At 42.7% G+C, this 57,671-nt stretch carries 51 protein-coding genes and 1 riboswitch (2 of these 52 cut by a window edge); of the genes, 14 read left to right on the top strand and 37 right to left on the bottom strand.

Annotated features, from left to right (window positions below):
- The 7 genes from LF822_RS10965 to LF822_RS10935 all read right to left on the bottom strand — a co-directional run.
- Positions 1-249: the 5' end (the start) of a phytoene desaturase family protein gene (locus tag LF822_RS10965; protein ID WP_253924067.1), read on the bottom strand. Its footprint begins 1,230 nt before the window's first position; only the first 249 of its 1,479 coding nucleotides appear in the window; it begins with the start codon at positions 247-249; the stop codon falls past the left edge of the window.
- Positions 250-594: 345 nt separating this feature from the next.
- Positions 595-1,845 (bottom strand): aminopeptidase, encoded by a 1,251-nt coding sequence (locus LF822_RS10960; protein ID WP_253924066.1) that lies wholly within the window; start codon positions 1,843-1,845, stop codon positions 595-597.
- Between the two features lie 113 nt (positions 1,846-1,958).
- Positions 1,959-3,857, bottom strand: a complete 1,899-nt coding sequence (locus tag LF822_RS10955; protein ID WP_253924065.1) for an ABC-F family ATP-binding cassette domain-containing protein — start codon at positions 3,855-3,857, stop codon at positions 1,959-1,961.
- A gap of 145 nt (positions 3,858-4,002) precedes the next feature.
- Complete coding sequence (locus LF822_RS10950; protein WP_256521838.1) at positions 4,003-5,463, bottom strand: alanine/glycine:cation symporter family protein; 1,461 nt, start codon at positions 5,461-5,463, stop codon at positions 4,003-4,005.
- Positions 5,464-5,738: 275 nt separating this feature from the next.
- Positions 5,739-6,251, bottom strand: a complete 513-nt coding sequence (locus LF822_RS10945) for an acyl-CoA thioesterase (RefSeq protein ID WP_253924064.1) — start codon at positions 6,249-6,251, stop codon at positions 5,739-5,741.
- Positions 6,252-6,315: 64 nt separating this feature from the next.
- Positions 6,316-7,665 (bottom strand): sensor histidine kinase, encoded by a 1,350-nt coding sequence (locus tag LF822_RS10940; protein WP_253924063.1) that lies wholly within the window; start codon positions 7,663-7,665, stop codon positions 6,316-6,318.
- Positions 7,662-8,357: a response regulator transcription factor gene (locus tag LF822_RS10935; RefSeq protein WP_253924062.1), complete on the bottom strand. Its 696-nt coding sequence runs from the start codon at positions 8,355-8,357 to the stop codon at positions 7,662-7,664. The genes LF822_RS10940 and LF822_RS10935 overlap by 4 nt, the downstream gene beginning before the upstream one ends.
- A gap of 191 nt (positions 8,358-8,548) precedes the next feature.
- On the opposite strand from LF822_RS10935, the gene LF822_RS10930 reads away from it, so the two are divergent.
- Positions 8,549-9,697, top strand: coding sequence for a S1C family serine protease (locus tag LF822_RS10930; protein WP_253924061.1), 1,149 nt, complete (start codon positions 8,549-8,551; stop codon positions 9,695-9,697).
- Positions 9,698-9,883: 186 nt separating this feature from the next.
- Here LF822_RS10930 and cls read toward each other — a convergent pair whose 3' ends face one another.
- From cls to LF822_RS10890, 8 genes are all read right to left on the bottom strand, one after another.
- Positions 9,884-11,326, bottom strand: a complete 1,443-nt coding sequence (cls, locus tag LF822_RS10925) for a cardiolipin synthase (protein WP_253924060.1) — start codon at positions 11,324-11,326, stop codon at positions 9,884-9,886.
- 115 nt (positions 11,327-11,441) lie between these two features.
- A complete protein-coding gene (locus LF822_RS10920; RefSeq protein ID WP_253924059.1) occupies positions 11,442-11,978 on the bottom strand; it encodes a transcription repressor NadR in 537 nt (178 codons plus the stop codon).
- Between the two features lie 50 nt (positions 11,979-12,028).
- Complete coding sequence (locus LF822_RS10915) at positions 12,029-13,495, bottom strand: glycoside hydrolase family 32 protein (protein WP_253924058.1); 1,467 nt, start codon at positions 13,493-13,495, stop codon at positions 12,029-12,031.
- Positions 13,496-13,654: 159 nt separating this feature from the next.
- Positions 13,655-14,149, bottom strand: coding sequence for a PTS sugar transporter subunit IIA (locus LF822_RS10910; RefSeq protein WP_253924057.1), 495 nt, complete (start codon positions 14,147-14,149; stop codon positions 13,655-13,657).
- Positions 14,150-14,269: 120 nt separating this feature from the next.
- Positions 14,270-15,445 carry a methionine gamma-lyase gene (megL, locus tag LF822_RS10905; RefSeq protein ID WP_256521835.1) on the bottom strand — a complete coding sequence of 392 codons (1,176 nt, stop codon included), beginning with the start codon at positions 15,443-15,445 and terminating at the stop codon, positions 14,270-14,272.
- A gap of 187 nt (positions 15,446-15,632) precedes the next feature.
- A complete protein-coding gene (locus LF822_RS10900) occupies positions 15,633-16,835 on the bottom strand; it encodes an MFS transporter (RefSeq protein WP_253924056.1) in 1,203 nt (400 codons plus the stop codon).
- A complete protein-coding gene (locus LF822_RS10895; protein WP_253924055.1) occupies positions 16,832-17,260 on the bottom strand; it encodes a MarR family winged helix-turn-helix transcriptional regulator in 429 nt (142 codons plus the stop codon). The genes LF822_RS10900 and LF822_RS10895 overlap by 4 nt, the downstream gene beginning before the upstream one ends.
- Before the next feature lie 100 nt (positions 17,261-17,360).
- Positions 17,361-18,611 carry an EAL and HDOD domain-containing protein gene (locus tag LF822_RS10890; RefSeq protein WP_253924054.1) on the bottom strand — a complete coding sequence of 417 codons (1,251 nt, stop codon included), beginning with the start codon at positions 18,609-18,611 and terminating at the stop codon, positions 17,361-17,363.
- Positions 18,612-18,734: 123 nt separating this feature from the next.
- Between LF822_RS10890 and LF822_RS10885 the strand changes: the two genes are divergently transcribed.
- Together LF822_RS10885 and rarD are read left to right on the top strand one after the other, a co-directional pair.
- Positions 18,735-20,327 (top strand): FAD-dependent oxidoreductase, encoded by a 1,593-nt coding sequence (locus LF822_RS10885; RefSeq protein ID WP_253924053.1) that lies wholly within the window; start codon positions 18,735-18,737, stop codon positions 20,325-20,327.
- 540 nt (positions 20,328-20,867) lie between these two features.
- Positions 20,868-21,770: an EamA family transporter RarD gene (rarD, locus tag LF822_RS10880; RefSeq protein ID WP_253924052.1), complete on the top strand. Its 903-nt coding sequence runs from the start codon at positions 20,868-20,870 to the stop codon at positions 21,768-21,770.
- 172 nt (positions 21,771-21,942) lie between these two features.
- On the opposite strand, the gene LF822_RS10875 is transcribed toward rarD, so the two are convergent.
- Together LF822_RS10875 and LF822_RS10870 are read right to left on the bottom strand one after the other, a co-directional pair.
- Positions 21,943-22,884 (bottom strand): NAD(P)/FAD-dependent oxidoreductase, encoded by a 942-nt coding sequence (locus LF822_RS10875; protein ID WP_253924051.1) that lies wholly within the window; start codon positions 22,882-22,884, stop codon positions 21,943-21,945.
- An 87-nt stretch (positions 22,885-22,971) separates the two neighbouring features.
- The gene (locus tag LF822_RS10870) at positions 22,972-26,112 is read right to left on the bottom strand and encodes an efflux RND transporter permease subunit (protein WP_253924050.1); all 3,141 of its coding nucleotides are present in this window, start codon (positions 26,110-26,112) and stop codon (positions 22,972-22,974) included.
- A gap of 114 nt (positions 26,113-26,226) precedes the next feature.
- Between LF822_RS10870 and LF822_RS10865 the strand changes: the two genes are divergently transcribed.
- Complete coding sequence (locus LF822_RS10865; RefSeq protein ID WP_253924049.1) at positions 26,227-27,072, top strand: TetR/AcrR family transcriptional regulator; 846 nt, start codon at positions 26,227-26,229, stop codon at positions 27,070-27,072.
- A gap of 78 nt (positions 27,073-27,150) precedes the next feature.
- On the opposite strand, the gene LF822_RS10860 is transcribed toward LF822_RS10865, so the two are convergent.
- The 3 genes from LF822_RS10860 to LF822_RS10850 form a co-directional block, all read right to left on the bottom strand.
- Positions 27,151-27,606: a hypothetical protein gene (locus LF822_RS10860; protein WP_253924048.1), complete on the bottom strand. Its 456-nt coding sequence runs from the start codon at positions 27,604-27,606 to the stop codon at positions 27,151-27,153.
- Positions 27,607-27,620: 14 nt separating this feature from the next.
- Complete coding sequence (locus tag LF822_RS10855; protein ID WP_253924047.1) at positions 27,621-28,832, bottom strand: NAD(P)/FAD-dependent oxidoreductase; 1,212 nt, start codon at positions 28,830-28,832, stop codon at positions 27,621-27,623.
- Positions 28,833-28,922: 90 nt separating this feature from the next.
- The gene (locus LF822_RS10850; RefSeq protein WP_253924046.1) at positions 28,923-29,120 is read right to left on the bottom strand and encodes a DUF2188 domain-containing protein; all 198 of its coding nucleotides are present in this window, start codon (positions 29,118-29,120) and stop codon (positions 28,923-28,925) included.
- 158 nt (positions 29,121-29,278) lie between these two features.
- A riboswitch (SAM riboswitch) is annotated at positions 29,279-29,390 on the top strand.
- 79 nt (positions 29,391-29,469) lie between these two features.
- Between LF822_RS10850 and metX the strand changes: the two genes are divergently transcribed.
- Positions 29,470-30,531, top strand: a complete 1,062-nt coding sequence (gene metX / locus LF822_RS10845; protein ID WP_253924045.1) for a homoserine O-acetyltransferase MetX — start codon at positions 29,470-29,472, stop codon at positions 30,529-30,531.
- Position 30,532: 1 nt separating this feature from the next.
- Positions 30,533-31,513, top strand: a complete 981-nt coding sequence (locus tag LF822_RS10840; protein ID WP_253924044.1) for a homoserine dehydrogenase — start codon at positions 30,533-30,535, stop codon at positions 31,511-31,513.
- Between the two features lie 137 nt (positions 31,514-31,650).
- On the opposite strand, the gene LF822_RS10835 is transcribed toward LF822_RS10840, so the two are convergent.
- The 11 genes from LF822_RS10835 to LF822_RS10785 all read right to left on the bottom strand — a co-directional run bounded on the left by LF822_RS10835 (position 31,651) and on the right by LF822_RS10785 (position 41,615).
- Positions 31,651-32,361, bottom strand: coding sequence for a hypothetical protein (locus LF822_RS10835; RefSeq protein WP_253924043.1), 711 nt, complete (start codon positions 32,359-32,361; stop codon positions 31,651-31,653).
- A gap of 93 nt (positions 32,362-32,454) precedes the next feature.
- Positions 32,455-33,291, bottom strand: a complete 837-nt coding sequence (kynA, locus tag LF822_RS10830) for a tryptophan 2,3-dioxygenase (protein WP_371925883.1) — start codon at positions 33,289-33,291, stop codon at positions 32,455-32,457.
- 15 nt (positions 33,292-33,306) lie between these two features.
- Positions 33,307-33,951, bottom strand: coding sequence for a DUF4166 domain-containing protein (locus LF822_RS10825; protein WP_253924042.1), 645 nt, complete (start codon positions 33,949-33,951; stop codon positions 33,307-33,309).
- A gap of 77 nt (positions 33,952-34,028) precedes the next feature.
- Positions 34,029-35,555 carry an RQC-minor-2 family DNA-binding protein gene (locus LF822_RS10820; RefSeq protein WP_253924041.1) on the bottom strand — a complete coding sequence of 509 codons (1,527 nt, stop codon included), beginning with the start codon at positions 35,553-35,555 and terminating at the stop codon, positions 34,029-34,031.
- Between the two features lie 84 nt (positions 35,556-35,639).
- Positions 35,640-36,347 (bottom strand): ribose 5-phosphate isomerase A, encoded by a 708-nt coding sequence (rpiA, locus tag LF822_RS10815; protein ID WP_371925882.1) that lies wholly within the window; start codon positions 36,345-36,347, stop codon positions 35,640-35,642.
- A 225-nt stretch (positions 36,348-36,572) separates the two neighbouring features.
- On the bottom strand, positions 36,573-37,205 hold the full coding sequence (locus tag LF822_RS10810) for a response regulator transcription factor (protein WP_253924039.1): 633 nt from the start codon (positions 37,203-37,205) through the stop codon (positions 36,573-36,575).
- Positions 37,202-38,248: a sensor histidine kinase gene (locus LF822_RS10805; RefSeq protein WP_253924038.1), complete on the bottom strand. Its 1,047-nt coding sequence runs from the start codon at positions 38,246-38,248 to the stop codon at positions 37,202-37,204. The genes LF822_RS10810 and LF822_RS10805 overlap by 4 nt, the downstream gene beginning before the upstream one ends.
- Positions 38,245-38,958, bottom strand: coding sequence for a cell wall-active antibiotics response protein LiaF (liaF, locus tag LF822_RS10800; RefSeq protein WP_253924037.1), 714 nt, complete (start codon positions 38,956-38,958; stop codon positions 38,245-38,247). Before liaF ends, LF822_RS10805 begins: the two co-directional genes overlap by 4 nt.
- A 360-nt stretch (positions 38,959-39,318) precedes the next feature.
- Positions 39,319-39,957: a PspA/IM30 family protein gene (locus tag LF822_RS10795; RefSeq protein ID WP_253924036.1), complete on the bottom strand. Its 639-nt coding sequence runs from the start codon at positions 39,955-39,957 to the stop codon at positions 39,319-39,321.
- Positions 39,958-39,970: 13 nt separating this feature from the next.
- On the bottom strand, positions 39,971-40,330 hold the full coding sequence (locus tag LF822_RS10790) for a lmo0954 family membrane protein (RefSeq protein WP_253924035.1): 360 nt from the start codon (positions 40,328-40,330) through the stop codon (positions 39,971-39,973).
- 184 nt (positions 40,331-40,514) lie between these two features.
- On the bottom strand, positions 40,515-41,615 hold the full coding sequence (locus LF822_RS10785; protein WP_253924034.1) for a M24 family metallopeptidase: 1,101 nt from the start codon (positions 41,613-41,615) through the stop codon (positions 40,515-40,517).
- A 162-nt stretch (positions 41,616-41,777) separates the two neighbouring features.
- On the opposite strand from LF822_RS10785, the gene LF822_RS10780 reads away from it, so the two are divergent.
- Complete coding sequence (locus LF822_RS10780; protein ID WP_253924033.1) at positions 41,778-42,176, top strand: hypothetical protein; 399 nt, start codon at positions 41,778-41,780, stop codon at positions 42,174-42,176.
- A gap of 44 nt (positions 42,177-42,220) precedes the next feature.
- On the opposite strand, the gene LF822_RS10775 is transcribed toward LF822_RS10780, so the two are convergent.
- The 3 genes from LF822_RS10775 to LF822_RS10765 form a co-directional block, all read right to left on the bottom strand.
- The gene (locus LF822_RS10775; RefSeq protein ID WP_253924032.1) at positions 42,221-43,282 is read right to left on the bottom strand and encodes a PQQ-dependent sugar dehydrogenase; all 1,062 of its coding nucleotides are present in this window, start codon (positions 43,280-43,282) and stop codon (positions 42,221-42,223) included.
- A 137-nt stretch (positions 43,283-43,419) separates the two neighbouring features.
- Entirely contained in the window at positions 43,420-44,688 is a 1,269-nt protein-coding gene (locus LF822_RS10770; protein WP_253924031.1) for an L-lactate MFS transporter, read from the bottom strand.
- Between the two features lie 178 nt (positions 44,689-44,866).
- Positions 44,867-47,125 carry an ATP-dependent DNA helicase gene (locus LF822_RS10765; RefSeq protein ID WP_253924030.1) on the bottom strand — a complete coding sequence of 753 codons (2,259 nt, stop codon included), beginning with the start codon at positions 47,123-47,125 and terminating at the stop codon, positions 44,867-44,869.
- A 234-nt stretch (positions 47,126-47,359) separates the two neighbouring features.
- Here LF822_RS10765 and LF822_RS10760 point away from each other — a divergent pair, with 234 nt between their 5' ends.
- The 3 genes from LF822_RS10760 (at position 47,360) to cysK (ending at position 50,014) form a co-directional block, all read left to right on the top strand.
- Positions 47,360-48,313 carry an SGNH/GDSL hydrolase family protein gene (locus LF822_RS10760; protein ID WP_253924029.1) on the top strand — a complete coding sequence of 318 codons (954 nt, stop codon included), beginning with the start codon at positions 47,360-47,362 and terminating at the stop codon, positions 48,311-48,313.
- A gap of 18 nt (positions 48,314-48,331) precedes the next feature.
- Positions 48,332-48,994: a YpmS family protein gene (locus LF822_RS10755; protein WP_253924028.1), complete on the top strand. Its 663-nt coding sequence runs from the start codon at positions 48,332-48,334 to the stop codon at positions 48,992-48,994.
- Between the two features lie 90 nt (positions 48,995-49,084).
- Entirely contained in the window at positions 49,085-50,014 is a 930-nt protein-coding gene (gene cysK, locus LF822_RS10750; RefSeq protein WP_253924027.1) for a cysteine synthase A, read from the top strand.
- 221 nt (positions 50,015-50,235) lie between these two features.
- Here cysK and LF822_RS10745 read toward each other — a convergent pair whose 3' ends face one another.
- Positions 50,236-50,847: a trimeric intracellular cation channel family protein gene (locus LF822_RS10745; protein ID WP_253924026.1), complete on the bottom strand. Its 612-nt coding sequence runs from the start codon at positions 50,845-50,847 to the stop codon at positions 50,236-50,238.
- Between the two features lie 252 nt (positions 50,848-51,099).
- Between LF822_RS10745 and LF822_RS10740 the strand changes: the two genes are divergently transcribed.
- From LF822_RS10740 to LF822_RS10730, 3 genes are all read left to right on the top strand, one after another.
- Entirely contained in the window at positions 51,100-51,627 is a 528-nt protein-coding gene (locus tag LF822_RS10740) for a helix-turn-helix domain-containing protein (RefSeq protein WP_253924025.1), read from the top strand.
- 19 nt (positions 51,628-51,646) lie between these two features.
- Positions 51,647-51,802, top strand: coding sequence for a sporulation histidine kinase inhibitor Sda (gene sda, locus LF822_RS10735; RefSeq protein ID WP_253924024.1), 156 nt, complete (start codon positions 51,647-51,649; stop codon positions 51,800-51,802).
- Positions 51,803-51,909: 107 nt separating this feature from the next.
- Positions 51,910-52,863, top strand: coding sequence for a ring-cleaving dioxygenase (locus LF822_RS10730; protein ID WP_253924023.1), 954 nt, complete (start codon positions 51,910-51,912; stop codon positions 52,861-52,863).
- A 39-nt stretch (positions 52,864-52,902) separates the two neighbouring features.
- On the opposite strand, the gene LF822_RS10725 is transcribed toward LF822_RS10730, so the two are convergent.
- Positions 52,903-54,852, bottom strand: a complete 1,950-nt coding sequence (locus LF822_RS10725; RefSeq protein WP_253924022.1) for an aconitate hydratase — start codon at positions 54,850-54,852, stop codon at positions 52,903-52,905.
- 339 nt (positions 54,853-55,191) lie between these two features.
- On the opposite strand from LF822_RS10725, the gene LF822_RS10720 reads away from it, so the two are divergent.
- Positions 55,192-56,475: a helix-turn-helix transcriptional regulator gene (locus LF822_RS10720; protein WP_253924021.1), complete on the top strand. Its 1,284-nt coding sequence runs from the start codon at positions 55,192-55,194 to the stop codon at positions 56,473-56,475.
- Positions 56,476-56,753: 278 nt separating this feature from the next.
- On the opposite strand, the gene LF822_RS10715 is transcribed toward LF822_RS10720, so the two are convergent.
- On the bottom strand, positions 56,754-57,671 hold the 3' portion of the coding sequence (locus LF822_RS10715; protein ID WP_253924020.1) for an MBL fold metallo-hydrolase. It continues 486 nt past the right edge of the window; the window shows 918 of its 1,404 coding nt (coding positions 487-1,404); the start codon falls outside the window, past its right edge; it ends in the stop codon at positions 56,754-56,756.

The following is a 57,671-nucleotide window of genomic DNA, read 5'->3' as shown; positions in this document are numbered from 1 at the left end:
AAGCAGAGTCATAGGCGGCAGGCGAATTCCTAATGATTGATAAAGTGAATGAAACACGCCGCCCTCCTCAAATCCCATCCCTACGGTGGCCCCGGCCTGAAAGCGGTAACCACCACGGTCATATTTTCCGGCACTTCCCCCTAATTCGTTGGATGCTTCAAATACGACTACCTTACAGCCCTGTTTACTCAGCTCAGCAGCTGCGGTCAATCCGCCAAATCCAGCACCAACAATGGCTGCATCATACATCTCAATCGCTCCCTTCCTATCTCTATTATTTTTATACCCTGTATGGAACACTTTTAAAGACTGAAGATATGGTGGGAGACTGTTATGGGCGGATTCAGATGGTTTGTGGGCACATCTGTCATTTTAAGGGCGGATTGAGCGACTTATGGGTATTAATTCAGCTTTATGGGCGATTAGTGTTTTTTATGGGCGAAACAGCATAAAGGCGCAAGCGATCTGGCTGAAGTCTAAATCTACCAGATCGCTTGCGCCGGATATCGCTCTATAAAGCAGGTTTCTCAGAATTTTGGATAATTTCCTTGAATACAAAAAAAGCACCGACATTTTCGTCGGCGCTTCCTATTATTAATCGGCAAAGTTTAAAGCCCAGCTTCCCTTGCGCATGACCGGCTCTGTCGTACCATCTTCAAGGACTCCATCAATATCAAGCTCCTCAGACCCCATCATAAAGTCGACGTGACTTAAGCTGTGGTTGACTCCATTTTGATCGAGCTGTTCTTCATTCATATTCGATCCGCCCTCTACGTTGTTTGGATAGGCTTTACCGAGCGCCAGGTGACAGGACGCGTTCTCGTCATAAAGCGTATTATAGAAAATTAATCCAGATTGTGAAATCGGCGATTCATGCGGCACTAATGCAAGCTCCCCTAAGCGTTTAGACCCTTCGTCTGTCTCAAGCAGATGTTTCAACGTTTCCTCGCCTTCCTCTGCTTTATAATCAACGACCTTACCGTTTTCGAACGTAAGTGTAAAGCGGTCAATTACGTTACCGCCGTAATTCAACGGCTTCGTGCTTGCTACATGGCCGTTTACTCCGTACTTATGAGGAGCAGTAAATACTTCTTCTGTCGGCATGTTCGGATTAAAAGCTATTTGTGCTTTTTCTGTTTTAGCAGAGCCGCCTTTCCAGACATGCCCCTTAGGAAGCTCTACTTCAAGCTCTGTTCCTGGTGCTTTGTAGACGAGCTTCTTATATTGTTTGCGATTTAAAAATTCCCGCGCCTGCTGAAGTGTTTGGTTATGCTCTTCCCATGCCGCTACAGGGTCATCCTTATCCACTCTTACTATACTGAAAATCTGCTCCCAGAGCTGCTCAACAGCTTCTTCACCTGAAAGCTCAGGGAAAATCTTCTGCGCCCATGCTGGAATTGGAATACTGACAATTGACCATTGAATACGGTCGTTCATCGTATAATTACGAAAGTTTGTCATCGCTTCTGCACGAGCCTTGTTCGCTGCAGCTACTTTACCTGCATCAATTCCTTTTAACAAGTCTGGATCGGTTGAACGGATGGATAGAACAGCTGCGCCTTCTTCTCCGAAGTAATCGAACATCTGACGCTGCCATTCCGGTACCTCTTTAAGAACTTCTACATCAGCATGCTCATAGCGCATTCGTGTAAGTTCATCGTCTCCCCATACTATGTATACATCTTTAGCTCCCATTTCATAGGCTTTTCCAGCTACTACTCGTGTGAAAGGTGCCCCTTCGACATTGGAATTAATCATCAGCCGTTGATCCTTCTGCAGATTTACGCCTGTCCGTAAAGCAAGCTCAGCATATTTTTCTAACTTTTCCTGACTTGGAAATTTCATGTGAACGATCTCCCCTTTGATTTAATTTAGTGCATGTATCCGCTATCAATTATTCCATAATCGATGCTCAAATACAAAAAGAAACCTGAGCATCAGCGCTCAGGTTTCCTATTCTATTCATTTTCAATGGATTCTATGAGCAAAGATAACTCTTCCCAACGCTCCATTTTTTCTTCCAGCTTCGTTTCGAGTCCTTGTTTCTTCGTCGAAAGCTCCTCCACTTTGCTATAATCAGTCGCTGCTTCCGCCATTTCAGTGTCTACCGCTTCGATTTCAGCTTCAATTTCGCCAATTTCATCTTCTATAGTTTCCCATTCTTGTTTTTCACGATAAGAAAGCTTCCGTTTACGGTTGGAACGTCTCGTCTCTTCCTGTACGGAAGGTGACGGACGGCCGGTATTTTTTTCTGAAATCACGGATTCCTTATGTTGTAAAAAGTCGGAATAATTGCCGTAGTACCTCTTTACTTTTCCTGTTCCATCAAAAGCAAGAAGTTTATCGACTACCCGGTCAAGGAAATACCTGTCGTGCGATACCGTAATTACGACACCAGGAAACTGTTCCAGGTATTCCTCAAGTACACTTAAAGTTTCAGTATCTAAATCGTTTGTCGGTTCGTCTAAAAACAAGACATTCGGCTCTTTCATAAGCACACGCAGTAAATAAAGACGGCGGCGCTCCCCGCCTGACAATCGCCGGATATACGTCCACTGCTTCGATCGTGGAAAAAGAAAACGTTCCAGCATCTGTTCAGCTGTAACTTCTTCTCCCTCAGCGGTATAAATGACTTCAGCAACCTCTTTAATATATTCGATTACTTTTAGCGAGCCATCAATTTCTTCATGATCCTGAGTATAATAACCGATTCTTACCGTAGAGCCTGCAGCTGCCTCTCCACTGTCAGGGGTCACCTGCCCCGCCATGATGTTCAGCAGGGTTGTCTTCCCTGTACCATTAGGACCTATAATGCCAATACGCTCTTTAGGAACAACGAGGTAATTGAATTGATCAATCAGCTTCTGTCCGCCATAGGAATGAGTAATGTCTTTTAATTCAAGCACCTGCTTACCTAAACGTGCGGATCCGATCGCCATATCGACATCCTGCTTATCCGTCGCAAAGCTCTGCTCCTGCATGGCTTCTACTCTCTGTTTTCTTGCCTTCTGCTTTGTTGTTCTTGCTTTAGCTCCACGTTTAAGCCAGGCCAATTCACGACGCAGTGCATTCTGATGTTTTTCTTCAGCCTGACGCTCCCATTCTTCACGCTCAGCTTTCTTTTCCAGAAAGGTTTCATAGTTTCCTTCATACGTATAAAGCGTACCTCGATCAAGCTCATAGATTATATTCGTCACCCGGTTCAGGAAGTAACGATCGTGGGTGACAACCATTAAAGAGCCTTTATACTGGGACAAATATCCCTCAAGCCATTCAATCGTTTCATTATCTAAATGGTTAGTCGGCTCATCCAGCAACAGCAGGTCTGCCGGCTGTATAAGAGCTCTGGCTATCGCAACCCGCTTCTTCTGTCCTCCCGAAAGCTCGCTCGTCTTTTTGTCAAAAGCTTCTACGCCAAGCTTCGTTAAAATGGTCTTCGCCTCAGTATTCGCTTCCCACGCATTATATTCATCCATCTTCTGCTGCATGTCGAGCAGGCGTTCCTGCAGCTTCGTGTTCTCAGGATCTAAGGAAAGCTTCTGCAGCACCTGTTCATAAGTACGAATCGTGACCATAACATTTGATTCACCAAAATATATCTGCTCCAGCACAGTTAATGCAGGATCAAGCTCAGGCTCTTGAGGCAAGTATTCAAGTGAAAAATCCTTTGCATGCTGTTTGCTTCCGGTATCGCCTGTTTCTAAATCCGCCATTATTTTCATTAAGGTGGACTTCCCCGTGCCATTAACTCCGATCAAGCCTATTCGCTGGCCGTTGGATATGGTAAAAGATATATTATCAAATAGAGTTTGGTCTCCATATGATTTACTAACGTTCTCAACTGATAAAATGCTCATCCCGTTCACCCTTCTTATCTCAATCTAACCCTACTTTATCACAATGGCGCTTTCCACCCTAAAACAAAAGCACAGAAGCATATGGAAAAATCATGTCAAAATAAAATAATGCGCTGTAACCATTGTACAGCGCATTACCATTCTCTTATGATTCTTTTTCTGAGGATTGATCGCGCCGCCAGTATTCCATTCCCTCAACTCCAGGAAGGTGATCCTGGTAAAACACGGGATCTTTCCCTTTCTTACGCTGACGTGTATAGTCCTTCAAAGCAGCATAGGCGACTTTAGACAGCATGAAGATTGCAAATAAGTTAATTAATGCCATGATTCCCATAGTTAAATCAGCCAGCGACCAGACAAGTCCAAATTCAGCAATGGCACCAAACATGACCATAGCTAATACAGCAATTCTGTATATTAAAATATTGCCCCGGCTCGTTTTGATAAACTCTATGTTCGTTTCACCGTAATAATAGTTTCCAATAATAGAACTGAACGCAAACAGGAATATTGCAATTGCAATGAATATAGCAGCCCATGCTCCCAATTCTGTTTCAAAGGCTAACTGGGTGATCTGAATCCCTTCTAAATCCGTATTCATGTATTCGTTGGAGAATAAGATAATAACTGCGGTCGCACTACAGATTAATAATGTATCAGTAAAAACTCCCAGCGTTTGAATAAGCCCCTGCTTCACAGGGTGTGTCACTTCTGATGTTGCCGCCGCATTAGGTGCACTCCCCATCCCTGCTTCATTTGAGAACAAGCCGCGCTGGATCCCGATCAGGATCATCCCACCGAACGTACCTCCGGCAAATTCTCTAAAGCCAAATGCACTTTGGAAAATCAGTGCGAACATTTCCGGTACTTGAGCTATGTTATTTAAAAACACGACTAACGCTATAATAATATAAAAAACAGCCATTATTGGAACGACAAACTGCGTAACCTGTGCAATTCGTTTTAACCCGCCGAAGATAACAAGAGCCACGACAGCAGTTAATAAGAGGCCAATGCCCCATTTGCCAATATCAAAGGACTCTTCGAAGGCAAGGCGGATTGTATTGGATTGTACAGAACTAAAAACAAGACCATAAGTGAAAGTAATTGTAATTGCGAAAATGATTCCAAGCTTTCGGTTTTTCAGCCCTTTCTCCATATAGTACGCCGGACCACCACGGTATTGATTTTTTTCGGGGATTTTATACACTTGAGCTAATGTACTTTCGATAAAGCTCGACGCTCCGCCTAATACAGCCACCATCCACATCCAGAAGACTGCACCAGGACCCCCGACCGAAATTGCTGCGGCTACTCCAGCTAAGTTCCCTGTTCCGACACGCGAAGCCGTACTGATGGCAAACGCTTGAAACGGCGACGTCCCTTTCTTTCCTTTTGCAGATACAGCCCTTTTGTCAAACAACACCCGAAACATCTCTGGTATGTAAGTAAACTGGGCGAATTTCAATCGAATACTAAAATATAATCCCAGCCCCAGGAGCACGATCACCAGGATATATTCCCAAATAATCTCATTTAAAAAACTTATGACTGTTTCCACTACAAGCACCTCCAAATATTGAAAAAATTTACAATCAATCTTCATTTCCCTCTTCGTTTCCAATTAAAACGATTTTCTAACACATAAAAAATACTTTACCAATAAAAGCGCATCATGAAAATACTAAAGTGAAAATATCGATCTTTTTACTCCTGAATGGAATATAAAGAAAAAGAAAAAATCCGGGGAAGCTGATAGTCAGCTTCCCCGGGGTTCTCCAATTGCTGTTCCCTATAATATCTACATACCCGCCCTCGTGGGCACGCAGCTTTTCTTTTGGACAGCTGCAGCAGCCACTGGGTGCTTAGCTTCAGCGCTGCTTATTTCCACGGCAGGTTGGTTCCGAACATTTCGGCTAGTTCTTTGGATTCTTTTCTTCTGGCTTTTCGGTGATCGTGGCGTTTTGGGGCTCCGTTATGCAGCCACTTTTCTTCGTCTGACTCAGGGTAAACCCCGGGCACAGTAACAGGCTGATTGTTTTCATCCACGGCGACCATAGATAAAAACGCAGTCGTACATAATTTTCTTTCCCCTGTGAGAAGATTTTCTGTCACGGCTTTAACGAAGACTTCCATGGATGTGTTATGGGTCCAGGTGACAAAGGCTTCGAGACAGATGGTATCTCCTTCAAACACAGGATGGAGAAAATCGACCGAATCTGTGGAAGCCGTGACGACGGGTCTGCGGCAATGACGTACGGAAGCGATCGCTGCTACGTCATCTATATAAGCCATAAGCTTTCCTCCAAACAACGTCCCATGGCTGTTTGTATCAGGCGGAAGTACGTGTGAATTTTTTACTGCTAATGAATCAATACAAGGTTTGGCGTCCATTTGTATTCCTCTCTTTCCTCTCTTTCCTCTCTTTCCTCTGAATCGTTCCCTGACTATTATACCATTATTGTCGATCTTCCATTCTTTGGTTCAACTGGATTTCAAATTTAGCACCTGCCCCACTATTATTTTCAGCACTGATTGTTCCACCGCTCCGTTCAATAATGGCGCGTGAGATCGCCAGTCCTAATCCGGTTTCTCCTTCTTTTCCTTTAATGAATCTTTGGAAGAGCTGGGGCAGCAGCTCTTCCGGAATCCCGTTCCCATCATCAATAACCTGTACGGATATGCGGTCACCCGTAATCTGGGAGAGGATTTCCACTTTACCGTGCGCATGCCGCACAGCATTTCCAATAATATTGATGAAGGCTTGAAGCACACGTTCCCGGTCCACATAACTGTAAAATGCATCCTCCCCGCTATAGTACAGCTCCACCCCTTTTTCATTCGCTAATGGAAAAAGACGATCCTTAGCCTGAGCGACAACATCAGCTACATTCACCTGTTCCGGATGATAAACGTCTTCACTGCTGTCCAATTTAGCCAGCAGGATCATCTCGTTTACAATTTTTTTTAATCGTTCGGTTTCACTAACCATAACATCAAGACCACGTTCAGCTTCGTCCCCTTTAAAAATACCGTCACGAATGCCCTCTGCATAACCCTGGATAGACATGAGCGGCGTTTTTAATTCGTGAGATGCATTTTGGAAAAACTGTTTCTGTGAGTTAATGTACCGCTCCAGTTCTTCCGACATGTGCCGTACGCTGCGTTCCACTTCTTTAATTTCTCCGCTTGCCTTTACGGGCTCTACTTGATCAAATTTACGCTTTTCTATCTTTTTCACTTCTTTTTGCAAGTGGCTTAATGGTGTTACTAACCGATTAGTCATAAAATAACTGACAGCAAGAGCAAGAAGAAGCCCGATGATAATAATTCGAATCATGCGCTGAGCGAATGCGTTTTGTACGATCTGCAAGTCATCTAACGGGGTTACCATAACGAGGATGCGCTGGGCACTGTCTGGAGCGACGCCAATGTTATAAGCTACATAGCTTTCTCCACTCTGATCTTCCCACACCTCTTCATCGACTAGTTCTTCATCATAACGGTCCAGCCAGTCCACAGCTGTATTTGCCGGCAGAGTACTAAATAACACCTCGTCTTGATTTAGATCAAACAGGAGCAGAGGATAATTCTGGTCCTGTACGAGCTGTGTCAGCTGCGGCAGACGTACTGAGGCGTCCTGTTCTTCTGTAATTTGTTTAAGCAGCTCTGCACGTTCTTCAAGCTGCGAGCGCTCATCTTGAATAAGCATGTCCATGATTAAGGAATAGACAAAAAATACAGTAATAGTCATAACAATAAGAATAACAACAGCAAATGCTGCATTTAACTGATACTGCAGCTTCATGAAGAATCACGGCTGCTGCGGAGGCGGTATCCGTGCCCCCACACCGTCTCTAACGGTAAGTCTTTCATCTTCTTGCGGATTCTTTTGACAAGGTCGTCTACTGCACGGTCGCTGCCAAAGTAATCATCGCCCCACACTTTAATAAGCAATTCTTCCCGGCTGTATGCACGGTTCTCCTGCTCAGCGAGGATTTTTAATAAATCATATTCCTTCGTCGTCACCTCTACTTCTTTTCCATGGAAATAAGCACTGCGCTCTGTTTCGTTTAAAGAGAGGAGCCCTGCTTTAATAATAGCAGTATCTTCTTCTTTTTCTTCAGGCTTCATGACGGTCCACCGCTTCAGCTGGCGCTTGACCCGGGCAACCAGTTCTCTAGGGCTGAACGGCTTGGTCAAGTAGTCGTCGCCTCCTAATTCGAGTCCCAGTATTTTATCAACTTCCTCATCTTTGGCTGATATAATGATAATCGGCACCTCTGAAGTCTGACGGATTCTTTTACAAAATTCGTACCCATCTATTCCAGGCAGCATAATATCCAGCACCCACAAATCGGGCGGCGACTGCTGAAAAAACTCCCATGCTTTTTCTGCGGTATCTAAAGCTTCTACGCGATACCCTTCCTTATCTAAGTAAGCAGAAACAATGTCGCGAATGTTCGGATCATCCTCTACTACTCCTATGGTACGTTTCATACGATTCCTCCTTACTACTAGGATTCTATAACCATTTTCGCATATTTTACAACAAACGAGGTGCATTACATACTTTTTCCACAATTCCTCCGAAGTCATGCCATATCTCCTGCCTAAAATAAGAATTGTACAGAGGAACCCATTGATTCATGCCAATGATCAGCAGTTGAGAAAGGGGTCATTGATCACTCATGATAAATGAAGAAGAAAAATCAGTTAGAAGACGTCGTAAACGGTCAGGTTTCGCTTATGGTGTTTTAGGTGCTATTGTGGCTGCGTTTTTAATAACGGCCGTGTTTCAGTGGAAAGGAATTACCATTAACGTGGAAACGAATGAACCCTCTGCACAAGCTGATGAATTAAACCTTGGTGAAGACCAAAGTGAAGTGACGCAAGCCATTAATAAAGCCTCTGAAGCTGTTGTTGGAGTCAGCAACAGTCAAGAAGGAATACAAGGAAGCCAAGAAGCCGGCACTGGATCCGGGGTCATCTACAAAGAAGATGACGGTCAAGCTTTTGTTGCAACAAACCATCACGTAGTTGAAAATGCCTCCTCCCTTGAAGTTGTATTACACGATGGTACAAAAGTGGAAGCCGAGCTTAAAGGAAGCGACCCACTGACAGATCTAGCCGTTTTACAGATAGATGGCGATCATGTGGACGAGGTTGCTGAGCTAGGATCAGCCGAAAATGTAGAGGTTGGTCAAACAGCCATAGCAATAGGTAACCCGCTCGGCATGGAATTCGCCGGATCAGCCACGCAGGGAATTATAAGCGGTGTAAGTCGTAACATACCAGTGGACATTAACGGGGACCAGCAGCCAGACTGGGAAACCGAAGTGCTCCAAACAGACGCTGCAATTAATCCCGGCAATAGTGGGGGTGCGCTGATCAATCTTCAGGGTGAAGTTATAGGCATCAATTCTATGAAAATAGCCCAAGCTGAAGTGGAAGGCATCGGTTTCTCCATACCTATGGATATAGCCAAACCCATCATCGATGACCTCGAGACGACTGGAGAAGTAGAACGCCCTTACATGGGTATTGAACTACAGGACGTTAGCCAGCTTCCGAGTTCCGTTCTGGAAGGGGAATTGAACTTACCTGAAGACGTACAGCAGGGTGTACTTGTCGGAGGGGTGGAAGAAGGCTCTCCAGCAGCAGAAGCCGGTCTTGAGAAATACGATGTCATTACACAAATTGACGAAGAAGAAGTTGACTCACTTATGAGCCTTCGCCAGTACCTCTACAGCGATGTAGAGCCTGGAGATACCATTAATGTCACCGTTTACCGAAACGGTGAACAAACGGAAGCTTCGCTCAAGCTTTCCTCCCAATAGTTTTTTAATATAACCTCTCTTTTATCTAGTGTCCTAAAAGCCACAGCTTTTAAGGACACTTTTTTTCTTTTTTCTCTGTGTACCGGGTACAGAAGATAAATTGTGCGGTACCCGGTACCAAACCTTATTTTTCTTTTTTCTCTCTGTACCTGGTACCAATAAAAAACCACCTCTTTTTGAGATGGTTTACAAGATTGGTGACAATAGTCGGGCGACTGCTTCTTTAAATCGAATCCACAGCGACCTTTTTTTATATAGTTTATACGTCAGTTCAGTTGAATCTATAATATCTTCATGAAAACGATCGGCTAACTCGTGAGCAATGTCAGGGTGATACAAAAAGGCGTTCACTTCGAAGTTCAGCCGGAAGCTTCGCACATCAATGTTAGCCGTACCTACTGAGGCAATATTGCCATCTACTACTATCGACTTCGCATGGAGAAACCCTTTTTGATACACGTACACGGTGGCCCCCGCATTCAGCATATCTCCTACATTAGAGAACGTCGCCCAATACACAAAAGGGTGATCCGGCATTTTAGGAATCATTATACGGACATCCACCCCGGATAAAACAGCTATCCGCAGAGCATCCAGCAAACTATCATCAGGAATAAAATATGGCGTTTGGATATAAATATACTTCTTGGCAGATAGAATCATTTTAATATAACCGTGCTTGATCTGTTCCCAATCCGAGTCCGGCCCGCTTGAGACAATCTGCATCGCCACGTCACCTTCAGCTTCAGCATGATAATACCGTTCATTATAATGAATATCCTGCCGTGAAGCATGATTCCAATCGAGGATGAAGCGGGTCTGCATGTTATGGACGGCTCCGCCCTTCACTCTTAAATGAGTATCCCGCCAATAGCCAAACCTTTTATTAAAACCTAAATATTCATCCCCTATATTAAAGCCGCCAATATAGCCGACCTTTCCATCAATAATGGCAAGCTTTCGGTGGTTCCGGTAGTTAATTTTCATATTAAGTTTCGGGATAAGTGGAGGGAAAAAGGATTCCACCATCCCGCCTGCCGCTTCAATTCTTTTAATGAATTTCCGGCTTAATGTACGTGATCCCATATCATCATAGAGAAGCTTCACTTCCACATTTTCTTTCGCCTTGCGTATTAAAACCTCAGCAAGTCTCTCCCCCAGCTGATCATCCCGTACGATGTAATAAAGCAGATGAACATGATCCGTTGCGCCTTCGATGTCTTCTAATAAGGCGTGAAATTTTTTCTGTCCATCTGTGAATACTTCAACTTCGTTATCCTGCGTAAGAAGAGCATCATTATTCTTTAAATGCATGAAAATGAGGTCTTCGTATTGCACTATGTCTTCATGCTGCACCTTCAAGCTATGATCTTTAATGGCGCGAAGCTGCTCCTGCACTGCGGTAAGCAGTCCCAGCCGGCTTTTTTTGTCCCAAGTAAATATCTCTTTATTGCTCAGTCTTCGTCCAAAAATTAAATAAAGAAAGAACCCGGCAACAGGTATGAATAATAGCACCATCAACCAGGCCCACGTAGAGCTAGCATCCCGACGTTCAAGGAAAATGATAGCGAGTGCCAAAAGCACGTTCAATACAATGATCGTACTAAATATATATGGTAGAATATTCAACTCGAAACCACCTTCCTTTTCTTAACAGCTGTCATTTCTCATCATAGCATACCCGCAAAAACAGGAAAAAGCGAAATTCTATGAAAAAGAGAAGGCCTATAAGACCTTCTCTCAATTAAGGCTCTACTAAGATTCCTTTTCTGGCAAGTGCTATCTTTGCTTCCTCTAAAGCATCCCGCTGGTGGGCTGCTATCGTATGTGTGTGCAGCCCCCCTGTTAACTGAGCCAGATACTGTGCTCCAGTTTGATCAAGCTGCTCAATCAGTCTAGCTACATCCCTGCGGTTCGATATTCCAAGACTTGCTGTTAAATCCCCATAGACCGGGTGTTCCACAATAACATCAATCACATGTACACCGTGATCCACTAAAATAGTAAGCTCTTCCTCTGTCTGGTCCGGACGATGCTGACATACAATGATTTCACGATAAGCGAATTGGTTATTCGCATGGCTCATATAGACATAGCCCTGACTTGTAGCAACTATCGGTTCACCACCTGCTTTAAGGAGTGAAATATCCCCTACAATTACCTGCCGCGTTACGTTCATCGTGTTTGCCAAGGAATGGCCTTTGATTGGCTCTTTGCTTTGTTTTAAATAAGATAAAATGTTTTCTCTCCGCTCCTCGGCTTTGAGCTTTGAATAATGCATGCTCTTTTACCCCTTCGTCAGTGTTGATTACCCTATCGTACCATACTTCATTAAAGCTGAGTACGGTAACCGCTCAGCTTCCACTTTTCTATAGAAAATGTAGAGTTACCTAATGACGTAAACAAGATATCCTCATCTTCCGGCTGAGGAAATATCCTGCTCGTGAATACTTCTTTACCGCCATTTACGAAAATCTCCAGAGATGAATGGTCAATAAAGATACGCAGCTCTTTTAATTCTTCCTTCAGTACAGTCTGGCGGAATTCTGTTTTACTCTTATCCTCCAGCTGGGGGCGGGATAAGGTGAGAATGCCATCACGCCTTTTGTAGCTGAACGATGCATAATGAAAAATTTCTAATGCCAGCTGATCCTCAACTTCTTCTATTTCAATCCGCAGCTCAACAGGTTTACCTCCTACACCGCGGACCGCTTTTTGGTCATTGGAAATCGTAATTTCGGAATGCAGAAGGACAGCTTCTCTCATCTCTTCAAGCTCAGATACAGGCTGTTGGATCAGCTGCCCTTCCGTCCACTCTAACACGCGTGGAATTGTAAGCGCGTGGATCCATTGATTTACCACTGTAGGATGGGAAGGCTCATTTTGATCGGGCACGCCCATCCATCCGTACAGGATACGGCGGTCCTTATTATCAAGGAAAGTCTGCGGCGCATAGAATTCAAACCCCCGGTCTAGTTCACAAAATGTTCCATGTTCAAAGCTCGCCTCTTCTTCTCTCAGCTGACCGGCAAAATAGCCGCTTTGGTAGGTGTTATTGTACTTCATACCATCCTGCTGCAGTCCCTGGGGGGACACTATCAAAATATCCTGCTCCTCCAGCCTGAAGAAATCTGGACACTCCCACATGAAGCCGAAATCACCGAGACGATTTTCATTCGATCCGGCAATAGGTCCTAGCAGTTCCCAATCCAGAAGATCTGTTGAGCGATACAGGAGCACCTTTCCCTGTTCATCATTATTCTGCGCTCCTACAGCCAAATACCAGCGCCCTTCCCCTTTCCATACTTTAGGATCACGGAAATTACTCGTATATCCTTCCGGCACATGGATAATTGGCCCTTCCTTTTCAAAGTAGAGCCCGTCTGAAGAGGTGGCAAGACACTGGTACTCCTCCTGCTCCCCTTTTTCGTTGAAGACGTTACCTGTGTAAAAAAGGTAAAGCTGCTCATTATGAACAATCGCACTTCCTGAGTAACAACCATCCTTGTCATACCACTCAGATGGGGTGAGAGCGATGCGTTCATGCCTCCAATTCACCAGGTCCTTACTTATGTAATGACCCCAGAACTTCTCACCATGGCCCGGTTTAAACGGCATCCACTGGTAAAATACATGATACTCCCCATTCCAGTGCACCAGGCCATTCGGGTCATTGAGTAAACCGACCGGGGGCATATGGTGAAACGAAAGCCTGTAAGGATCTGACTGGACTTTCTCCTCGTGTTTCTTTATTTCTGCCGCTGCAGCAGCTCTTAATTGCTCATCTTTTGTATTCACTTCTTTCCCCTCCTTAGCTGTTTCATAGGCTGTATTAAAGAGTAAATTTACACGGAATGACACTAAAGCGTTTTCCAATAAATTCTTTCCATTCAATTTCGCAGCACCCTTATAAAAGAACCTAACGCTGTGGTAACGTTAGGTTCCCGGCCGCATTTATTATTTTGTCTGCAGAGTAATGACAGTTGTTTCTCCAGCGTCAGCCGTATCACTATACGCCGGCTCGAATTGTTCAACCACGTCATCATAGTTTGTAATGACGATTGGGGTAATCGTGCTTTTCGCTTTTTCATTAACTAAGTCAGTATCAAATGTAATAAGGGCATCTCCGGCTTTGACTTTATCTCCTGTCATGACGTGACCTTCAAACCCTTCCCCTTCCATAGCTACGGTTTCCAGTCCGATATGAACGAGCACTTCAATCCCTGACTTCGTTTTTATTCCTACAGCATGGTTAGTTGGGAAAAGCTGAACCACTTCTCCATCAACCGGGCTGACCACTTTACCATTCGAAGGCTCAATAGCAACACCATCCCCCATCATACGCTGGCTGAAGACAGGATCCGGTACTTCATCAAGTGAAACTACTTTTCCGCTTAATGGGGCTACGATATTTTCTTCAACACTTTTTTTACCAAATAATTTCTTTAACATGTGTATCCTCTTCCTTTCGGTGGAATGAATGTGTTAATAATCTGCTGATATCTTTTTAGTTCCCTTATTCAATATCAGTAAACCTTATCATATGTAGGGCTGGACATCTCATCCAGCGTATTAAAGTCGATCCAGCGACTGTTCTAAATCATTCCAAATATCTTTCCATGATTCCAGCCCAACTGATAAACGCACCATCCTGTCATCCACTCCCATTGCCTCTCTATCTCCAGGTGGAATAGCAGAGTGAGTCATGGCAGCAGGGTGCTGAATCAGCGTTTCAGCGTCTCCAAGACTAACAGCAATCTTTACTAAGTTCAACTGATTCATCATCTTCATGGCGTCTGATTTAGACCCTCTTATTCTAAAAGAAATGACCCCGCCTCCCTTTTTCATTTGGTTACAGGCAACCTTGTAATCAGGATGCGCGGGGTCAGTAGGATAGAATACTTCAGAGACATTTTCATGCTGCTTTAAACAGCGAACCAGCTGCTCAGCATTGGAACAATGACGGTCCATTCGAACATGAAGCGTTTTTAATCCTCTATTCAACAGCCAGGCGTCAAAAGGGTTCATAATGCCGCCCATATCTTTTCGAACAGTGTAAGCCAGTTCTTCTATGAAGTTTTTATTTCCCACCACAATACCGCCGATCATATCCCCGTGTCCATTTAAATATTTTGTGGCACTATGAAGGACGATATCACAGCCAAGGGTGAGCGGCTGCTGCAAATATGGTGAAGAAAACGTGTTATCCACCACTACGGGAATGCCATGCCGGCGGGCAGCTTCTGACACCATTTTAAGATCAATGACTCTCATCGTAGGATTAATAGGAGTTTCAATAAAGATACACGATGTATTGGGTTTGATTTGATTTAGAATTTCAGCTTCATTCCGCATATTAGAAAAATGATGAGTAATATTATACTTTTTTTGCAGTAAACTTAACAAACCATACGTACAGCCGTAAAGGCCATTTGAACAAAGGATATGATCTCCAGCTTTGGTCAGGGCTGTAATTATTGCAGAAGCCGCTGCCATCCCCGAGGCAAAAGCTAAAGCCCTCTCTCCACCTTCCGCTGCTGCTGTCTTTTCTTCCAGCGCCTGAACCGTCGGATTGCCTAATCTTGAATAAATATATCCCTGTTCTTCTCCCGCAAATCGCCTTTCTCCCTCCTCAGCCGTTGGAAAAGCGAAAGTAGACGTTTGAAAAATAGGCAGGGACAGGCTTCTATGAGAAGTTACACACATATCTTTTCCATGAATATACAATGTCTCTTTATGTTCCCTCATATTAAAATTCCTCCCTTCTTTACAACCTATGCAGCTTGTCCTGGTTGTAACCGTTAAAAAACTTATGAGAAGGGATGTGTTTCCTCAAAACATCCTTCATTTACAGAGCAGTCCTGACTTAATGAAAGCCCGCCATCCTCCTATCACTCAGAAAAGCAAAGTATTAGAAAAAAGAGTACTCTCCCTTTTAAGAAGAGTACTCCATTTTAGACTGAACACTGGATTTCATTTTTCGGCCATGCAGCCAAATGTATAAAAAGACTGCTGCAAACACAAAGAAAGAGCTTTGGAAGTAAAGAGATGATAATCCTATACCTGAGGCCGCAGCCCCTACCACGTAGGAACCAAACCCTACTCCAGTATCAAAAATAGTGAAAAATGTAGCCGTAGCAGAGCCGGCCCGTTCCGGTACTTTTTGGAGTGCAATGGTCTGCATGCTCGGCACCATCGTACCCCATCCGAGTCCGATCAATCCTCCTGCAATCAGCAGCATGACTGAATTATCAGCCAGACTTAAAACAATCAGCCCGACCCCGAAGGTGATAATGGACGGAATCACAATTACGTTCTCTCCGTAACGGTCAAACCACCGGCCGGTAAAGGGCCTTGAAATTAATAAAACAACAGCATATACAACAAAAAAGTAACTTGAAGCTTCTTCAAGCCCTAAACCTTTGGCATATACGGAAACAAACGAGAGTACTCCGGCATAAGCTAAAGCTACAATAGCTCCAGTAATGGCGATTGGGATGACTGACTTTTCAAACAGCCCGTCCAATTTAGGGATTACGCTTTCTCTCTCACCTTGAGATAAACGCTGAGCCTTTGGAGCTTTAATTGTAACACCTGTAAGAAAAGCAATGACAGCTGCTGTGATACAGCTGATAAACATGACAGGGTAACTGAATGATTGAATAAGAGTTAAACCAAGAAATGGACCAACGACCATGGCAAAATTCATTGACATAGCAAAGTACCCCATCCCTTCTCCTTTCCGTTGCCGAGGAACAACGTCTGCAGCCAGGGCACCCAGCACAGTAGATGCCATACCAAATCCAATCCCATGAAGAAAACGGATCAATAAGATCATAACAAGCGAATCTGTCGTTACATAAAGCAGCGAGCTGATCCCAAAAATAGAAAGGGCTATTATTAGAATCGGCATCCGGCCAATGGTTTCGACCCAGTGTCCTGTCAAGGGGCGTATTAAAATGGCAGCTAGTAGAAAGATCGTAATAACAAGCCCGGCTGCTCCTTCACCCGCTTGTATATCCTCCATGACATATACGGGCATTGTGACAAACAATAAGTAAAATACAAGAAATACAAAAAAGTTACTAATCCAAACGTTAATAAAACTCCACGTCCACAATTTAGCGCGGGAAGTCATTGATCTCCCCCCTTTATGTTATGAATGACAGAAGACAATGTCTGAATATGAGCGTCTAATTCATTTTTACGCTGCTCGCCAAGTTGGTTAAGAAGAATGGCTTCAGCCTTTTGGATAGAGGACTGCCACCTCGGATAATTCGACTCGCCTGCAGCTGTAAGCTTAATATTATTGGTCCGTTTATCAGCACTTGTGAATTTCTCTACATAACCCAGCTCCTCCAACCGCGTTATAGTACGGGATAAGGGCGGAGCTTCTATGTTTAATTTATCCTTTAATTGTTTTTGAGTTAATTGTCCATTTTCATGAAGCTGAAAAATAACAGCCCAATGAGACATATAAATATCCTCATCTTTAAGAGCTTCATTCAGATAATAATTCACTTCACGTGACAGCTGTAAAATATGGTGAAACACTAATGACACTTTGATCCCTCCGATTCGTTACCTGGGTAACGGTTATACCAAAAAGAAAGCTTGCCAATGCAAGCACGTCCTTTAATATATCATAGTGGATTTGTAAATTCTACCCGTGCACTTCCTCAAGACTTAAGTGGCGATTATAAAGCTGCTCTGTCCAAGCAATTGCCTGACCATATATTTCAAGAATCTCATTTAAACTGATCCCTAATTCTTCGAGCTTAGGATCTAAGCAGTCGAAGTCTGCCTTCTCTACGGCCACGACTACGTCGAGTATGCATCGATGCATGTTCTTCTCTCCTTTTAGCGCTTGTTTAATTGATAGATCCAAAGGCAGAGCAGTCATCACTTCCTGTGGAGAACTGCCAGTTATTATATCGACAGACGACAGCAGCCCTGTTAGAAAGTATTCCTCACCGACACGGTTATGTCCTATGCTGATCCCAATCTGCTCACACATTTTTGCCCTCTGCAGACTGGACTTCATCGCTTCCTGAGAAGCAGGGGCCGGTCCTTCCTCTTCGACTGTAAAAACATACAGCCATTTTTTAAGCGGCTTCATTCCAAATAGCTGAACCGCCTGTTTTATCGTATGTACCGGTTCAGATAAGGCAGATGAAAAATTAATTAAACGGAGAAGCTTATACGTTAAAGATAAATCACCTTGAAAGATTTGAATAACTCGCTCTTTATCAATTTTGTCTTCTTCTACCGAAAGCTCTTTAATAACTTGATAATAGGAAGAGTGGTAAAGCGGAATGTCCACTGCTGAAATAATAACCGGCCGGCTGATATAATAGCCTTGAAAAAGCTCAAACCCTTCCTCCCTGCACTGTTCGAGCTCATCCGAAGTCTCTACCTTCTCTGCCAGTAATGTGATTCCTTTACTCAGTGCGATCTCTGCAATTTGTTTCCGGACTTCAGCCGAAGACTGACGAATGTCTACTTTTAGAATATCTACATATGTAAGAAGATCATCAATATCTGTCTGTTCGACACTCATAATATCGTCTAATGCAATGGAGAATCCCTTTTTCTTGAGTTCCCGGCACACCCTCACTAAATCTCTGTTCCAGGCCACATCTTCTAAAACCTCCACAATCAATTTACTTGAATCAAAGTATTCAGGTATCTTTTCTAAAAGTAAGTCTTCTGTGAAATTAATAAAGCACGGCTTGTTTTGGGAGAGACGCTCAAGCCCAATCGTTAAAAAACTATTAACTAATACTTCTTTCGTTGCTTTGCTGCCGTCTGTATGAGGGAACGTATTTTCTTCACTATTTCGATATAAAATCTCATACCCGTGAATCTCATTCTGTAGATTGATAATCGGCTGTCTGGCAACAAATACTTCCACTCACCATTCCCCTTTCTATAAAGGTTCTTTATTCCAGTATACAATGAAGATATACAAATTTCTCTTACATGATTTTTCTCCCATGGGACAAACTGAAAAAAAGCGACCCTCAGGAGGTTGATTATGGATAAAAAATTAGATTGGACGCATCCAGAACCGCTATGGAAAAAAGAAGCAAACCTTCCTTCCTTCGAATCATTAACTGAAGCTCAAGATACTGAAGTGGCAGTGGTCGGAGGAGGAATTACCGGCATAACAACAGCCTATCTGCTCGCCAGGGAAGGTAAAAAGGTCACGCTTATTGAAGCAGGCCGTCTGCTGAATGGAACGAGTGGTCATACTACCGCAAAGGTTACCGCCCAGCATGGGCTGATTTACCATGAACTCATCGACCATTTTGGTGAAGACCATGCAGCTTTATATTACCAAGCCCAGTCCGATGCCATAACATCCATCGAGAACAGCATTCAGGAATTGGATATTTATTGTGAATGGTCACGCCAGGACGCCTGTCTCTATGCTACGACAAAGGAAGGAGCGAAAAAATTAGAAAGAGAACGGGAAGCCTATGAACGACTGAATATTTCTCAGCCAATTGAAGCTCATCTCCCGTTTGATGCAGAAGTGTCTTCAACTCTTGCTATGACGAACCAGGCTCAATTTCACCCTCTTCTTTACTTATCGACGCTAATTGAAGAATTTTTAAATTCAGGCGGAAAAATATATGAAAATACGACTGCAGTAAAAGTCCATGAGAATAATCGTATAGAAATAGAAACAGACCAGGATTCTGTTCTTTCTTGTGATCAGTTAGTTATCTGCACTCACTTCCCTTTTCACGATGGTAAAGGATTTTATTTCAGCCGGATGTATGCAGAACGTTCTTACGTGATCGCAATTGAACCTGAGAAGGAATGGAAAGGCGGAATGTTTCTATCGATCGATGACCCCAAACGGTCCATCCGATCCGCTGAATACGATGGAAAAAAACTACTGCTCATCGGCGGGGAAAGCCATCGCACTGGAGAAGGCGGCGAGAACCTGTTCCACTACAATGCACTGGAAGAGTTTGCGAGCCGCACGTTTGGAATCAAATCGAAGCTTTTTCAATGGTCTGCTCAGGATTTAACCACTCTCGATAAAATTCCTTATATTGGACCGATTCGTAAGGACAATAAACGAGTATTTCTCGCAACTGGTTTCAGAAAATGGGGGATGACGAACAGCCGGGTTGCTGGTGAACTGCTCACCGACTACGTTATGGGGCGCGATTCGCTCTATAAATCCATATTTACACCATCCCGCTTTAAAGCCGACCCGAGCATGAAAGAATTTTTGAAGAACAACTCAAACGTAGCCGCCCATTTAATGGAAGGCAAACTAGAACTTGTAGGAACCCGCCCTGAAGCGCTGTTAAAGGGTGAAGGGGCTGTGATTCAGTGGAAAGGAGAACGGGCTGGCGCGTATAAAGATGAAAATGGTGAGCTGCATGTATTAGATACCACCTGTACACATATGGGGTGTGAAGTGGAATGGAACAGTGGGGAACATAGCTGGGATTGTCCATGTCATGGATCACGCTTCTCATTTGACGGCGAGGTTTTAGAAGGCCCGGCCAAAAAGCCGCTGAAGAAAATTGCATACAGTGACACAGATGAAGTCAGATATATCCCTTATGACGACGAAGACTTAAGCGAACAGTCCGATCAACCGTAACGCATTCGTACCAGCATGATAAAACACATAAAACTACAAGGAAATGGAAAAAGAATAGACCGTAACCAGTATAAAGAGGCTGAGACAAAACTGAATAAATCATAGAATAATCCGAATAATTCTGTAGAAATCAGTTCGGGTTATTTATGTTAAAGAAAATTCACACCATCGCTCCGTCAAAATGCTTCGCTGATCATCTTCGTTTATACAAATGTTCGTTTTTTGACATCACTGCTTCATTTATGTCCGAGCCTCTTTTTTCCTCGTTTATAGTTAGGTCAAGTATCTTTTCATATTCTAAACAAGCGATTAACGATTGTGAGTGGTCTTTTGGAGGCTGGACGGGTCATTTAGCTGGATTGGGTAGAACCCAGAAGGCGTCAGCCTATGGATCGTCAACATAGCCCGCCCCCCCTATTAGATGGGTACATTTAGAAAAATCATCATGAATGAACAGACTCTTACCTTTAAACCTTTTCCTTTTCATTTGCACTTTAGTTGGCTAAAATAGCAGTAGTATTCAGGAAAGGGTTTTAACTTATGCTTGATGACGATAAATTAGGAATTATATATACTACCGGAGCATATGTGTTATGGGGATTTCTCCCTATTTACTGGAAGCTGATGCAGCACATTCCTCCATTCGAAATATTAGCTCACCGTATCATCTGGTCCGCTGTTTTCATGACCCTGGTTATCCTTGTACTTAGGAAAAAAAAGCAATTCATCGATGAAGCAAAGCAAGTGTGGCGTAAGAAGCGAAGTCTGGTCGGCATAACCCTTGCCTCCTTTATGATCAGCCTCAACTGGCTGACATACATATGGGGCGTGAACAATAATCACGTAATTGAAGCCAGTCTAGGCTACTACATCAATCCCCTCGTCAGCATTTTACTTGGAATGATTGTATTAAAAGAGACATTCAGCAGACCTCAGTGGATTGCTTTCCTGCTTGCCGGCAGCGGCGTGATTTACATGACCATCCACTTTGGCTCGGTGCCATGGATCGCCCTGTTACTTGCGTTCAGCTTCGGCATGTACGGCCTTCTCAAGAAATTAGTTCCGTTAAATGCTATGTTTGGACTAATGATTGAAACATTGATCGTCTCCCCTATCGCCCTTATTTACCTCTTAGGGATTAAGCAGACCTACGAGCAGGTCGAATGGGTGTCATGGAACACGGTGCTCGTATTTGGAGCCGGTATTGCTACAGCGATCCCGCTGCTGCTGTTTGCGGCTGGGGCTAAGCGTATTCCTCTATCGATGGTCGGTTTCCTGCAATATATTGCACCTTCGATCATGTTGATTCTTGGCGTATTTTTATACGACGAGCCTTTTACAGAAGTGCACGCCGTCTCATTCACTTTGATTTGGGCGGGGTTAGCGGTGTATACTTTTTCCCGAATGAAGCGATTGAAAAAATATGAATCGCGTGCGAGTTAGAGAGCACGGAATTCCGTTATGGGCGGATTTTTAGAATTACGGGCGGATAACTTGATTTATGAGCATTTACAGTAATTTATGGGCGTTTATTGATTTTTGTGGGCGATTCTCAGAGGTTTATGGGTATTTCCACAAACCAGCGGACATCACTTTCAAAGGATGTCCGCTGGTTTTATTTCATGATTGCCGCTGCTGTGTCCACCCCTGATATAAAGGCGCTTTCGAAGCGTGTTCGGCCGGCGGAATCATCAGAACGTAAAAAAGCATCTCCAGCCATAAATACTCCATCAGCCACTTCTAGATAAGAGCCAGAAAAAGTATCGGCAGCCTGGGCATAACGCCACTTTTTCAACTGTTCCTCTTTTATATCATCAAACGGAAGATGCCCCTTTACCTGCTCTTTCATCAGTTCGAGCACACCAGTCTCCCCGTAGTGTTCATATGACCACACAGCTGTCATATATACACTGACAATGACATCTTTGGAAATCCCTTTTTTCTGATGATCCACTATTCGTTCAACACCTTCAGGCAGTTGGTGATCAATATGCCCCGACGACGGAAGATCAGTCTTTCTCATGAAATGAAAGATACCCACATAAGTAGGCAGAAAAGAGATTGCGTTTGCAGCGCCTGAGTCGATTCCGCTTTTTTGTAAAAGTGACACGGCTTGCGGAGCGGGCGTTGTTATGATTAACTTACTTCCCCGCCACTCCTTCCCATTATCCGCTGTAACGATAAACCCATCTGCAGATCTAGAAACACGAGTAACTTTATGATTTAATTCTATCTCCAAACCTTCCGATAAATGTTTGGCGAGCCCGTTCATTCCGTTGACAGATGTATACCTTGGATAGTCCTCACCAAACCAGTGCATTATCCATCCTTTTTTAAGCCAATGTTCTACTTCCGACTGGAGTTCCTTCGTACGGACGGTAAAAAATTGAGCGCCGTGATCAGCTTTTCCTTCAGCTACGCGCCTCGTCGCCAGACGTCCCCCTACACTTTTTCCTTTATCAACGAGAAGAAATTCTTTCCCTGCTTCTCTTAAACGAGAAGCAGCTGTTAACCCCGCCAGACCTGCACCGACCAAAATAATATCGTACGCTTTCATTCCCGGGAGCCCCCTTTTGACTTCACTCCTCACCTTACCCTTTTCACACAAAAAGAACACCCCCACAAAAGGAGGTGTCCCTATAGATTATTCAGATTTTACCGGCTTCTTTCTCCATTTACTTAAAATTTCGTAAACGAGAGGAACAATTAACAATGTCAGCAGAGTCGAGCTGGCAAGACCGCCGATAACTGTAACGCCGAGTCCCTTGCTAATAATCGATCCGCCTTCGAACCCTAAGGCTAACGGAAGCAGAGCACCGATCGTAGCCAGTGCAGTCATTAGAATCGGCCGCAGTCGTGTAACGCCTGCATCAAGTAATGCTTCTCTAGTCGTGAACCCTTCATTTTCTCTGTGGATCACTCGGTCAATTAGAACGATGGCATTTGTCACTACAATTCCGATCAGCATCAATCCGCCAATCATGGCAGAAATACTTAAGGTCTCTCCGCTGATCAATAATCCAAGTACAGCCCCAATGATTGTAAACGGAAGGGAGAATAGTATGGCAAATGGAGCCAGTGCCCCTCCGAAGAAAATTACGAGCACCAGATAGACTATAGCAATGGCTGCAAGCATAGCTAAGCCAAGCTGAGTAAATGATTCTTCAATATCCTCTGTGACCCCGCCGAGAGAGATATCCATTCCAGATGGTATATCCATTTCATCAATTTCCTCCTGAATTTCAGAAGAGGCAGCACCAATATCATCAGAGGTCACCGAAGCACTGACGCTGGCGTATACTTGACCGCCCCGGCGTGTCACCGTATCCGCTGTGCTTCCTTCTTCAACTTCCACTACTTCACTGATTTCGATGGTTTCACCCGTGGCTGTTTCCATCTCTTTACTCGTTAAGTCGTCAATCGCCTGATATTCTTCATCCTCTGTTGCTGTATAAACATTCAATTCTTCAGAGCCTTCTTCAACCGTTGTGACGACTGAACGCTCAGGACTTTGGTTTAATTCCATGCCCACCTGCCCAGCCGTTAAGCCTAATTCGCTTAAACGATCATGATCGATCACAAGCTGGTATTCTTCATACGATTCTGAAACACTGGAATCTATACTTGTAAGGTCATCTCTTTCTGATAAAATTCCTTCAACTTCTTCGACCACAGGATTAATCTCATCTAAGTTATCGCCATAAATCAACAGTTCTACTTCACTGCTCGACCCTGTTGAGGAGAAGTCCTGTGAAGTCCACTCTCCCCGGTCTGTTAAGCTTTGCAGGTCTTCAATTACTTCTTCGGCTTCACTCTCAAAGTGCTCGGTATCATCATTGTACTCCACATTAAACGCAGCCTGATTAGAGGCACCAGGACTCATCGGGTTCTCCCCGCCTACAGAATATTGAATGGTATCTGCGCCCTCTCTTCCCTCGAAGTAACCCTGCGCTTCCACCGCGATCTCTTCCACATCTTCTGTCGTCTGCCCTGGTTCAGGGTTGTACGTCGCCATCACCATTTTCTGATCCTCAGATGGCAGGAAGCTTACCCCGACAAGGGGAAGGAGCGCAATACTTCCGACTAAAATACCCACTGCAAGGAGGGAAGCGATAATTTTATGATTCAACGTACGATTTAATAACGATTGATACCATTTAGCTAATCTGCCATTCCCTTTTTCTTCCTGATGCGGTTTAATTTTTTCAGGTTTCAGCAGAGAATGCGACATCATAGGAACTATGGTTACAGCTACAATCAATGATGCAATTAAGGCAAATACTACCGTCAATGCAAAGGGCAGAAAGACCTGCCCCACTACGCCTTCTACCAGTCCCAGCGGCAGGAAAACAGCGATGGTCACAATTGTCGAGGATAGAATCGGCATGAACATTTCCCGGGTCGCTGAACGAACAAGCTCCTTACCTTTCAGCTCTTCACCTGGAAGTGACATTCGCCGGTAAATATTCTCCACGACTACAATAGAGTCATCGACCACCCTGCCGATAGCTACCGTCATAGCACCAAGGGTCATAATATTTAAGGTAATATCCATTTGATTTAATACCAGGATGGCCATTAATAAAGACAACGGGATCGAAATAACAGAGATCAAAGTCGTCTTTATATTTCGTAAAAACAACAGAATGACGACGATGGCAAATAATCCGCCGAAGAGTGCTTTATTTAGCATTGTGCTTACAGACTCTTCAATCGGCTCCCCCTGATCAAAGGAATAAATAAACTCCATTTCATTAAAGTCTTCTTCAAACTGAGCCGTTTCATCTTTGACTAGATTGACCACATCAACCGTATTCGCTTCTTGTGATTTTACAATCTGCAAGGAAACGGAATCCTCTCCATTTGTCTTGGAAATAGATTCGGCCTCACCTTTTACTTCGATGGCTGCAAGCTCTTCTAGTGGCACCGTGGGAATATCAGCCGCATTTTCCTGCTCCCCTTCCGGCATCTGTCCAGAAGGATCTCCCTCATCCATTCCTTCCTGAGGCATCTGCTCACCCGTCTGATTTCCGCTTTGCGAAGGAACTGCAGGGATTTGCAAATTCTCCAACTCTTCTATGCTCCCGAGCTCACCATCGATCAGAACGGACTTTTCAGTTTCATCAAAGGTGTATAAACCAAGGGGCATTAAAACGTCAGACCCTTGAATCATATCTACTACCGTACTCTCATCAAGTCCGTATTCTGATAGAGCCTCCTCATCAAAATCGAGGTTGATCTCCTCAAGCTGCTGACCCGATACTTGAACATCAGCTACTCCTTCCAGCCCTTCCAGAGATGGAATAACCTCGTCTTCAAGCAAACCAGTCATTTCTTCTAGTGACTGGTCCTCACTGATCGCGCTCAAACTAACCACAGGGAACGCGTTAAAATCTAAGCGCGAAACCTCGGGGCTTTCTACTTCGTCAGGCAGATTTACTTCAGCTACCGCTTCATTTAGTTCATCCTCTGCCTCATCCAGGCTCTTATCATAAGAGTATTCAACCTGAACATTTGATGCATTCTGATAAGAAGTGGAGCTGACTGTGCCTACCCCGCTTAAATTTTGGATTTGTTTCTCCAATGGCTCTGATATTTCTTCGGCTACTTCCTCAGGTGTGGCTCCGGGATATGTAGAAGTAACCGTAATCACCGGAGGATCAATATCCGGAATTGTTTCCAGTTTCATATTTAATCCTGCATACAAACCTGCTATGGTTATAATAATGGTCATGAACCATATCGCAAATTTGTTATTCATTGAAAAATTAATAATCGATTTCATTTCTCCACCCTTTCAATTGACTGTTCGGTCAGTTCATTCTAAAATATAAATGACCGAACAGTCACAAGTCAAGGGTAAATTATTAATATGCTCAAAAATGAAGGAGTTTACAAGATGGAAGATAAGAAGATTAAAATTATAGAACAAGCCATAAAACTGTTTGCTCAAAAAGGATTCAGCACAACCTCGGTGCAGGAGATTGCTAATGAATGCTCTATTTCCAAAGGAGCATTCTACCTTCATTTTAAATCGAAGGACGAGCTGCTGTTGTCTATATTTACCCACTATTCTCAAGAAATCGAGAAAAAAACCGACGAAATTCAATCAATGGATTTAGACCCTCGCACAAAGTTTGTCCGCCAGTTGACCGTCACCTATCAAGAGGTAATTAAACACCGGGACTTTATTATTATGCAGATTCGCGAGCAGGCCATTCCATTTAATGAAGACATCGAATCATTTGTGCAGAAAATGAGGTTCCACTCCTACCTTTTTTATAAAAGAAGTCTGCTGTCCATTTATGGAAAGAAAGTCGATCATGTTATTTGGGAAGTAACTTTACTCATGCAGGGGATGTTTAAAGCCTATATGGACTTAATCATTATTGAAGGTGTGAAGTTCGATATAGAGGAATTGTGTAAATCGATTTTAAAGCGAGCTGATTTTATTGTCGACGGATTTGACCGCACTGGTGACCATCCAGTCATAACGGATCAGTTAATGAATGAGATTATTCCAGGGGATTTTTATTACAATCAGCTTGATACAATTGTCAGCACGTTAGAGGAAATGGTAGAGAAGTCAGAAGGAGACATTAAAGTCACAATCACCGTTTTATTAGAAGAGATCCAAAAATCCACACCACGCCCAGCAGTGATCAAAGGCATGCTTTCTAATTTGGAAGAAGATGATTCGTTTAAAGGGATAACCGGACAGATCCGTACATTCTTTCAAATTTAAAGAACACGATAAACAAAAAGGCACTGTCCGGACTGGAGACAATGCCTTTTTTTGTTAGGGTTTTTGAGAATGGCTTACTTATTCATTCTCAGCCTCCACTATTTCATCAAGTATTGGATAGACTGACTCTACCCCTTCCTGAGCAACCAGGCAGGCGACTCCTAAAGTCGTCGACCAGAAGGAATCAGGGATATAAGGGTTCTTCAATCCTGCCGGCTGGAAGAGGGAACGGTAAATACGGCGGAGATGTCTTTCTGTTTCACCTGGATCGTGCTCTTTTTCTCCCCGGGCCAGTAAGAAAACGTAGCGCATTGACTGAAACATGTTGTCTCCGGGCATGAAGGTGTACTCTTTAAAAAACTTCAGCTGTTTTTCTGCTTCTTCCTTCAATCCTGACTTTACAGCTAAATCATCCAAATGCTCGTATAGGTGCCGGTATATCTGCTGAAAAATCCTGCGCTTTTCTTCTTGCATAACTTTATCCGTATAAATCTCCTGCAGCTTAGCAAATGCTGTTTCTTTTGTCCATGTCATAGCTTCCCCTTCTTTCAAGAGTAGTCAAAACCAAAGCTTCTGGCTTCGTGTTCAACGGATTGATAAAGCGTCGGAATAGATTGCTGCTTTAAGAGTTCCGGCAGATGAGGCACGACCTTATTCCACACCATAGGATTGGCTGCCATCGCTTGAAAAAGGGCATCCTCGTTATGGGACAATTCCCTTCTTGACTGGATATAATCCAGCGTAAGACGATACCCGGGACCAAGGCGCACATCCCTTTCTGTTTGAAACTTGTGAACCAGATCGTCCCATGGTTCCCCCTTCTCCCGCTGTTCAATTGCTTCCGCCATCAGAAAAGCCTGCATGAAGGCATCATTGATCCCTAAGCCTGTACTCGGGTCTTTACTATGTCCAGCATCCCCTATTAACGCCCAGCCTTCACCGCCCGCCGTTCTAAAATAGTTAGGGACTCCCGGGGTGCCAATAATTCTTCCTTTTAATGACGCTCCCTTGAGCCTGTTATTCATCCCATATAATTGGCGGTAGATCTCTTCAAAGCGTTTGGGTTCCCTAGCTATCTCCACGAACTCATCAGGAAGCACCTCTAATCCTAGGCAATCTACTCCCGGTTCCATCGGAAATAAAAATCCAATTCGTCCTTCTTGTAGAAAAATTTCAGTGGCTGGCTCTATTAGTGGACGGACGTTATGAAAATATCCGTAGAAAACAGGACGAACAGGGGAATGCTCTGCATACTGTTCAGCTCCTGACCACTTCGCCACCATCGAATGTTTACCATCTGCCCCTACCACAAGAGGGGCGCAAAGTACCTGCTTTCTTCCTTTTCTATCTTTAATTCTTACACCGCGGACCCTCTGCCTTTCTTTGATAAGAGAAACAGCCTGCCAGCCTTGTTTTAGTTCAACCGTTGGGTAACTCAAAGCTTTATTTACTAATATGTAATCTAACCGCTCACGTCTCGGAATGATGGTATACGAAGAACGGGGCCCTTCTACAAAACTATTTCCTATGTACGTTCTCATCCTATTAACCTTTCTTAGACCGGCTGCTTCAACTTCTTCCAGCACATCAAGCTTACTCAAATATTCAAGGTGAGATAAATAATGAGTGGAGAGCGTGTCACTGGGAAATGAAGCTTTATCAACCATCACTACTTTCTTTCCCATTCTGCCTAACAACACAGCAAGACTCGCCCCGGCCACTCTTGCCCCTACAATAATTACATCAGCATAAGACTTCATCAGGACTGCACATCCTTATTATTAGTAACTTCAGCGTAACGTTTTTATCCGTTTTATTCCATAAAAAAACTCCCCGGCGGGAGCTTTTCCTTAATATTTAATTTCTTCTTCAATTTCATGATTCTGATCCAGTACTAAAACTCGGCTCGGCTTGTTCTCCTGAGCCAGTTCTTTCGCTTTTTCTACTGCTGTATCACGCTCATCATATTCGTCAGTGGGAGCAATATCCTCTATTTTTACGATCCAGCCTGTTACATCTTTATTTGGTGCTACACTAAATTCTTTCATGATAAAAACTCTCCTTTTTTTGTTGGTCTTGCTTACCTACTTTCCCAACCTTTATAGCTTTCAAACGTACTGGGGGACTTTCACAAATAGTTTGACATTGGCAGCTTCTCATTCTATAATTCGATACATACCTTTAATGCAACGACTTAATTAAATAACTCTTATCTAGAGCGGCAGAGGGACTAGGCCCTGTGATGCCCGGCAACCTTCAAGCAATGGCTTGAAAAGGTGCTAATTCCTACAGATCAGAAGTGATCTGACAGATAAGAGGAGGACCCTAATGAAAAGCCCTCTTCTTATTTTGAGAAGAGGGTTTTTTAATATGCCGTCAATTATCAAGGAGGCTCTTATGTCCGTTAAAAATATTACAACCGAGGATACTCATTCGCAGCAATCAATTGGCAGCTTCACTCTCGAGTCCGGTGAGCAGATTTCTGATGTGACTTTAGCCTACGAACGTTACGGCCCTGAGGATGCCCCTGTCATCCTTATTTGTCATGCTCTTACAGGCAGTCAGTATGCTGTAGGTACTGCTGATAACCCAGGATGGTGGAACGGTCTCGCAGGGGAAGAGTGTCCGATTGATACTACCGTTTTTCAAGTGATTACATTTAATGTGCTGGGAGGCTGCCACGGATCCACGGGTCCAGCAACTCTTCACCCGCATACAGGGGAACGATATGGCCTTTCCTTTCCAAAAATCAGTATCCGTGATATGGTCCATTCTCAATTTAAGGCTTTGCAGTTACTGGGGATCCATGAGGTGCACGCTGTCATTGGAGGGTCATTAGGAGGAATGCAGACACTCGAATGGGGGCTGCTTTATCCTGATTTCATGAAGCAGCTGTATGTTCTTGCAGCTACACCTTATTTAAGCGATTACGGGATCGCTTTTAACCATATTGGTGCGCGTGCTATTCAGGATGATCCTGCTTTTTCAAATGGGAATTATGATAAGAACGAGCAGCTGCAAGGGTTCGAAATAGCCCGAATGGCTGGGATGGTCACCTATCGGAGCGGAACATTGTTTCAGAAACGATTTGACCGCAATCAGAGCGAATCGCTGTTTGATATCCAATCTTACCTGGACTATCAAGGAGAGAAAATTAAAGAACGTTTCGATGCCAACAGCTATCTTTATTTGCTGGAAGCCATGAATCATCATGATATAAGCAGGGGCCGCGGGACACTGAAGGACGCTGCAGGACTTTATAAAGCCAAGCTGTACACGGTCAGCTTTCAACACGACTTACTCTATCCAAAAGAACTGATCGAGCCATTAAGTCAAATTACTCCTGATAGTGAGCACTGTCATGTAGAGACCGATTATGGACATGATGGGTTCTTAGTCGAATTTTCATACTGGGGAGCATGGATTAAAGACAAACTTAACGAAGGAGCAGTGAATTAATATGACAATTAAAGCAGCTATACTCGGGTTTGGGACAGTCGGCCAGGGTATTTATAAAATCATTCAATCAAAGCGTCAGCAGCTTTATAAACTGCTCGGTGATGAGGTTGAACTGGAAAGTGTCCTTGTAAATGATATTCAAAAGGAACGGGCCCTGCCAGAGAAAATCGTTGTAACTGATCGTTTTGAAGACATTCTCTCTCAACGTCCGGATGTTATTTTTGAAGCTACGGTGGGAGCTGAACCGAGCTTTTCCTACCTTAATCAAGCGATTGACCAAAATATTCATATCGTGACCGCTAATAAAGTAATGTTCGCTGCCCGTGGCCATGAGCTGCTCCAGCGAGCCTCACAAAACGTCGGAATTGGATATGAAGCAACAACCGCAGCCGGGATACCAATTATAGGTACATTGAAGACCTTGCTGCAGACGAACCAGGTAACTAAAGTACAGGGCATATTAAATGGAACAAGCAATTATATTTTAACCGCTATGCAGGAAGAAGATAAATCATTCTCAGAAGCCCTTCACGAGGCACAAGTAAAAGGGTATGCCGAAGCGGACCCAACCAATGATGTAGAGGGGCATGATGCTTTTTACAAGCTTATGATTTTAAGCCAGCTTCTTTACAGCCGACAGCCTGTATGGTCAGAGGTTCCCTTGACTGGTATTTCCCATCTCGGTCAAAAAGACCTGCAGGCGGCCAAACGACGAGGAGAAAAGATTCGCCACGTGGCTTCACTAGAATTCGTAGATGGTATCTTAAAAGGAAGAGTCGAGCCCCTTTCGCTCCCTTCCAGTCACGGGTTATTCAGCGTAGAGGGCGTGGATAACGCGATTGATGTAACAGGAGATTTAGTAGGTTCAGTCACCTTGAGGGGTCCTGGAGCAGGACAGATACCTACAGCCAGTGCTATGATTGAGGACTTTGTGCAAATCTGGCAGGCTCGGTCCATCCGCCTTCAACCTTCTTTATTATAAAATGCTGTAGTTGAAATTCAATAAAGTAATTCTGGGTACTGACAACGCATCCGTCCCCTGCAGGCTTCCTCTGACGTTAGCGCCTGTTACAAAAAAGAAAGCCTGAGCGAATGATCGCTCAGGCTTTCTTTATGATCTTAATCAATCCATGAATTATGAATCTCTGCATAACGCGGCCGCATTAAGTCTTTTAACTCGGCCTTTGGAATTTGAATTTTCTTTGAGTCGGCTTCTACATCTTTCTTTTCTCTCTCTGTAAGATATACTTCCACTCGATCGCCAATAACGGCTAAATTACGGAACCTATCATCACTCATGAGATTAAAATTACCTTCCACCCGGTCATCTGCCAATTCATTCAGGGTGTCTAAGTACTCTTTATCTTCCGTAAAAATATGATCAAGATCCAGTCTCTTTCCGTTCGACTTATCAAAATTTAATACGGTGTACTTTTCCTGCTCCGGTTGATTACCCATGTCCATCTTTTCAGTAAATTTAACAACAAATACCCGCTCGTCTTCATGCAGAATATCATACGTTACATCTAACGTATGTTTTTGGTGGCTGTTCTTCAATTTTGCATCGTAACTTTCTTTTTTAAATGCATCTTTTGCCTGGTTAACGTAATCAATGATAGACTGATCGATTTGATCATTACGTGTTTGCGGGTACTCTATGGAGAACAGGTACTCTTTAATATCTTTCGTCTCTGTTTCCCTGGTTATCTTATAAGGCTCCTGTTTATCAGAGGCCGCTTCGCCCGAATCATTCGCGTCTGCTATCATAAATGAACATGCCGTCAACAACACTACACTAAGGAGTGATAAATATATATTAAATGAATTCATGTTAATTCCCTCTTTATTCTCTATCTATTCAAACCTTAGTGTAACATAAATGTAATAATGAATTAACACATTTGTTATAAAGAATCTATTTTTTTAGATTTTCGTTCGTACTTCCCACAATTCTGGGAAAAAACGGTGATCCAGTACCTTTTTTAAATATCCAACCCCCGACGATCCTCCTGTCCCTATCTTATGACCGATAATTCTCTCGACTGTTTTCATGTGCCGGAACCTCCACTGTTGTAGCCAGTCTTCAATGTCTACAAGCTTCTCCGCTAATTGGTAAAGCTCCCAATATTCATCTACATTTTTATAAACTTTTGCCCAAGCTGCTTCAACCGAAGGATCTGCTTCATACACCTTGGTATAATCACGTTCTATCAGCTGAGGGTTAATTGAAAATCCAGCCTCTATTAACTTTTCGATCGCCGCATCATATATGCTCGGAGACTCAAATGCTTCTTGTAACTGCTCGTGCAGAGCAGGGTCTTTTTCATAAATTTTTAAAACGTGCGGAGTTTTATATCCTAAAGCAAACTCTACCATACGGTATTGGTACGACTGAAAACCTGAGGCCTGACCCAGTTTATCTCTGAATTGTACATATTCTGCTGGTGTAAGCGTAGACAGGACGTCCCACCCATGTATAATCTGTGTCTGAATGTTGGACACGCGGGACAGCATCTTAAACGCTTCCTGCATTTCTCCTTTGCGAATAGAATCCACTGCTGCCCAAAGCTCATGCAGAATTAGCTTCATCCATAACTCACTTACTTGATGAATGATAATAAAGAGCATCTCATCATGATGATCAGATAAGCGTTTCTGGGCGGATAACAGCTGTTCTAAGCCAAGATATTCCCCATAAGTCATTCGTTCTTTAAAGTCTGTATGAACATGCTCATTTCCCTTTGATTCCTGCTCAGCCACTTTCACTCACCTCGTTTAAGATAAAATTCCCCGATCAGGTATATGATTCATCGTAATAGGCAGAAATTCTGTATGAACGACTCCCTCATACATGATCAGCGTCCCTAACCATGGATGTTCAACATGAACATGGACTCTAAATGCCTGTTCTTCTTCATCATAATGCTCATATAAAGAAGTAGTCAGATCCGTCGTCGTCCATGAGCTTTTTACGTTCAGTTTTCTCGATTGAAGAAGCAGTCCGCCTTCTTTTGTCACATCTGTTTCTAGTACAGTCGTTATTGAGGAGGATTTCCCCAAACAGTCTACGATCGCCTGTTCCTCTTCATCATAATACATAGCAGCATCAAAGCCTCTGATAGCATAAGGAAAGAAGAACCTGCGCACATAACTGACCGCTTCCCTGCCCTGCTCGTCAACATAAGAGTAATTTTCAAGTGTAAAAGGAACATTCTTCCCGCGTTCAGCAAAAATTAAATGATCCTTCGCACCCAGGTTCAAAAAGGGGCGCAGCCATAGAGGAGTGCCTCTGATTTCTGTCATTCTACCCTGACCAAGAATCATCACTTTCTGTTCACTGGTGAGACCAAACTTTTTTTGAAGCTCCGGATGTAAACGATTAAATTTTTCACCGAGTGCCCGATGAAAGATAGATTTCATGTAGACGTCCTCCTTGATTGCTTATAATCTAATGTATGTATGGCAGAGCTCGTATTAAGAGCTCTGATATAAATTTCTCACATAACCTCTTCCGCAAATTGACTGATCGAATAGCCTTTTTGCTGTTTCATAAGCCATCCTTGTTTTTCCAGTTGATTAAAGAGCCGCTGAATATGTTTCTCAGGCCAATCTTCAAGAAGGCCAAACCAGCGTGTTTCATGAAGCTTCAGTCTTCTCAGCTTATTCGTTGATTTCCCAGCCAATACTTGAACTAGCGTATGCGCCGGGTATTGGGTGCCGTAATAATGAATAAGATCGAGAACATGCTGAACTGAGTTATAATCTAATGACCGGCCTTTAACAGTAATAATAATGTCGTCATCCTGGTAGGTCACTTCGTTCAGAAGCTCCTGCAATTCCTCCAGCAGATGGTCCAGTGCCATGTCCATATCTTCAGGAAGATCCCTCAGCCATTCCTCTATTTGTTTTATCATCGTGACGTTGTAAAGCTCAACTTGAGAAAGCCATAAGAGATTGGATTCGAATGAATCGACAGGCAGTATTGATGCTTCCAGCTTCTTATACATTTCAAGTAATGGATAAGAGGCTGCCAAAGGTTCATCTACCTCATAACGCTCAATTTGCTCAGACAGCTGCAACGCTTCTGTAAGCTTTTGAACATAAGGTTGAAAGCTCTCTTTTAGAAAAGACAGCTGCCGCAGCTGATGCAGCAGCTCTATATTCTTGTCGGCAATCTTATTAAATTGGTGGTGCAGCGTGTCCACCCGCCTGCGGGCTAAGTGAACATCAAACTTCTCTTCCAGCATCATTTCATTATCTGCTGTGAAATAAAAAATTCTAAGATCACAAATTTCACACACGCAGTGAATCATGGATTGATTAGAGACAAAATGAAGATCTTTATCATGAGAACAGCATTCTCCGGTTTCATTGAGCCAGGCGTCAGGAAGACTCCGGAAAGGCCGCATCACAATATCTACTCGGTTACGCCAATAAGCTACATCTTCTGGATATTTTAACAAAGAAAGCAGTGCTGATTGGTTCATTGTCTCAATCGATGAGATTATCTGCTCCTTTTCATGAAACAGAGCCGCGATCGGATGGTTATGAAAGCTTTCTGTTATTTGATTCACCCATTCATCCCTGGACTGTAAGCTTACGGAAGCCACGAACTCATAATCATCGATGACTTGTCGAATGTGACGCTCTAATTGTGCAGAGGACAAACGAGTAAAATCTGTTTCATACCTGTATTCGGCTTTAAGAGGCAGCCCGTGCTCCGCAGAGTGCTCCTTCCATAGAAAGAACTCAGGCTTAATCAGATGAGGATGTAATATTCCATCCTTGGAAAATGATACCGGCAGTATCGCCCTTCCTTCTATTTTTAAAAAAGATTGTATCTGTTCAACGTTAATACTTTTTTCGGCAGAATATTCGTTGATGGCCTCGTTAACTCTTGAAAGTATGCCTCTTTCAAACTTGTGGCCAATCGATCGGATCTGCTTATTTTTCTTCCCAATTGGAGTCAGAATAATGTACGGGTAACGTGCGTCGTGGTACATTAGGCTAGCTGGAAGTCCCATAGTGATTCCCCTTTGTGATGGAAGGATATACTACTATTATAGAAAAAGTATGAAAACATACCAATGATTATTGAATAAATGGGCTTAAGAAGTTAAAATTTCCACTTTATAATCAAAAAACAACCCTGTTTCTATAACTCCAGGCAATGCTTTAATATCCTTGTCCATCTTATAATGAATTGTATTAAATTTAACATCTAAAAGTATATTTCCTGATTCAGTAATAACGGGTCCGTCTTTTGCTTCAGCCATCCTTAATTGGATCAGCTCAGGCTGAAACTCTTTAATCATCAGGTTTTCTACAAGATGAACAGCTCTTGGGTCAATTTCAACAGGGACGAAGCTTTTCTCTCCAAGGTGCTGCACAAGCTTGCTTTTATCTGCCAAAATGTAAGTTTTCGGCGAACTGGCCATCACCAGCTTTTCAGCAAATAAAGCTCCGCCACGCCCCTTTATTAAATTACCCTGATCATCTACTTCATCTGCCCCGTCAAATCCCCAATCGGGCCGGGCGGAAGTAAGAGCTGTAATCGGAATCCCATAATAGAGGCAATTAAGAGCTGACTCCTGAGATGTGGGGACAGCCATTACTTTCAAGGATTCTTCCTGCACCCGCCGGCCGATTGCCTCCAATGCCAACAGAGATGTGGATCCTGATCCCACTCCTATTATGTCTCCGCTTAAAGCTCTGGTGCTTATGGTTTGAGCCAGCTTTTCCTTCTCTGACCGATTCTTTATTTCTCCTGACCAGCTGAGCGTTTTTGATAAAGGATTTTCCCATTTCAAAGACATCACCTCTTCTTCTTGTTATTCCCTAAACAAAAGAAAACAAGCACAGTATTCATCGAACAACCTTTTCCAACATAGGATGAAGTAGGTTTCGGTCCTAAGCTTCTCAGAAAAGGTGATTACATGCGCAGACTTTATATAAAATTAATGATCTTTTACCTTGTACTGCTGTTAGGCTTTCTATTTGTTATGTTAGAAAAATAGCCTCCACTGTAAGATAGTGGAGGCTTATTGAATCAAGTCGTGTTTAAAAGCGTAGATTACTGCCTGGGTACGATCGTGAACATCTAATTTACCTAAAATATTGCTCACATGAACTTTCACTGTTTTTAAAGCAATGTATAACTCACTCGAAATTTCCTGATTCGTTTTCCCTTCGGACATAAGCATTAATATTTCCTTTTCACGAGTGGTTAACTGCTCATGGAGTGGTTTATTCTGAGTGGCACGCATCTTATTCATAATCTTGCCGGTTACTTCTGGTTCAAGAATGGATTGACCGTCATAAGTTTCACGGATGGCTTTGGCAATTTCTTCAGCTTTAGAAGTTTTTAACATATAGCTTGTTGCCCCTGCTTCAAGAGCCGGGTACACCTTCTCATCGTCAAGAAAGCTTGTTACGATAATAATCTTAGCATCAGACCATTGCTCAACAATTTTCCTTGTCGCTTCAATCCCGTCCATTTCCTTCATCACCAAATCCATCAATATTATGTCGGGCCGGTGTTCTAACGCTAATTCAACCGCATCCGTCCCATCATCAGCTTCCGCTATAACATCGATGTCCTCTAGTGAAGACAGGTAGGCAGATACCCCAATTCGCACCATTTCATGATCATCTGCAAAGAGTACAGTAATCAAGACGGTTCCCCTCCTTTAGTTAAAACGGGCACCTTAACTTCAAGTCTTGTGCCTTCTCCTTCTAAGCTAATGACTTTCACTGTTCCCCCAACCTCAATCGCTCTTTCCTTCATATTCTGCAGGCCGTAAGAGCTGGTTGCTTTAGATTCTTCTACATTAAAGCCGACTCCGTCATCAACCACCCGGAGAATAATATGCTTATCTCTTTCGATCAGCATGACTTGAAGGGAATCTGCTTTTGCATGCCTGAGTGTGTTAGACACCGCTTCCTGCAGTATTCTAAACAATTGATCCTCAATTCCTTTATCAAGTGATAGGGGTTCCACTGTCCAGTCTACTTCCATAGGCACCTTCTGTGTCAGTTCAGCTAATAATTCTTCTGACCCTTCGGATAGTGATTTTCCTTTTAAAGCTACGGGACGAAGGTGAAGAAGGAGCGCTCTCATTTCAAGCTGTGACTGATGAATCATATTCTCGACCATGGCCAGTTGACGTTTAAGCTCCTCCTCTTGTTCAAGGGAACGATTTTCGTTAACAGCAGACATAAGCATAGAAGCTGCAAATAGCTGCTGGCTTACAGAATCGTGCAGCTCTCTCGCTAGTCGATTCCTCTCTTGGATTACGACTTCCTGCAAACTCTTCTCACGCTCCTCAGCCCGCTCGGATGCAAGCTTTTGTGCCATTTCTGCCTGAGAGGAAAACTTGCCTTCAATTTTCTTCATTTTTTCCTCAATCACTGACAGCTCTTTATGCTGTTCGTATTCATACAACAGCTCCTGTCCATTTGAAATCTCTTCCAGCTGATGTTCAATATAGTTCATTTTCCGGCGGCTAAACCAGGCCTGCCCCCCTCCTATAAACAAGCCGATAGCGACGGCGAGAAGCAGTACAAATACAACAAACGGCAGGTCTATGACCCGGGTGCTCCATAAGTCTCCCCAATTCTGTAATGGAAAAGCAATTAATGTCATACTCAATACAGCAGAAGCCAATAAGACGCACATCAGCACACTGATAGTCAGCTGTTTTTTCCACGTATTCATATCCGCTTCACCTCAATATCTCCAGAGCCGATTGAGGTGATAATTTTGACTCTTGGTTTACGAGTGGAATACTCAGGAGTCTGATAACTAATAATTTGATTGATGAGCTTTGTATTTCTATATTGAAAAATGCTTGCTCTTCCAAAGACCGAGCTATGCTCAACCGACACTTCCACTTCATAGGGGACATAAATATATACACTGCCTATTAGATGTCTAATGGATATGACAGCCTCCCCCTCAGGAAGGACCGTATTGCTTAAATCCACTACACGCTCACCGAATCCGCCATGAATATTAATGTCCTGCCATTTATAAGCTCTGCCTGGTGTAGATTCGTTCCCAAAAAACTTTTGACGGAGGACAGGATCGCCACTATCCAGTTGGGATTCAACGATTTCCGGCTCTATCCGTTTCGGTTCATTTCTCGAACGATGGTAATGGAGAACGGCCATAACTAGAGCAGCGATGATCAGAAAACGAACAGCTATCATATTAATTGCCGTTATAAATAGACTCACCGCTCCAATCCAGAAGATCACTTTGCCCCACAATTTAGCGTAGCGCGTCCACCCCAAATAGATAAGCAACCCTGAGAAAGCAACAGAAAAAATTAATCCACCATTGAAGAAAACGACTTCCATTACCAGGAGAACCGCTCCGATGAGCAGTATGAGATTAACCGTATCTGTAGACAACCTTTTTAACATTGCGATTCCCCCTTTCAAGCGTCTTGCTCTCTCTATTTATGTAACAAGAATCAGTTTACTGCGTCTTCAGGCTGTTGAAAAAGCTTGGATGGATGTACACATGGTATCTCATAGTCCCTCCATTAGAATCTAGAGAAAAGGAACAGGAAAAAACGCCGCTTTTAAGCGGGGCAGGCGGAAAGTCTGCTTGATCTGGAACCCACACCGATTGGGCCATGGAAAGGGAGTCGATTCCTAAAACCCTTTACTCCTAATCCTGCAAGAAATGTGTACACACTTTCTAGATGAAAGAGAAAACAATGGTTTCTCAACAAACTGAAGACGCAGTTCACTGCGTCTTCTATCATACCATGGTTATAATTAACCCGTAATATTCTCTTTATCCTTCATATCCTTCTCAAGCTGCGCTACTTTACTGTCAAACGTGTTTCGATAGTACGAGCTATTCACTTTGTACTCCAAATCCTCAATATAGCGGTCCATTTCCGCAAATCTGGAATATGGCTTGTCCGATGTATCTTCTATCACCTGGTTCATACGGTAATGAGCGCGTGCAATATTTTCTCTCCCCATCAGATCCATCCGTTTTAAATGCATGTCTTTAAGCTTGTGCTTCATTTCTTCGTATTTTTGTTCCAATACGCCTAATTGCTCAACTGCCTCTAAACGAGACTGCTTCAAACGTTCAGCTCTTGCTTCATATTCCTGCTGTTCCTTAACAGCAAATTCATGCATCGTGTCTTCCCCGGCTCTCTGCGCTACTTCAGCTTGGTGTTTTCTCTTTGCAGCCATTTCTTCAGAGCGCTGATATTCCCGGGCAAATTCGTCTTTTAAACGGTATTGACGTTCCACCAGCCTGCGTACCTTTTCTGTTTCCTTTTCACTTTCGCGTAAATATTGATTCAACATAGCAATTGGATTTTTCTTTTCCTTTTGATCCAAAGCATCGTGAAAATCAGCCGAAATGGTGTCTTTCAAGCGAGTAAATAAATTAGCCATCGTTCATCTCTCCTTAGGAATTTTTTAGTTCTGACCACTGTTTTTCAAAATTGGTAAACGGATCATTGGCCTCATTGGCCGGCTTTGAGACTGAGTCTTCTTTACTGCTTGTCCAGTTTTTCGCAATAAGGTAAATGGCATAAGCCGCAGCCAATCCAATGACGGCATAAATATTAGAAACCGCTACACTTAATACAATCAGTCCGGCAATTACCCATCCAACCTTACCGCCTGTAGAATCGCTCTTCATAAATTGCTTAAATACAACGTAAAGAAGCCATACACTAACCCCTAACAAAATCATAGGACCCAGGTTCGCCAGTACAACAATCAAAGCCACCAACGCGGCAAGAAAAAGCAAAAATTTCTTCATTTCCATGTTTCCCTCCTTCTCTTTAACTTACCTTCATCATACTGGCAAAACCCAGCCGGCATAATGATCCAGAGACATATCTTTCACTAAGACCTAAGACGTATAAACCCATTGTGTACCCGGCACCCAGAGAAAAAAGAAAAAAAGCCTGCGGGCAGTTTCGATGCTGCCTGCAGGCTTTGGTTTATTTAATGATTCTTAGTTCTGTGGGGGTTTTAGTTAAGGTTTCGCAGCCGTGCTTTGTGATAAGGACGTCTTCTTCTATGCGCACGCCTCCCACTGTCGGATCATAAATTCCAGGTTCAATTGTAAAAGTCATCCCTTCTTTCAGGATGCCGTCATTTAAATGACTCATCGATGGAAACTCATGAACATTGATGCCCAGCCCATGTCCAATCCGATGAGGAAATAACTCACCGTATCCGGCTTCGTCAATGACTTCTCTGGCTGTCTGATCTAGATCACCTATACGACTCCCAGGCTTACTTATGGCCAAAGAAGCCTGAAGAGCTTCATGCACTTTGTCATAGATGGATCGCTTCTCTTCTGTAATCGACTGAAAAGCAAAGGTTCTCGTAATATCAGAGGTATATCCTTTCCACACAACCCCAAGGTCAAACAACACGAGGTCTCCTCTGTTCAGCTTTCTATCTCCTGGATTTCCGTGAGGCTGGCCGGACTTTTCTCCGAATAACACCATTGTAGAGAAAGACATTTGAGAAACACCTTTTTTCTTCAGCTGGTATTCAATTTCAGCGAGCACTTCCATTTCAGTAACCCCTTCGGCTAAGGCGTTAATTCCAGCCTCGATCCCCTCATCAGCCAGCTCAGCTGCTTCCCGCATAATTTTCACTTCTTGTTCATCCTTCACTAGGCGCATTTCATTCAACTCTGATTCTATATCTATAACATCGGGACCTTCAAATAACTGTAGAAGGGCTTCACTTCTCCCGTAGCTCAGCACCTGTTTCTCAATTCCTGCTGTTCTTACCTCAGCTAAGTCATTACGGCGTAATTTTTCTTTAACTTTCTCCCATGGATCTTCGTGATCTGCATATCCAATTACCTCATAAGACCAGCCTGCGCTTTTAATTTGTCCTTCTTCCATGGCCGGCAGTACGACGATTGGATCAACTTCAGGGAAAACGAGCAGTCCCAGTAATCGTTCATGAGGGTCCGTTAGAAAACCAGTTAAATAAAATACGTTTTCCGGTGAATTAATAAAAGCGGCCTCAATATTATTCTCCCTTAAGTATGTAGAAAATCTGTTCAATCTCTTCTCCATTTTAACGCCCCTTCCCTATTTTCCTTATCATATAAGAAAAAGGGTCGCTTTCCAAATAAACAAGAAATATGAATCTTTTCCGACATTCCTCCAAATTGGTTTCTCTTCGTTTTGACTTTGCTGTATAATGACCACAGAATCTATAAGTGCGGAGGTTATTCCATGGATCGAACACGTTTTTTTGTCAGGGTTGCAGCCATTTATGCTTTGATCGGCTCTTTTATGGGCTCTCACATGGCTGGGGGAGGCAGCTACCAGCTAAATGCCGTACACGCTCATATATTAGTCGTTGGATGGCTTTCTTTATTCGCTTTCGCTATTTTTTATAAAGTATTTCCAATACCAAAGACATCCAAGCTTGCTAAATTCCACGTTTGGAGCTCTTTCGTCGGCGTATTTGGATTAACCGTCGGAATGTGGCTGTACTTTACTCAGCCATTTGGCGGATTAGGCGTCTTTAACACGATTTTCTTTATTGTAGGCGGAACAATTCTCATGTTCGCTTTTATCAGCTTTGCTATATTAGTCTTTGTTCAGGGCAAAAATATTTCCGAAGCATAACAAGAAGCCAGAGTGGTTAAACGAACTCTGGCTTGCTTTATGCTTTAAGGCTTCAAACGAATCAGCTGATCATCTTGATCTTCAGGACTTCCCCGTCCGTCCGTATTGTTACTGATAAAGTAAATCTCTCCGTCGATCACTTCAACATCTCTCAGCCTTCCATATTCTTCTGTCACGTTTTCAGGATTGCTCCCGTCCAGGTTTATCCGTTTTAATGCCTGACCATTCAACGAAGCTGCATAGATCTGATCATCGACAACAACCATTCCTGAAGGAGCCCATGTATCGCTGCCCGTTTGAAAAAGAGGAGTTTCCATCCCTTCTTTTGCTTCATCTCCTACGATTTCCGGCCACCCATAATTACTTCCTGCCTCTATTTGATTTACTTCGTCATGGTTTGTCGGCCCATGTTCCGTGGCAAATAATTGACCGTCTTCATTCCACCCCATACCCTGGGGATTTCTATGACCGTAACTATATACATAAGAATCTTCAAAAGGGTTATCTGCCGGGACATTCCCTTCTACATCCATGCGGAGAATTTTTCCTGCTAAGTTGTCTTCATCCTGAGCCAACTGCTCATTCTGGGCATCTCCTGTAGTAATGTATAAGTTTTCGTCCGGTCCTATCTCGATTCTCCCCCCATTGTGAAAATTGCTTCCAGGTATATCTTCAAGCAGGGCTCTCTCCTCCCGCCATCCTTCGCCATCATACCTTATCTGCACCACCCGGTTATTAATCTCCCCTTCTTCTTCATACGTGTGGTAAGCAAAAGCTGTTTGATTGTTTTCAAAATCAGGGTCGAGCTTTAATCCGAGCAGACCGCCTTCCCCAATTTGAGTGATTTCTTTATCTGTTGATAACGACTGTCTTTGAATTTGATTATCACTCGAAACACGGGCAATCGTTCCTTCCCGTTCACTAATATAAATTAATCCATCGTCCTCTTCGATATCCCAGGGCGATTCTAAACCAGAGGCAACTTCAATAAACCCTTCATTTGAAGTCTGGGTCTGATCTTCTTCCTCAGGCTGAGTTTGAGGTTCATTCTCAGGTGATTGACAAGCTGCCAGTAATACTATCAAGATCCAACCAAATCTCCTCATCTGAGCCCCTCCACTTCTTTATGTTACTAATATTGTACAAGTTTCTTAATGATCAAACAAAAAAACCGGCCCGAGTGGACCAGTTTATTAAGCAGCCTGTCTAAGAAAAGTTGGCTTTATAACTTTTTAAAATTGACTTATACATTTCTTCTCTGATTTTGCTCTTCCCTCATGATGGACTGCTTTTTCCTTATGTCTACTTTAGTTAATACGGAAACGATTAATGCCAGGATAAAAAGTGCTCCAAAATAAACCATACTGTTTGCATAACTGCCTGTGACATCATTCATTATGGCTGCAAACTGGGGCCCGGCCAAACCGGCGGCCGCCCATGCAGTGAGAATATATCCATGGATGGCTCCGAGCTCTTTCGTCCCAAATAAATCCCCAATAAAGGCAGGAAGCGTAGCAAATCCACCTCCGTAACAGGTGTAAATAACGCCAAAGAATACAACAAATAAAGTAACTGATGTTGTGACAGGCAGAAGCATGAACAGGGGAATCTGCAAAGCAAAGAAGATAATATACGTATTCGAACGACCCATATAATCCGATGCCGAAGCCCATCCAATGCGGCCGAGTCCATTAAATACACCCATAACCCCGACCAGAGTGGCTGCTGCGGCAGTTCCCATACCTACCGTATTCTCAGCCAGAGGTTTAGCGGCTGAGATCACTGCGATTCCACAAGTGATATTGATAAACAACATAATCCAAAGGTAATAAAAGCGTTTTGTTTTCAAAGCTTCTTTGGCACGAATGTTAGCCAAATCCTGCGATTTAACATCCTTCTTTTCTTCAGGATTAAAGCCTTTCGGGGTCCATCCTTCAGGCGGTCTCGATAAGTATAAAGAAGACAAGATCATTATGGCAAAATAACTTACTCCCAGAACAAAAAACGTCATAGCGATTCCGGCTGTTCCAATAAGCCAGTCCATAACCGGACTTGCAATAGCTGCTGCAAATCCAAAACCCATAATAGCCATTCCAGTAGCTAACCCTCTTCGGTCTGGAAACCATTTTACTAAAGTCGATACAGGAGCAATATACCCGACTCCAAGTCCTATGCCTCCTAATACTCCATAAAAGAAATACAAGGCCCATAGAGATTCTAATTGGATGGCGAACCCTGAGCCGAATACACCAACACCAAAGAGGACAGCAGAAGTAATTCCCGCTATACGCGGTCCATATTTCTCAACAAACCAGCCTAAAAATGCTGCAGAAAGCCCGAGGAATAATATAGCAATACTGAATGTAAGCTGCACCTGTTGAGAAGACCATCCAAATTCTTCTCCTAAGGGCCCTGTGAAATTACTCCACGCATAAACGGAGCCGATTGAAATATGTATCCCAACTGCTCCTAAAGCAATGAGCCACCGATTCTTAACTTTTCCTCCCGCCATAAACTATCCTCCTATATTTTTTGACTATTTTATGAACATTACCTAAATGCTCTACAATGAAACTTTTATTTTTCTCTATCATCGACTAAATTTGAACAGCCTCCCCACACATATGCACAGGGGAGGCTGTTCATCTCTTTTTTCGACAGAAATACGTTTTATTTCCCAGGAAATGATTTTATTTTTCAATTTCATAATGGCGCCACTCTTCAGGTAATAGCTGCTGATACGTTTGGTTTAGGAACCTGTCATCGACTAATTGAATAACACCATGATCACCTTCTGACCTGATTAAGCGTCCGCCTGCCTGCAGCACTTTATTCATACCAGGATAGACATAAGCATAATTATATCCATTCCTGCCCAGCCCGGAGAAATAGTTTTTTATTAATTCTTTTTCAAAACTGCGGGGAGCCAGACCGATTCCAACCACAGCCACTCCATTTAACCGATCACCTCGCAGGTCAACCCCTTCAGAGAAGACGCCGCCCAGCACAGCAAACCCCACGAGAGATCCTCCCGGAACAAACTGAGCCAGGAAATCATCCCTTCTTTCTTCCGTCATACCGAATTCCTGGACAGCTGTGGCTGCATTCCCCAGCGGCAGAAAAGCTTTATAAACCAAGTTCATATATTGATAGGAGGGAAAGAAAAACAAATGATTGCCACTTTGATTTTTCACCTGGTTATACAATAGTTCAGCTAATTTATCTGCATTTTGTTCTCTATCTTTAAACCTTGTAGACAACGGGGCAATCTTCACCATGATTTGATCGGCATTGTACGGGGAAGGAAGTTTTAATATATAGTCCTCTTCCCGGCCGCCCAGCATTTCTTTGTAATAACCGAAGGGTGAAAGTGTAGCAGAAAAAAAGATACTGGATCTAAAGGATTTTGTTATATTCCTCAACACATTAGAAGGATCTACACAATATAACTTTACGCCTTCATTGGAAGTTATAATTTTATAATGATCATCCAGTAAAGCAAGGATTTTCGTAAAGTTCTGACTGGAGAAGTAGCAATCAAGTAACTTTTCCACCTCTTCTCCCTCATGTTCTTCTCTTAAAACATTCTCTGCACGTTCTACAAACCTTTCTAAGTTTTCTTCCAGTGCTCCAGGCACCTCATCAATAATACTTTCCGTCTCACTTCTTAATGCGCGTAAATCCTTCTGTACGGATCCAGCTGACTGAGATAATTTTTCATCTTTACCTGCCCATTCTTCCTCTACCTCCCAAAAAGCATTTCTTAAAATTGAAGCAGAGTACATCTCACGAGCCCGCTCCACTAGGTTGTGGGCTTCGTCAACCAGCAGAGTCGTTTTCTTTTTGTTTTCCGGCATCAGCCTTTTTAAGGCTACTCTTGGATCGTACACATAGTTGTAATCACCGATGATTACATCTACGACATCAGTTAAATCCAGAGAAAATTCAAAAGGGCAGACGCGATGTTTTCTTGCATACCCTTCCACGACTGCTCTCGTTATTTGTGTTTCATTTTGTAATACGTCAATTACCGCCCCATTAATCCGGTCATAGTAACCATCTGCAAATTCACAATAATCCGGCTGGCAGATTGTCTCTTCTTTGAAGCAGATTTTATCTTTAGCCGTTAAAGTAACGGAACGCAGCATCAAGCCGTTCTTTTCCATAAGTGCCAGGCCTTCTTCTGCTGTCTGCCTGGTAACTGTCTTTGCAGTTAAATAAAAAATCCTCTCCTGCTTACCTTCTTCCATTGATTTGATCGCAGGAAATAGAGTAGAAATTGTCTTACCAATACCCGTGGGTGCCTGGGCAAATAGATTTCTTTTTTCTTGAGAAGTTCGGTATACAGCACCGGCTAAATGACGCTGGCCGCTCCTATAGTTCGGGAAAGGAAACATCAGGCCGGGAATCGAATTCTCCTTCTCTCTTTTTATATAAGTAAGTACTTTGGCATAAGATAAATACTCCTCTACAGACTCGTTCATAAAGCTTTCCAGCTCTGCAATAGAAAAATTATGAACAAACCGCTTCTTTTCTTTTGTTCTTTTCTGTACATAAGTAAGCTGGACCTTTATCTCTTCTAATTCTTCATTTTTCGCATAAATATAGGCATAACCCTTTGCCTGTGCCCAATAAACAGGATAGCTTGCCTCCGAAATTTCATCTAAATCCATCGCTGTAGATTTAATTTCATCAATAACTACGCCTTCAGAACTATTCAAAAGACCATCACAGCGGCCATGAATAAATAAAGTAACTTGGTTCGTTTGATATTCCCGTTTTAAATACACTTCACTTTCGTCACCCTCTGCATACTCGCGCTGAACAGATTGGTGGATCGCTGTCCCCTCTACTAAAGAAGTGTTTGAACGAAACCGATCATCAATGCTGCCTCTCCTATAGACATATTCCATTAACTCTCGTACAGAAATACTTACTTTATCCGGCATACCCGGCACCTCCCCTCAATTTCTTCTAACACGTACCGTCACCTCTCATACGTTTATATCGAATGTCTATTTTATAGTTTTAAGTGCTATAATATAGGTTACAAGTAATGAAAAATAATCCATTATCATCAAGGGTAAAATACCTGTGAGAAAAGTATCTCTTTTTATCCCTTATTTAGACCCATGCCCATATAATAATCATAACTCATTAAATAATAACAGGTGTGATCATAGATGAAAAAAACTAAATGGCTCGTGCTTCTCATCTTCTCACTCATCTTCCTTACTTTAATCGTCTTCACTTTTGTCAGTAACCCTTTAGAGGATCAACAAAATGGGACAGATAACCGTGCAGAAGAGCAGACCCCTGTTGAGGAGGAAGATGAAAATAGGGAAGATACAGATGATACGGAAGAGAGGCCGGATGAGGAAGAAGACGATACAGAGGATACATCTGATGAGGAAGAAGGAACAGTTAGTGACGGACTGAGAGAAGTCTTTTCCGGAGTCATTGATAATGCACGGAACTTATTTGTACGAGACGATTTAGAAGTGGTAGCTATGGGTGATTCCCTTACCCAGGGCGTAGGTGACGGAACAGATAACGGGGGCTACATCGGAATTTTAGAAGATAATATTAATGATAATGATGAAACGGCTGATTTTACAATCGATAACTTTGGCCGAAAGGGAGACCGAACCGACCAACTGCTTACTCGTATGGAATCTGAGGAGATTTCTTCTTCAGTTGAAGATGCAGATTTAGTTCTAATTACCATTGGTGCTAATAACGTTGTACAAGTGATCGAAGAGAACTTCACAAGTCTCAGCCACGACGACTTCTACCCTGCCCGTGAAAATTACCGTGATGAGCTTGAAGAGATCCTTACTCAAGTTGAGACATCAAATCCAGATGCTTCTATTTACCTTATTGGTTTATACAATCCTTTTAATCAATATTTTGATGACATCCCCGCTCTCTCTCAAATAATGACTGAGTGGAACAATGTAAGCGAAGAGGTAGTGGATGACCATTCAAACGCTTCCTTCATTCCGATTGAGGACGTATTCGAAGAAAAAGAAAATGAACTCTTATGGGAAGAAGACCACTTCCATCCTAATGAGGAAGGCTATAAACAAATGGCTGAGCGCGTGTTAGAATATATCCGAGAAGAAATAGAGGAATAATACAGGTGGAATGCATTTATGCTTAAGCGTATGTTTTTAAAAAATCGCTGGAAAACTTCTTTTTTTATATTAGCTGTGATTAACATAGTGATCATTGTGTGGGTGCTTTCTCTTATCTTCCTCCCAAGCTCTTACACACTAGTTAACGTAGATCGAGAGAAACAGGATTCTGATGCCGAATTTACGGTCGTTTCTACAAAGGAAAATATGGAACAGTTAGCTAATGAGTATTTAAGTGAGCTTTCAACTCAAACTGTGTTTGATTACTCCATTTCACTTGACCGCAATGTTACGCTTTCAGGAAACATTCGTGCTTTCGAGCAAACTATTCCTATTAAAGTTGAACTGACACCCGTTGTTCAGGAAAACGGTGATTTAGTACTTGAGCAAGAGAGGATTTCCCTTGGTCAGCTGCCTCTCCCCAATAAAAAAGTAATGGAATTTGTAGCTGAAAACTATAAATTTCCCGAATGGGTGACTGTTAACCCAAATGAAGAAAACATTTATGTAGCCGTTACCCAAATGGAAACCCAAAGCAATATTGATATTCAAGTTGACCGTTTCAACCTGAATTCAAACCAATTAGCATTTAAAATCGCTTTTCCCGAGCGTTCGTTCAGCTTTGCTGAAGCCCTCGTAGAAGATAAATTACTGGAAGAGAAAGGTTTTAAAGAGCAATAAGGTCTTTTATTATTTAAGCATAGTATTTCTGTATGAATAAACAGATATGGTAATATTTAATTAGAGACTCATAACAAAGGAAGTGACTTCATGCGTGTCGTTGACAATATAGCTGATCTAATTGGTGATACACCACTTGTAAAACTAAACCGGCTGGCTCCTGAAGGCGGAGCAGACATTTACTTGAAGCTTGAGAATTACAACCCAAGCGGCAGTGTGAAGGACAGAGCATCCTATAACATGATTGTACAAGCTGAAAATGAAGGGTATCTAAAGGAAGGCTCGACTATAATTGAGCCCACGAGCGGCAATACAGGAATAGGAATCGCAATGAACGCGGCAGCCAGAGGATACAAGGCTGTGCTCGTAATGCCTGATACGATGACTCAGGAGCGGATTAACTTATTAAAGGCTTATGGTGCTAAGATCGTTCTGACTCCCGGGGACGATAAAATGCCAGGTGCAATAGCTAAAGCTAAAGAGCTGGTAGAAGAGATTGACGGAGCATTTATGCCGATGCAGTTTGAAAATACTGCTAATCCCGACGCACACCGTTACACGACAGCTTCGGAAATCATTGAAGCTATGAAAGAGCTTGAAAAACCCCTCTCAGCTTTCGTTTCCACTGCAGGGACAGGCGGAACTGTTACAGGGACGGGAGAAGAACTAAAAAAGTATTATGAGGATCTGACGGTTCATGTCGCAGAACCTGCAGGCTCACCTGTTCTATCAGGAGGAAAGCCAGGAAAGCATAAATTAGTGGGAACAAGCCCGGGTTTTATTCCATCTATTTTAAATGAAGAAGTATATGATGAAATTTTCCAGGTAACTGATGAAGACGCTTATGACGTTACACGAAGACTAGCCCGTGAAGAAGGACTACTGCTGGGTACTTCGGGCGGGGCTGCCTGCTGGGCAGGGATAGAAGTTGCAAAGAAAAAACAGCCAGGCGAGGTTGTAGTTATCATTGCGCCCGATACAGGAGAACGTTATCTCTCAGGTGACCTTTTCCGTCAATAAATAGGGGGCCGTGACAAAACAATCATTGCCACCTACAATGCAGCCATACGAAATCCCCGCATGAAAGCGGTCTTCCCTTTACGAAGAAGCTGTGGCCGTTCCCGCTGGCAAGCGAAGTATATGGACAAAGCGGGACTGCTAAATTCAGAAATACCCGGTCAATTTCGAATGAATTGTCCGGGTATTTCCTGGATTAGTACCTTTTTGGCTCAGCCTCTTTATTATATCCGGTATAAATCTCGAAACCGCAGGTGCCACCCCATATGATAAGACATTACACGAAGTCCGATAATAAATAAGAATAACAAGTAATATTGGGCACTGCTTTCCACGTTTATAACCCCTGTTCCCACTAGTAATCCAGTTAACATTGCCCACACAGCATATATCTCCTGATGAAGAACCATCGGTTTTCTTTGGGCCAGCACGTCTCTTGTTACTCCCCCTCCTACTCCTGTCAAAATAGCTGCAAAAATAATACCGCCCAAAGGAAAGTTTTCATCGAGAGCAAACACGGCTCCCTGGAGAGCAAATGCGGACAGACCGACCGCATCTAAATAAATGTTCCATCGATCCCAGAACATGACCCAGCTTTTAGGAAATATATAAACAATACTTATCGTAATAAGGGCCACGTACAACAAATACCCTTGCTCCCATACATGGACGACCGGAACATCTAATGCCATATTCCTTATAATCCCCCCTGCAAAAGCTGTGGCAATTCCTAATATAAAAGTCCCAAATATATCGTATCTTTCGCTTAAAGCCACTATAGCTCCACTAAAAGCAAAAGCACTAATCGCTATAATATTCAGTATCTCGAAAGCCATTTTAAAAAACCCCTATCTATTCATTCCTGACTAATCATAGCAGATATTCTACCTATTGATCAGCCACAAATATTACTATACCTTATTTAAAGATGGACAAAGCCTGCCACATCAGCTGAAAAGGAATATTTTTTGGGTAAAAGGGTATATAAAATCATGGACTTGCTTTTGTTGCAAACTGCCACAAGGATACTTAGGGCAGGAATGCGAATATGTTATGTAGGACAATAGACATATTGGGTGTGATTAATAATGAGAGACTGGCTCATTCAACTAAGAAAAGAAAAAAAACTAACACAACAACAAATTGCAAAGGGCGCTCATATTGATCGTGCCTATTATGCACAAATCGAGAGCGGAACAAGGAACCCAAGCATGGCGGTAGCCGCTCAGATCGCCAGCTTTTTAAATATTAACACTTCTCTCTTTTTCACTGAACACCTTAGCGAGCCTTTTACAGTAGCGCTGAGAAATTCTCCTATCATTGTCGCACACTGCGATTTGGATTTAAGGTATACCTGGATGTTTAACCCTCACCCCGACTTCAATACCGATATCGTCATCGGCAAAAGAGATGATGAACTCGATCACAATGATGGAACACTTGCCCTGATGGAAATTAAACGTCAAGTAATTGAATCCAATAAATCCATTCGTGAGTATGTAGCTTTTCCTTTATCCGATGGACTCATTACTTATGATGTTTTTGCACAGCCCATCTACAACGACCTAAAAAAAATAATCGGAGCAGCTACAGTGTCAACTGAACTTCTTACTTAGAGCAAGGGGGGACCTCCCAGTGAATTTAAAACACCTACCTCTTCGAATTCTTCTAATAACATATCGAAGAGCGGTAGAGTTAAATTTAGACAATGATTTTATCAAATGGATTAAACAAGAAATACAGGAAAGAGAGACTGAAAGGGAAACAAGAAGCAAAAAAGCGAACTTATAATAGTCCGCTTTTTTTTATGGTTATAAAGTGTAGAAGGATTGACGTTTTCTGTTAAATTTTATATAATTATCTTGAAATCGAGATTAATTAATTCAGGAGGGGTTACGATGCAAATTAAAGGAATACATCACGTCTCCGCTATAACAGCCAACGCTAAAAGTAATTACGATTTTTATACTAATGTACTTGGCATGCGGCTGGTAAAAAAAACAGTTAACCAGGATGACACATCGATGTACCACCTGTTTTATGCTGATGAAAAAGGAAACCCCGGCACAGATTTAACTTTTTTTGAAATCCCGCGAGCAGGCCATACCTATCCCGGTACTCATAGTATTTCGACCACATCTTTACGAGTGAAAAATGACGAGGCGTTACATTTCTGGCAGGAGCGATTCAAACAATTCAATGTCGACCAGGACACCATTACCATTTATGCAGATCGAAAAGTATTATTATTTAGAGATCCTGAAGGCCAAAGACTTATGCTTGTTTCTGACGAAAAGAACGAAGGAGTCAAAGCAGGTGTTCCCTGGGAAAAAAGCACAGTTCCTAAAGACCGCGGTATTACAGGTCTGGGACCAGTTCACTTAACGGTAGCCAACTTAGAGCCGACCAGACAGGTCCTTGTAGATATCCTTGGTTTTAGAGAAGCCGGACAATTTGACAATAAACTAATCCTGGATACAGGTGAAGGAGGGACAGGAGCAGAGGTTCATATTGATGAACGAACAGACTTGTCCCGCGAAAAACCCGGCAGAGGCAGTGTCCATCACGTTGCTTTTAGAGTAGAAAATGAAGATGAGCTGTCACGCTGGCAAGAGATTATACAGAAGGCCGGCTTTCCAAACTCCGGACTTGTAGACCGCTTTTACTTTAAATCTCTCTACTTCCGGGAACCAAATCATATTCTCTTTGAACTCGCAACCGACGGTCCGGGTTTTGCTACTGATGAAGATTTGGAGAACCTCGGCCAGCGTCTTGCCCTTCCCCCATTTTTGGAAGGACAAAGAGCAGAAATCGAAAAAGGGCTGACGCCATTAAATACTACTAGTGAATAAATAAACCTGCGGCTGAGTGTACAGCCGCAGGTTTATTTCCTATTTGTCTAAACGATCTTTCAGCCAGTTGATTAATCCGCCCTTCTCCATCATCTCCAATTGTCTAGGAGAAAGAGCATGCTCCAGCTGAACAGTTTCATTCTTACCTTTAATTTCTACTTCAAATCCCCCATCGCGCTTAATATTCTTCCGCAGCTCCTTAAACACCAGTGTATCCCCCTGCTCTACTTTTTCATAACCCTCTTCATTTGAAAAAGTAAGCGGCAGAATTCCGAAGTTAACCAGGTTCTGCCAATGAATTCTGGCAAAATCTTTAACGACGGCCACTCTTAATCCCATGTATCTTGGTGCCAGAGCAGCATGTTCACGGCTGGAACCCTGCCCATAGTTAGAACCTCCGACAATAACGTGACCGCCTTCTTCCTTTTGTTTCATGGCACGGTCATAATAGGTATCATCTACAATTTCAAAAGTAAACCTGCTGATTTCAGGGAGATTACTTCTGTAAGGAAGCACGCGAGCCCCTCCAGCTAAAATTTCATCCGTTGAAATATCATCTCCTACCTTCAGCAAGACAGGAAGTTCCATTTCATTAGGCAGCTCGTCCATCTTAGGAATAGAGGCAATGTTTGGTCCTTTTACGAGTTCTACTTTTACAGCTTCTTCTTTTGGCAGGGGAGCGTCTAGAAGGTCTGTATCAATAGTCGGCTGATCAAGCTCCTCTACTTCCGGATAATCAAAGCCAGCATTTCGGGGATCAGTGATCCTGCCAGTAATCGCAGAAACTGCAGCTGTTTCCGGACTGCATAAGAAAACACTGTCTTCCCTGGTGCCTGACCTTCCCGGGAAATTCCTCGGCGTAGTACGCAAACTATTTCTCCCTGACGCCGGGGCCTGTCCCATACCAATACACCCATTACATCCTGCCTGATGCAGGCGCGCTCCTGCTTGAAGGAAATTAGCAATATGACCTTGTTGTGACAAATCAATCAGCATTTGTCTGGACGTTGGATTTAAATCAAATGACAGCCCGTTTGCAATATGCCGCCCCTCGACTATTTTAGAAGCAATGGCAAAATCCCGGTAGCCGGGATTAGCGGAAGAGCCAATGTAAGACTGGTAAAGATTCTCTCCCTCCACCTCTTTCACTGGGACTACGTTACCTGGACTGGAAGGCTTGGCAATCATAGGCTCTAAAGAAGACAAATCAATTTCGTCATGTCGATCGTATGAAGCATCGTCATCAGCCTTTAATTCCTTCCATTCATCTTCACGGTCCTGAAGCTTCATATATTTTTTAGTTTCATCATCTGAAGGAAATACAGTTGCAGTTGCTCCGAGTTCCGCACCCATATTGGCAATAACATGTCGATCCATGGCTGAAAGATTTTTTAATCCAGGTCCATAATATTCAAAAATATGGTTCACCCCGCCTTTTACTCCATGTCGACGCAGCATTTCTAAAATCGCATCCTTAGCACTGACCCAATCCGGGAACTCTCCAGTCACTTTCACTCCCCAGATTTTAGGCATTTTGACATAGAAGGGCTCCCCGGCTATCGCCATGGCCACGTCAATTCCTCCAGCTCCCATGGCAAGCATTCCCATGCAGCCATTCGCACAAGTATGACTGTCGGAACCTAACAGGGTCTGCCCGGGCTTGGCAAGCCTCTGCATATGGACGGGGTGACTTACTCCGTTACCCGGCCTGCTGAAATAGAGCCCGAATCGTTTTGCAGCACTCTCAAGAAACAGATGATCATCTGGGTTTTTACTGTCTTCCTGGATTAAATTATGATCGACATACTGTGCAGACGCTTCTGTTTTGGCGCGGTCAATCCCCATCGCTTCGAGCTCGAGCATGACCATCGTACCAGTAGCATCCTGTGTTAATGTTTGGTCAATTTTCAAACCAATTTCCGATCCAGGTGTCATTTCCCCTTTAACTAGATGATCTTTAATTAATTTCTGCGTTACATTATATCCCACTCATCTTCCTCCTAACTTTTATAATGACAGACAAAGATTTATCTATACCATTTATACCCTTTTATCGGGGAGTTTACTCATATCCTTCGGAGTTAAAAATGGGAAATAGCGTAAATTTTCAAATGCTGTTTATCAATCTTCTAAAAATTAAACCTGATTCACAATAATACAACCTGTGAAAGTTGGTCCTTTTTAACCCCTCTTAAGCTATGAAAAAAGAACGACTTGGGAAACCTCGTAATATAGTTGAAAATTTTTCATCGAACGTGTATTCTGAAAATAGATTTGAAAGAGCAACCTTCTCTCAAATCATCAGTTGATCAACTAGGTGTGTGGAAAATGGAATATGGTAAAGCGCTTCGATTTCATCGGGTTAAGCAAGGTTTAACTCAGAACCAGCTTGCTGATGGCATCATTTCGGCTGCCTATCTTTCAAAGATCGAAAACGATCAGACGGTTCCGGCTATTGAAGTTCTCGAAATGCTTTACGAGCGGCTTGGAATAGACTTTAACGAGTCTACTATTGATCACCCTTCCAAGGAAAAATTAATGGAATGGTATGAATCAATAGTTTTCAAACGAAAAGATGAGGCAAGAAAGATCCGAAGTGATCTAATTAATCAGAAAAACACGCTGGAAAACCATCAATTGTATATCTTTTTCGAGCTTTTTCGCATTCGATATCTCTTTTTAGAAAATGAGATAGAGAAGGCTTATGAAACTTGGGAAAATTTAAAGCAGCATAAAGATACTCTTGATGACGAAATGGAGTTTTACTACCATTTAATCTCAGGTCTAGTTAAATATTATAAAGGTCATTTTAACGATGCGTTTCAAGAATTGATGGAGGCCAAAAATTATAGTCTTTCAATAGAGATTGAGAGTTGGGAAGCAAGCGATCTCTATTATTTATTAGCACTAAGTACAAGTCAGGCATTTCATGTATCTGCGTCTATTTTTTACGCAGATCAAGCATTAGAAATGTATAAATCTCAATATGATTTATCAAAAAGCGCCGACTGTCATATAGTTCAAGGCATAAACTATAGTCGTTTGAAGAATTATCCCAAATCATTAGAAAACTACCATCTTGCCAGGAAAATAGCTATCCAAACAGATGATACTGTTCAATTGAGATTAGTTTATATTAATATAGGTACTTTAGAAGCACGATTAGAAAACCACCAGGCAGCTATTAGTAATTTTAAAAAAAGCTTAAATTACAATAAAGAATCTACCTCTTCTTTTGATTATATGGAATTATTGAATACAATTCACAGTTTAATCATGGAAAACTATAAGCTCGGTGATATTGAAGGATGCTTAAAGTGGGTTCAATTTGGGGAAGAGAAATTAGAAACATTTCCTTCCAAACCTTATACTTATCATTTTTCATTTTATAATAAAGTTATTAAAGATGATCCCCTTTTGGGTGAATATTTGGAATCAGAAGTGATTCCATATTTTCAAGGACGAAAGGATCATATATACATTACACGTTATGCTATGTTTCTTGCTGATTTGCTGGAAAAGCAAAGAATGTACAAAAAAGCTTCATCTTACTTAAGGTTAGCAATTCAATTGTTAAATAAACATTCTCAACTAGGAGGGATACTCTTATGAAGAAGATTTTTGCTGTAGTCGCCTTAGCTACTTTACTAGCTTCAGCGGCAGCACCTGTTGTTTATGATACTACTGAGGACCAACATCCTAGGCCCTTAGTTATCGAAGCATAAGCTTTCTTTTGTTATTTAGTTAGTTTTTTGTTTTTTGGTGTTTTTAATTAACACCTCCCCTAATCCTATACCTATAAATTTTTCATCCTTGCCCCTTGTGGGTAAGGACTTTTTTTACTTAAAAAAGCTTGTCCACATTTAAGGGGACAAGCTCTTCTACTCTTCTTATGCGATTTTTCCTCCGTACTCTTTCCAGGCACTAAAACCACCAGTTAAGTTAAGGACATCTTTAAAGCCATAGGCTTGCAGGAGGCTGGTTGCAATAGCTGAGCGTACACCTGATTGACAGTGGACAATTGGTGTTTTTCCTTCAGGTATTTCATCTAACCGATCTGGTATGGTACCCAGCATTACGTGAAGCACTTCTTCCATATGCTCTTCGTCCCATTCTGATTGGTTTCTTACGTCGATTACAATATAGTCATCTCTACCTTTATATTTAGTGTCAAGCTGGTCTGCCGTTATGCTTTCATACGCTTCCAAGTTTTCCTGCCGGTCCACTTCTTCTCTGGTTAGAAATCCTTTTAATCGATCCAGACCTATAGACTGTAAAGCGATTTTGATATCGTTTATTTGTGAGGCTTCGCTTATTAAAACAATATCCTGGTCATAATTAATAAGCCACCCTGCCCAATTGGCGAATGATCTATTAAATGGAAGGTTTATTGTACCTGGTACGTGACCGTCTGCAAAAGCTTCTTTCGATCTTGTGTCGATCACAGCGTTTCCTTGCTCGATTGCTTTTTCCACTTGTTCCAAGCTCAATTGAGCCACAGTTTCCTCTTTTAATAATCCCGGACCTTCTTTGTTTAATTTCTTCATCATTGCAAAATATTTCGGAGGTTCTGGCTGACCTTCCAAAAGATCTTTGCTAAATGCCGCTTCGTCTGTATGAGCTAACGCCCAGTTATTCTTTTTCTCATACCCGATTGTAGAAGATGGAACAGCTCCTAACGATTTGCCGCATGCACTTCCTGCTCCGTGACCCGGCCACACCTGCACATAATCAGGTAACTCTTTAAAATGCTGCAGTGATTGAAACATCTCTCTTGCTCCTGCTTCTGAGGTTCCTTCTGCACCAGC

It is taken from the genome of Halobacillus sp. A5 (assembly GCF_024189315.1).
In the GTDB taxonomy this organism is placed as follows: domain Bacteria; phylum Bacillota; class Bacilli; order Bacillales; family Halobacillaceae; genus Halobacillus_A.
The sequence above is the reverse complement of the archived record's forward strand: the minus strand, read 5'-3'. Positions and strand labels throughout refer to the sequence as shown.

What these genes read in the sequence shown, in the direction of transcription:
- LF822_RS10960 (WP_253924066.1), bottom strand. Translation starts at nt 1,845, where the DNA reads ATGAAATTTCCAAGTCAGGAAAAGTTAGAAAAATATGCTGAGCTTGCT.
- LF822_RS10955 (WP_253924065.1), bottom strand. Translation starts at nt 3,857, where the DNA reads ATGAGCATTTTATCAGTTGAGAACGTTAGTAAATCATATGGAGACCAA.
- LF822_RS10950 (WP_256521838.1), bottom strand. Translation starts at nt 5,463, where the DNA reads ATGAAGATTGATTGTAAATTTTTTCAATATTTGGAGGTGCTTGTAGTG.
- LF822_RS10945 (WP_253924064.1), bottom strand. Translation starts at nt 6,251, where the DNA reads ATGGACGCCAAACCTTGTATTGATTCATTAGCAGTAAAAAATTCACAC.
- LF822_RS10940 (WP_253924063.1), bottom strand. Translation starts at nt 7,665, where the DNA reads ATGAAGCTGCAGTATCAGTTAAATGCAGCATTTGCTGTTGTTATTCTT.
- LF822_RS10935 (WP_253924062.1), bottom strand. Translation starts at nt 8,357, where the DNA reads ATGAAACGTACCATAGGAGTAGTAGAGGATGATCCGAACATTCGCGAC.
- LF822_RS10930 (WP_253924061.1), top strand. Translation starts at nt 8,549, where the DNA reads ATGATAAATGAAGAAGAAAAATCAGTTAGAAGACGTCGTAAACGGTCA.
- LF822_RS10920 (WP_253924059.1), bottom strand. Translation starts at nt 11,978, where the DNA reads ATGCATTATTCAAAGCTCAAAGCCGAGGAGCGGAGAGAAAACATTTTA.
- LF822_RS10910 (WP_253924057.1), bottom strand. Translation starts at nt 14,149, where the DNA reads ATGTTAAAGAAATTATTTGGTAAAAAAAGTGTTGAAGAAAATATCGTA.
- megL (WP_256521835.1), bottom strand. Translation starts at nt 15,445, where the DNA reads ATGAGGGAACATAAAGAGACATTGTATATTCATGGAAAAGATATGTGT.
- LF822_RS10900 (WP_253924056.1), bottom strand. Translation starts at nt 16,835, where the DNA reads ATGACTTCCCGCGCTAAATTGTGGACGTGGAGTTTTATTAACGTTTGG.
- LF822_RS10885 (WP_253924053.1), top strand. Translation starts at nt 18,735, where the DNA reads ATGGATAAAAAATTAGATTGGACGCATCCAGAACCGCTATGGAAAAAA.
- rarD (WP_253924052.1), top strand. Translation starts at nt 20,868, where the DNA reads ATGCTTGATGACGATAAATTAGGAATTATATATACTACCGGAGCATAT.
- LF822_RS10875 (WP_253924051.1), bottom strand. Translation starts at nt 22,884, where the DNA reads ATGAAAGCGTACGATATTATTTTGGTCGGTGCAGGTCTGGCGGGGTTA.
- LF822_RS10870 (WP_253924050.1), bottom strand. Translation starts at nt 26,112, where the DNA reads ATGAAATCGATTATTAATTTTTCAATGAATAACAAATTTGCGATATGG.
- LF822_RS10865 (WP_253924049.1), top strand. Translation starts at nt 26,227, where the DNA reads ATGGAAGATAAGAAGATTAAAATTATAGAACAAGCCATAAAACTGTTT.
- LF822_RS10860 (WP_253924048.1), bottom strand. Translation starts at nt 27,606, where the DNA reads ATGACATGGACAAAAGAAACAGCATTTGCTAAGCTGCAGGAGATTTAT.
- LF822_RS10855 (WP_253924047.1), bottom strand. Translation starts at nt 28,832, where the DNA reads ATGAAGTCTTATGCTGATGTAATTATTGTAGGGGCAAGAGTGGCCGGG.
- LF822_RS10850 (WP_253924046.1), bottom strand. Translation starts at nt 29,120, where the DNA reads ATGAAAGAATTTAGTGTAGCACCAAATAAAGATGTAACAGGCTGGATC.
- metX (WP_253924045.1), top strand. Translation starts at nt 29,470, where the DNA reads ATGTCCGTTAAAAATATTACAACCGAGGATACTCATTCGCAGCAATCA.
- LF822_RS10840 (WP_253924044.1), top strand. Translation starts at nt 30,533, where the DNA reads ATGACAATTAAAGCAGCTATACTCGGGTTTGGGACAGTCGGCCAGGGT.
- LF822_RS10835 (WP_253924043.1), bottom strand. Translation starts at nt 32,361, where the DNA reads ATGAATTCATTTAATATATATTTATCACTCCTTAGTGTAGTGTTGTTG.
- LF822_RS10825 (WP_253924042.1), bottom strand. Translation starts at nt 33,951, where the DNA reads ATGAAATCTATCTTTCATCGGGCACTCGGTGAAAAATTTAATCGTTTA.
- LF822_RS10820 (WP_253924041.1), bottom strand. Translation starts at nt 35,555, where the DNA reads ATGGGACTTCCAGCTAGCCTAATGTACCACGACGCACGTTACCCGTAC.
- rpiA (WP_371925882.1), bottom strand. Translation starts at nt 36,347, where the DNA reads ATGTCTTTGAAATGGGAAAATCCTTTATCAAAAACGCTCAGCTGGTCA.
- LF822_RS10805 (WP_253924038.1), bottom strand. Translation starts at nt 38,248, where the DNA reads ATGAATACGTGGAAAAAACAGCTGACTATCAGTGTGCTGATGTGCGTC.
- liaF (WP_253924037.1), bottom strand. Translation starts at nt 38,958, where the DNA reads ATGTTAAAAAGGTTGTCTACAGATACGGTTAATCTCATACTGCTCATC.
- LF822_RS10795 (WP_253924036.1), bottom strand. Translation starts at nt 39,957, where the DNA reads ATGGCTAATTTATTTACTCGCTTGAAAGACACCATTTCGGCTGATTTT.
- LF822_RS10790 (WP_253924035.1), bottom strand. Translation starts at nt 40,330, where the DNA reads ATGAAGAAATTTTTGCTTTTTCTTGCCGCGTTGGTGGCTTTGATTGTT.
- LF822_RS10785 (WP_253924034.1), bottom strand. Translation starts at nt 41,615, where the DNA reads ATGGAGAAGAGATTGAACAGATTTTCTACATACTTAAGGGAGAATAAT.
- LF822_RS10780 (WP_253924033.1), top strand. Translation starts at nt 41,778, where the DNA reads ATGGATCGAACACGTTTTTTTGTCAGGGTTGCAGCCATTTATGCTTTG.
- LF822_RS10775 (WP_253924032.1), bottom strand. Translation starts at nt 43,282, where the DNA reads ATGAGGAGATTTGGTTGGATCTTGATAGTATTACTGGCAGCTTGTCAA.
- LF822_RS10770 (WP_253924031.1), bottom strand. Translation starts at nt 44,688, where the DNA reads ATGGCGGGAGGAAAAGTTAAGAATCGGTGGCTCATTGCTTTAGGAGCA.
- LF822_RS10765 (WP_253924030.1), bottom strand. Translation starts at nt 47,125, where the DNA reads ATGCCGGATAAAGTAAGTATTTCTGTACGAGAGTTAATGGAATATGTC.
- LF822_RS10760 (WP_253924029.1), top strand. Translation starts at nt 47,360, where the DNA reads ATGAAAAAAACTAAATGGCTCGTGCTTCTCATCTTCTCACTCATCTTC.
- LF822_RS10755 (WP_253924028.1), top strand. Translation starts at nt 48,332, where the DNA reads ATGCTTAAGCGTATGTTTTTAAAAAATCGCTGGAAAACTTCTTTTTTT.
- cysK (WP_253924027.1), top strand. Translation starts at nt 49,085, where the DNA reads ATGCGTGTCGTTGACAATATAGCTGATCTAATTGGTGATACACCACTT.
- LF822_RS10745 (WP_253924026.1), bottom strand. Translation starts at nt 50,847, where the DNA reads ATGGCTTTCGAGATACTGAATATTATAGCGATTAGTGCTTTTGCTTTT.
- LF822_RS10740 (WP_253924025.1), top strand. Translation starts at nt 51,100, where the DNA reads ATGAGAGACTGGCTCATTCAACTAAGAAAAGAAAAAAAACTAACACAA.
- LF822_RS10730 (WP_253924023.1), top strand. Translation starts at nt 51,910, where the DNA reads ATGCAAATTAAAGGAATACATCACGTCTCCGCTATAACAGCCAACGCT.
- LF822_RS10720 (WP_253924021.1), top strand. Translation starts at nt 55,192, where the DNA reads ATGGAATATGGTAAAGCGCTTCGATTTCATCGGGTTAAGCAAGGTTTA.